This window comes from Campylobacter sp. CH246, from assembly GCF_004378835.1.
GTDB lineage: Bacteria > Campylobacterota > Campylobacteria > Campylobacterales > Campylobacteraceae > Campylobacter_D > Campylobacter_D jejuni.
The window spans coordinates 115,343-172,710 of record NZ_RYYA01000002.1; the positions used below are offsets into that span (position 1 = coordinate 115,343).

Genomic DNA, 57,368 nt, shown 5'->3' on the forward strand with positions numbered 1-57,368 from the left:
ACAACTAAAAGTCCTAAAAGCACAATAATACCCGCTGCTGTTCTTTCTAAAAATGCACGCTCTGGCATAGCCGACCATGAGTAAATTTGAGCAGGTAAAACGCTAGTTGGATCAAAAATCGAACTAGCTACATCAGGGATAAATGCTATCATACCGATAATCATCAAAGGTGCAGTCTCGCCTATAGCTTGAGCTAAAGTCAAAATAGAACCTGTTAAAATCATAGGCATAGCCAAAGGCAACATAATGCCTTTTACCATTTGAACCTTTGTCATACCTAAGGCATAAGCAGCATTTTTCATATTGATATCCACACTTTTTAAGGCCGCTTTGGTTGAAACAATGATAATAGGCAAACTCATGATCGCCAAAGTAAGCCCACCCACTAAAGCACTTGAACGAGGCATTCCAAAAAGGTTGATAAACACTCCAAGTCCTAAAAGTCCAAACAAGATACTAGGAATACTTGCAAGGTTGTTAATACACACTTCTATAAAATGCGTAAGGATATTTTGTGGTGCAAATTCTTCTAAGTAAATTGCCGCTGCAACGCCTATAGGAACACTCACAACCATACAAACAAGCATAACAAGCAAAGTCCCTACAACTGAAGATAAAATTCCTGAATTTTCAGGAGATTTTGAGTCTCCATTTAAAAAGAAATTGCTATTAAATTTAAGCTCTATCTCGCCTTTTTGCACAAGATCATCGACTAAAGTTCTTTGTTTTTCACTAAGGCGATTATATTTTTGCTTCATATATTGATCTACTTCTGAATTTGCCAAAAGCCAAGATTTTTCAGTGATTTGTCCTGTTCTTATTTTTCTTTGTTCTGCGCGAGATAAAAGATCATAAGCAGGAGAATTTCTATTAGCCTCTACAAAAATATAAGTTTGCTTAAAAGCAGGAAATCCAAGATAAGCCACACTTCCTAAAAAGATACAAAGAAAAATTAAATTAATATAAAGCCCCATTTTACAAAGTCTTTTAAAAGACTTTGAAGCTTTTTGTCTTTTTTTAAAAAGTTTTTTCATAAATTTTTCCTTTTGTGAAAGCGATTGATAAGATAAACGCTAAACATATTGATGATTAAAGTGATGACAAAAAGCACCAAACCTAAAGAAAAAGCACTCAAAGCCAAAGAACTATCAAAAGCTTGATCTCCACTTAAAGCTTCTACGATTTTTACCGTTACTGTTGTCATATCTTCTAAAAAATTCATCGTTAAATTTGGACGCAAAGAAGCTGCCATTACCACTATCATGGTTTCACCTAAGGCTCTTGAAAGTCCTAAAAGACAAGCTGCAACTATACCAGGAATAGCCTCAGGTAAAATCACAGCAAAAACCACTTCTTTTTTTGTCATACCTAAAGCATAAGCGCCATTAATCCTTTTCTCGCTTACTGCTTCAATACAATCTTGAGATAAAGAAGCCACTATAGGTACTATCATGATCCCCATGATAAAACCTGCGCCTAAAGCACTTTGAAAACTTGCCTGTATCCCAAATAAAGAAAAAAACCACACTATAAAAGGCGCTACGACTATAGCCGCAAAAAATCCAAAAACAACAGTAGGAATCCCTGCAATGATTTCTAAAATAGGTTTTAAGTAATTTTTAGATTTTTTGCCAGCAAAAACACCTAAATATATAGCACACATAACCCCTAAAGGTAAAGCCGTTAGCATAGCAATCAATGAAATATAAAAAGTTCCCCAAAAAAGCGATAGTGCCCCAAAAACACCTTGTTTGCTCGTGCCATCTGCATTCATAAAAGCTGCATCAGCTGCCCACTGACTTGAGAATAAAAAGGTAACAACGCTTTCTTTTTGAAAGAATTTTAAAGCTTCAATTAAAATTGTAAGCATGATAGCAAAACTTACTATCACGCTTACAAAAGCACATAAAAAAAGTGCGAATTTGATTATTTTTTCTTTTAGCAAAGTTTTTCCTTAAAAAACTTTTCCAGCTTTTACAAGCTCATCATTTAAAATTTTTCTATCTTCTACATGTTTTTGAGAAGCTTTTAATTTATCATCACTTAAAGGAACAAGTCCTATTTTTTCAAGCTCTCCACCACTTTTTGCCAAATCATCACTCATATAAATTTTTGCAAATTCAAAGGCTTCTTTAGGATTTTTCTTTGCATTGATATAGATAAATAAACTTCTTGCAAGATCGTATTTTTCATCTGCGATGCTTTCTTCGCTTGGCGTAACACCATCGATATTAGCAGCATTGATTTTGTCTGAATTGCTCACTAAAAAGCTATAACCAAAAATTCCAAAAGCATCCTTATCAATAGTAAGTTTTGAAACGATTAGATTATCATTTTCACCACTTGGGATATAAGCACCATCTTGGCGTATGGTTTTATACTCGCCTTTATACTCAGGAATTTTTTTAGACACATCACTCATTACAAGCTCTTCTATAGTATCTCTTGTTCCTGAACTTGATGGTGGACCATAAACACTAATTTTACGATTTGGTAAATTTTTATTGATTTGATTCCAGTTTGTATAAGGATTTGGTATAAGTTTTCCATTTTGTGGAATTTCTTTTGCTAATGCTAAGAAAAGTTCTTTTTTTGTGATATTTAATGGAGCATTGGTTTTATTTTGAGCTAAAACTATACCATCATAACCTATCATCATCCCTACTATATCAGTTACCCCTGCTTTTTTGCAAGTTTCAAATTCACTTAATTTCATAGGTCTTGAAGCATTGGAAATATCAGTAGTTCCTTCACAAAATACCTTAAATCCACCCCCTGTTCCCAAGCTCTCTACTATAGGAGTTTTTGTATTTTTGATCGAAGCATATTCTTCAGCTACAAAAGAAGTAAAAGGATACACAGTCGATGAACCTGCGATTTTTAAATCTGCTGCACTTAAAGCACCACAAAGTGCAAGACTTGCCACACTTAAAGATAGAATTTTTTTCATTTTTTCTCCTTAACTTTAAAAAAAGTAATGGAAGTTTAAAAAAACTTGGAAACATTTTGGAAACATTTTTTATTTTGTATTTTTCTTAAATATAATTTGTAACTATCAAAAAATTTAGCTTGTTTTTAAAAAAATAATATATCATTACAAAACATTTTAAATTTTAATAAGGAGATAAGAATGCTTTCTAAAGAAGTTATAAAATTACTCAATGAACAAATAAACAAAGAAATGTATGCAGCAAACTTATATCTTAGTATGAGTTCTTGGTGTTATGAAAACAGTCTTGATGGAGCTGGAGCCTTCTTGTTTGCACATGCAAGCGAAGAAAGCGATCATGCTAAAAAGCTTATCACTTATCTTAATGAAACAGATTCTCATGTAGAGCTTCAAGAAGTAAAACAGCCTGAACAAAATTTCAAATCTTTACTTGATGTTTTTGAAAAAACCTATGAACATGAGCAATTTATCACAAAGTCAATCAATACTTTAGTTGAACACATGCTAACACATAAAGACTATTCTACTTTTAATTTCTTACAATGGTATGTAAGCGAACAACACGAAGAAGAAGCACTTTTCCGCGGTATAGTTGATAAGATTAAATTAATCGGAGAACATGGAAATGGACTTTATTTAGCTGATCAATACATCAAAAATATTGCATTAAGTAGAAAAAAATAATCTTTGCCCTATTATGGGCAAATCTCGCTTTGGATTGAAGGTATGACTTATTTTTCTTTAGAATTTAGTATTTTAATGATAGCTTTTTTTGCTATTTATTGGACTTTTAAAAATGATTATAAAATACAAAATATTTTAATTTTAATTTTCTCTTATATTATTTATATTTTAATCAATCCTTATTTCGCCTTGGTTTTGTTTATATATACCTTTTTTATACACTATTTCGCCTTGCTAATTTTTGTGCGTCGCAAGCGTTATATTTTCGCTACTTGTATAGCTTTTATTATTTTAAATTTATGTTTTTTTAAATACTTTCCTAGCATCAAAGGAAGTGTTGATGAGATATTAAATTTTTTCGGTTTAGAATTTTTAAATATTGATTTAGTATTACCAATAGGAATTAGTTTTTATACCTTTACTTCTATTACTTATCTTGTGGAAGTTTATCAAAAACGCCGTTTAGAAAGTTTTTTAAATTTAGCAACCTTCTTATCATTTTTTCCAACACTACTTTCAGGGCCTATTATGCGAAGTTCTTTTTTCTTTGAACAGGCCTATCAAAAACGCGAATTTAAACATGCAAATTTAATCATCATCTTGCTTGTTTTTGGTATAGTTAAAAAAGTTTTAATAGCCAATTACCTTGGAATTTATGCTAAAAGTATTTTAGACTTTCCACAATCTTATAATTTCATACAACTTTTAAGCGCAATTTACGCCTATGCAATTCAAATATACTGCGATTTTAGCGGATATGTTGATTTAGTTTGTGCTTTTGCTTTAATGTTAGGTTTTACCCTTCCGCCTAACTTTAACATGCCTTATCTTGCAAAAAACCTAAAAGATTTTTGGGCTAGATGGCATATCAGTCTTTCAACCTTTATAAGAGATTATATCTATATACCTTTAGGGGGCAATAGAAAAGGAATACCACGCACTGTAGCTAATATACTCATCGCTTTTATACTTTCAGGTATGTGGCATGGCAATACACTTGCTTTTATTGTTTGGGGTTTATTGCATGGTATTGGCATAGTTTTTATACATTTGCTAACTTTAAGCAAATTTAGTTTACAAAAAATTCCAGCTTTAGGAAGATTTTTAACCTTTCAATTTGTATGTTTTACTTGGATTTTCTTTTATTATAACAAAAATCTAGAAGATGCAATAGAATATTTTAAAGCTTGTTATTATAATTTCTTCCAAATTCCATCCTATAATGATATTTATATGTTGGTTGCTTTTGGGGTTCTTTTTATGATCTATCCTTTATTTATTAATTTTAAAGAATATTGCATTAAGATTTTAAATCTTACTCCATTTTTACTAAAACCTTTTATCATAGCTTTTATTTTACTTTTGGTTTTTGCTTTTATGCCAGATGGAATTCCTGATTTTATTTATTCGAGTTTTTAGATGAGTATGGTTAGATTTTTCTTTATTTTGATTATAGTGCTTGGCTTGGTTGTTGTAGTTATGAATCAGAGTATTAGCTCTTATATAGAACAAAAATATCACTTTGCATTCTATCCTCATAATGATTTTTTAAAAGAAGCCAATGGCTTCAAAATTAAATTAGAACAAATTCGTGCAATTTTAAGCAACGAACCCTTGCCTCAAACTAATGAAGAAACTACAAATCAAGAAAATAAATCAATAGATGAAAACTTAAGTAAAATAGATAAAGTTCTAAACACTTTAGAAAATGATGAAAACACTTCTCATAAAGAAACAAATCCAACCTTAATCCAAGATGCAAATATTAGTTTTATCGACAATACCAAATTAGAACTACAAAATGGAGATGAGTTTTTATTTATCGGAGATTCTTTAATGCAAGGTGTTGCAATAGCCTTAAATAGAGATTTAAGAAATTTAAATCTTAAGGTAACCGATCTTAGCAAACAAAATACAGGCCTTTCTTATAAATCCTATTTTGATTGGTCAAAAGCAACCAATGAAGCTTTTGTTAAAAACTCAAATATTAAATATCTTGTTGTTCTTCTTGGTGCTAATGATCCTTGGGATATTAAAAAAGGAGGAAGTTATCATCGTTTTGGCTCCCCTTCTTGGATAGATATTTACACAAGTCGTGTAGATGAAATCATTAAGATCGCTAAAAAACATAAAGCCAAAGTTTTTTGGTTTGAAATCCCTCCTGTAAAAAGAGAGGAACTAAACAAAAAAATACAAATACTTAACAAAATTTACAGCGATGAAATTCTTAAAAATAAAGAAATTTTTATCAACACTAAGCTATTTTTTAGCGTCAATGATCAATACTCAGCTTATATAAAAGATGAAAACAATAGAAGTATAAAAGTAAGAACAGATGATGGGGTTCATTTTACTCCAAGTGGCGCAAGAGAAATGTCTAAACTTTTATTAGAACACATAAAACTTAAGGAAGAAAATGCTAGTAAATAAATTTAAAATTGTCTTATTGTTTTTTATTATTTTTACTAGCTCTTATGCACAAAATTTAAATACAAATGACACAATAGATTCCATACTCAATCAAAACAAAAATCACTCTGCTTTAACAAGTTATGTATCAAAAAAAGATCTTAAAAATCTAGAAAAAAAATTAGAAAAAAATCAAAATATAGGAATTAGAATTTATGGGGATTCTCATATGGCGGCTGATTTCTTTCCGCGTGTCATAAGAGGATATTTAATCCGTTCTAACTCTATAGGTTTTGCCTATCCTTTACAACCTAAATATCAACAAAATCTTAATCTTGTTTATTCTTATAAAAACTTTGAAATTTTAAACTCAAGAAATCCTGCTAATGCTGGACATAATTTTCCACTAGGTGGGATAATAGCCAAAGCAAAAACTAAAGGCGCAAAAATCAACCTTGATACAACCCTAGATAAAAAAAATTTCAAAATAGGATTTTTATTTAAAGCCAAGCAAAATACCAATGCTTTTAGCATCAAAGATGCAAAAAATCAAAGCTATGAGTTAAGAACTACACAAATTAACAAATGGTCTTATAAAGAACTAGAACTTGATCTTCCTTTGCAAATTTCAGCCTTACAAAAGGATGCTGAACTAGGAGGATATTTCATCACAAATAAAAATAATAATGTTTTCTTAGATACCATTGCAATCAATGGTGCCAAAAGTGATTTATGGCTCTCTTGGAATCAAGAAGTTGTAAAAAAAGAACTAGAACTTTTACACAATGATTTAATTATTCTTGCCTATGGTTCTAATGATGCACTCTTTAAAGGGTTTGAAAAACAAAAATTTAAAAACAATTTAAAAAAATGGATTAGTATTTTAAAAACTTACAATAAAAACGCTGTTATCATATTAATCTCTCCACCAACCGTAGTTCAAAAACAAGGTAAAAACTACAAGCTTGCTCCTGATTTTTTTACTATACGCAAAGCATTATATGAAGTTGCTAAAGAAGAAAAAACTCTTATTTTTGATATGCATCAGTTTATGCAAAATAGCGGAGGAAAAAACAAATGGATAGAGCAAAAGCTTTCGCTCAATGATGTACATCTTACTATAAAAGGCTATGAGCTGATGGCTAAAAAATTGCTCGAAGATTTAAAAAATATCATCGATTATTAAATTTAATACTTAGGAAATTCTAAGTTTTTATCATTAAAACTTAAAGCTGTGATTTGATAGTAAGAATTAATGGTTTTTAAAAGATTAAATCTAGCTCTTAAAAATTCTTGCTGGGTAGAATTTAAAGTATTACTTGCATCCAAATAATCTTTTAATTCGCTTTTTCCTAAAATATATTTTTCATAATACGCCTTAGTGATAAGCCCTTGTTTAATGTTAATATTTTGCAAATTTTGCAAGAGCAAGGTATCGCTTTGATAATCTTTATAATTCAATGCAAATTCATTCATCGCGCTTTGCAAAGTTTGCTCATAAGCAATTAAAAGTTGCTCATAAGCAAATTGTGAAATTTTGATATTTTGCTTTACCCTACCATAATCTAAGAAAGGTAAAGAAATCTTAACATTACCACTTAAAATTTCAAATTTAAAACTATCATCAATTTTTTTATCACTCCCACTTAATGCTCCACCTAAAGAAATACTAGGCAAAATAGATTTTTGCATGGAAGAATAATCCTTAAAGGCTGATTTTAAGCTATTGAGTTTAGATCTCACATCTGCACGGTACGCTAAAGCTTTTAAAGGTATATTAAAATCAGGACTTAAGGTTTTAAAATCATTTAAAGATAAAGTTTTAAAATACTCTATATAAGCAAAACCTTCTTGCTTTGCCAATAAATCTTGTAAATTTTTTATGAGTAAATTACGATTTTGATCATTGCTTAATAAATTTTGTTTAGCTCTTAATAAGCTTTGTTCTATGTTTAAAAGATCTAATTCTTCTATTTTTCCAAGCTTGTATTTATAATTATAAAGCTCTTTCATTTGTTCTAAATTTGAAAGATAAGCTCGAAGCAATTTATCTACATCGTTAAAATAAGCCAGCTCAAACACATCATTTAAAGCTGTATTGATCATACTTATTTTTAAATTTTCAAGATCATAAGCACTTGCTTTTGCGCTAAATTCACTCGCACTTGCACTATCTCTTAATTTGCCATAAATATCAAGCTCATAGCTTAAATTTAAAGAATTATTGAAATTTTTACTTTGTTTGCCTGAATTTAAATCTTTATCTCCACCAAAACCCAAATTTCCACTTAAAGTCGGATATAAATCATAATCAATCAAATCAGCTCTAGCCAAAGCCGAAAGCAAAGTTTTTCTAGCAATATTAATATCACTATTATTCAATAAAACAAAATTTAGAAATTCATTTAATTTTGCATTATCATAAGATCTATACCAATCATAAGTAAGATTTAAATCTTTCATTTGTTCTTGAGTTAAATCAACTTCTTTAGGCAAGCTAAGTTTTACACCACAAGCGCTCAAGAAAAATGCTAAAAAAATGCTAAGTATTATTTTCATTTTATTCCTTTGATAATGCACTAATAGGATTTAAATTTGCTGCATTTCTTGCAGGGAAAAAACCAAAAACCACACCGATAAACATAGAACTTAAAAGTCCCAAAAGCACAGAATAGGCATTTAAAATCATAGGAAAATCCGTACTTAAAGTATTAAAAGCAAAAATAACAAAAATCGATAAAATTACACCTAAAATCGCCCCTATAGTACAAATCATAACCGCTTCAATTAAAAACTGCATCATAATATCTTCTCTTCTAGCCCCTATAGCCATGCGTATGCCTATTTCTCTTGTTCTTTCACTTACAGAAACAAGCATGATATTCATCACTCCTATACCCCCAACAATCAAAGCAATCACAGCCACACAAGCGGTAAGTATGGTTGTAGTGCGTTTATTTGCTGTAATAGCTTGCTTAAAAGTGTCAGAATTAAAAGTAAAAAAATCCTTTTGTCCGCGTTTAATTTCTAAAATTCTTATAATAGCATTTTCAGCCAAAGTTGAACTCACATCATCTTTAACCTTAACTATGATTTCACGCAAATTTCTATCTCCTGTAAGCTTATTCATCAGTGTTGTATAGGGTATATAAAGACGTACTACATTATCTTCTATAGGCTTGTCTGTATCTTTTTGCAAAACTCCTATAATCTTAAAAGGTTGAGAATTAAAAAGCACCACACGACCTAAAATATTTTCACTTTTTTCATCAGGAAAAAGATTTTTTTTAGCATTAAAATCCAATACAGCAACATTGGTACTATTTTTTACATCATCATTATTTAAAATTCTTCCCGCATCTATCCTTAAACCTTCTATAGCAAAATTATTTACCCCTACTCCTTCAGCTCTTGCGCTTAAAGAAATATTGGTATAAGTTGCCACTCCTGAAGTATTTGAATGAGCATCAACTGCTTCTAAATATTCTAAAGATCTTAACGTTTCTAAATCACTAAAATTAAGCCTTGTTTTACCCGAACGCAAATCCCCAAATCCTTTTCCAGGGCGAATTTCAATAGTATTTGTCCCGAGTCTCGCAATAGACTCAAGCACTTTAGCTTGAGAGCCTAATCCTAAAGCTACAACACAAACTACAGAAGCAATACCTATGATGATTCCAAGCATAGTTAAAATAGAACGAAGTTTGTGTGCAAGTATGGAAGAATAAGCTATCTTAAAACATTCAAAGGCTTGATTTTTAACCAAAGTAAGTGTTTTTTTCTCTTTGGGCATTGTTTTTAAAATAAGTTTTTCTTGAGCTTTTTCCTTTTTAGTATCGCTTAAAATTTCTCCATCTTTAATCTCTATAACCCTTTTAGCTTGTGCTGCAATTTTTGGATCGTGAGTTACTAAGACTATAGTATGACCTTGCACGTTAAGTTTTTGTAAAATTTCAAGCACCATAATACCGCTTTTACTATCCAAAGCTCCCGTTGGCTCATCAGCCAAAATAAGCTCTCCGCCATTGATTAAAGCTCTTGCTATAGAAACGCGTTGTTGTTGCCCTCCGCTTAATTCGTTTGGCTTAGAATCTAACTTGTGAACTAATTCTAAATCATTTAAGAGTTTTTTAGCATTTTGACTTCTTTCTTGTAAATTTTTTCCCGCATAAACTGCAGGTAAAGAAACATTTTCTTTAGCGCTAAGCAAGCTTAAAAGATTATATCTTTGAAATATAAAGCCTATTTTTTCACGCCTTAATCTTGCTTTTTCATCGTTATTAAGTTTAGTGACTTCATACTCATCAAAAACATAAGTTCCGCTACTTGGCGTATCTAATGTTCCTATGATATTTAAAAGTGAAGTTTTACCACTTCCACTTTGTCCTATAATAGCAACAAATTCACCTTTTTCTATACTTAAACTTACATTTTTTAAAATGGCATTTTCGCCTATATTCTTGCAAATATTTTTAAGAAAAATCATTAAAATCTCAACTTCATTTTAGTGGCTAAGCCATCAGCACTTGAGCTTACTATCAATTCTTCATTTTCATTTACGCCTTCTAAAATTTGAGTATTGATAGAATCTTTAATGCCAAGTTTGACATATTTTTTAACAGCTTTTTGATTTTCTAAAATTTCAACATAATAGCCTTTTGGATCGCTTTTAATTGCATAAGTTGGCACTGCTAAAACAGCCTTTGCACTCGCTACAACAATTTCATTTTGTATACTCATACCAATACGCAAAAAATCATCTTTATTAGCTACATAAAATTTTGCGTAATAATAAATAGCATTTGATGAGCTTGAGCTTGAAGAACTCGAACTTGATGAGCTTGAGCTTGTACTAGAATCACTCACTTCAGTATCAGCTGGATCTATACTTGCAATCTTAGCATGATAAGTTTTTTGAGGATCATTAAGCAAAGAAAAATCAAGCTCTGTTCCTACTTTTATCTTACTCACATCAGCCTCTGCTATTTCCATTCTTACTTCCATTTCATCTAAATTAGCTATACGGACTATAGTAGGAGTGTTTTGATTAGCATTAACCGTTTGTCCTTCATCTACAGCTACATTAATCACAACACCATCCATAGGAGCAGTAATGGTTGTATAACCTAAATCTTTTTGTGCATTTTTAAGAGTGATTTCAAGCTGAACTACTTGAGCATTAAGCTCTGCAACATTAGCTTTTAAAGTATAATAATTATTTTTTTGAGTTTCTAAATTTTCAAGAGAACTTGCTTTAGCTGCATAAAGTTTTTGCTCTCTTTGATACTGCTTACTCGCAATCTCAAGAGCAACTTTTTTACTCTCTAAATTAGCCTTAGCGCTTTCAAGCTGAGCTTTTGTAATATCTAAATCGTTTTGTTGTTTATCTTTGTCAATTTGAGCGATCAAATCACCTTGCTTTACATGAGTTCCCACATCCACATAAAGTTTTATAATTTGTCCGCTAACTTGAGCACCCACATCGACTTGATCTTTGGCATATACCTTTCCTACTGCCTCTATGGTTTGAGATATATCTTTTTTTTGTATTTTTTGAGTTAAATAGCTGATTTTTTCATCATTATTAAAAAAAATAAAATAAGCCCCAACACTTCCAAGTATTGCAATTAAAATGATTAAAACAATCTTCTTTTTCATAATAACAAATCCTAAAGAAAAATCAAGATTAAATTTTACTCATTTTTTGTGAATTTTTAATTCTATTTTATAAATTTAAAAATTCTAAAGCCATCATCACATCACCCTGCATTAAAACTTTTAAATTTTCATCATCCCAACAAAAAGTAGAACTATGGTGCAAAGCTGGATGATTTAAATCCTTTGAAATTCCAACAAATACATAAGCCCCCATTCTTTCTCGTGTTAAAAAAGCAAAATCTTCAGCCCCCATGTCAGGTTTAGAAGAAACAATGATATTTTCTTCTCCTAAGACCTTTGCAAAAGCTTTTCTTGCTATTAAAGCAGCTTTTTCATCATTAATCAATGGAGGAAATTCTTTAGTATATTTAAGCTTATAATCTCCACCATTAGATTTTGCTGTAGCAGCAGCCACTTCTTCTAAAGAACTTTTTAAAATATCTTGTGTTTTATCATTTAAAAAACGCACAGTTCCTTTTAAATAAGCATTTGTAGGAATAACATTATAAGTAGTTCCTGCACAAATTTGACCTACGGTAATCACCCCTGCTTCATAAGGGGCTAAACGTCTAGAAATAACACTTTGTATATTATTTACAAATTGCGTTGTCATAATTATAGGATCTATACAAGTGTGCGGATGAGCTCCATGCCCTCCTCTGCCAATAAATTCCAAATCAAAAATATCCGTTCCAGCCATCATTTCACCACTTACAATTTGAGCAGTATTTTCAAGCAAAGGCCCCCATAAATGACAACCAAAAACTGCATCAACATAAGGATTTTCCAATACACCTGATTCTATCATAGGTTTAGCTCCACCGCTTCCCTCTTCTGCGGGCTGAAACATAAATTTAATCGTGCCACAAAATTCATCTTTAAGCTCATTTAATATCAAAGCAGCTCCCAAAAGTCCTGCTGTATGTCCATCATGTCCACATGCGTGCATCTTACCATCAATTTTTGAAGCATAATTTAGATTAGTTTTTTCTTGCACAGGCAAAGCATCCATATCCGCTCTTAAAAGAACGCATTTTGGTTTTTTCTGACTCTTCTTTTTTCCTTCTATAATAGCTAAAATTCCTGTTTTTGCAATATTTTTTTGATATTTAATGCCAAACTCATCTAAAATTTTACACACTAAATGAGCTGTATTTTCTTCTTCAAATTCAAGCTCAGGATGCATATGAATTTGATGTCTTAAATCAACCACTTTATCATAGTACTTTAGTGCTAAATTTTCAACCAGCTTTTGCATTCTTTTCCTTAATCTAAATCTTTTATTTTCTCGTCTGCTTTTTTGCTGTCAAATTTTTCCAAATTCGCCTCCATTTTTCGTATTTCTTCTTCTCCACTACGCACTAATTTGGTATCAATTTTGGAAAAATCTCCAGTTTTTTTATTTGGATATTCTACCTTAGAAAGTATAAAACGCAATAAATTTAATCTTGCTTTTTTCTTATCATCAGAAGAAATAATAGTCCAAGGACAAGTTGGAGTATTAGATGCTAAAAGCATAGAATATTTAGCTAAAGTATATTTATCCCATAATTCTTGCGATTTTTGATCCACAGAAGATAATTTATATTGTTTAAGTGGATCACTTCGACGTTTTTCAAAACGTTTTTTTTGCTCATCTTTTGATACTGAAAAATAAAATTTAAAAAAAATAATATCACTATTTGAAATCATATTTTCAAACAAAGGCACTTCTCTTAAAAAATCTTTATATTGTTGCGGTGTACAAAAACCCATAACCGGTTCTACTCCTGCGCGATTATACCAAGATCTGTCAAAAATCACAATCTCACCGGCTGAGGGAAAATGTGCTATATAACGCTGAAAATACCACTATGTTTTCTCCACATCACTAGGTTTTTCAAAAGCCACAACGCGGCAATCACGCGGGTTTAAATACTCAATCAAACATTTAATCGCTCCACCTTTTCCAGCCGCATCACGTCCTTCTATAAGTATAAGAACCTTTAAACCCTTAGCTTTAACATGATTTTGAAATTTCAAAAGCTCAATTTGCAAATTCTTTAAATCTTTTTCATGCTTCTATTGTACTTTTCTTTCTTTTAACAGAAACATAAATTTCATTCTTTTTAACAGTCGCTTGTGCTTTTGGAGAATTATTTTCTTGCATTTTCAAACCTTTATAAAGTATTTAAAGCAAATTTACCATAATAAATTATAATTGAAGCTAAAAACAAAAGAAAAAATAAGTTTTTAGGAAATTTATGCGTATTTTTGGTATTATTTTATTAAGTTTTTGTTTATGTTTTGCTTCTATATTGTCTTTAAACGAAGCTTTTAATGTAAAATCGAACTCTTATAATAACTCTATCTCAATTGATATTGAACTTGGAAAAAATATTTATCTTTATTCTAATAAACTTAAATTATATATAAATGAAAAAGATATAAGTTCTTTGATTAATCTACCTCAAAGTTCTACAAGAGGTAATGAAATTGTTTATTATCAAAAATTAAATTTAGCTTTGCCAAATTTATTACTAGAGCGCTTTGCGAAAAATACTACAAATTTAATCAAACTCGAATTTCAAGGCTGTTCTGAACAAGGCTTGTGTTATAATCCTCAAACTTGGTACTTTGATCTCATTTCTAAAAAAGATGCTTTTGAAATTTCAAAACCTTACAAAGCTCAAAAAACAGATAAAAAAATTAAAATTGAATCTAAAGAAAGTTCTATAGCAAATTTTTTAGCAACAGATAACTTTTTTTGGATTTTGCTAAGTTTTTTTGGCTATGGACTTTTACTCTCCTTAACACCTTGTATTTTACCTATGATTCCGATTTTATCTTCTCTTATCATAGCAAAAAGTAATGCTAAATTTTCAAAAAAATATAGTTTTTTTCTCTCTTTTATCTATGTTTTTTTCATGTCCTTAGCCTATGCTATTGCTGGAGTTATAGCAAGTTTTCTAGGAGCAAGTATTCAAGGAATTTTACAAAAACCTATTATTTTAATTCTTTTTGCTCTAATTTTCATAGCTTTTGCTTTTGCTATGTTTGGAGCTTTTCGTTTTGAATTGCCGTTAAAATTTCAAACCTTTATACATAAAAAAAGCGAAAAAGGGAAGGGAGTTGTAGGTATAGCCATCATGGGATTTTTATCTGCTTTAATAGTAGGTCCTTGCGTAGCAGCTCCTTTAGCAGGTGCTTTAATTTATATAGCCAATACAGGCAATGCTTTATTAGGTGGTAGTGCACTTTTTATCATGAGTTTTGGCATGGGTATACCTTTGCTTTTCATAGGTTTAGGATTAGGTTTTATTAAACCTGGTTTTTGGATGGAAAAAGTAAAAATTTTCTTTGGTTTTGTTATGTTGGCTATGGCTATTTGGATACTTTCTAGAATTATTGAAGAAAATTACATTTTAATTGCCTATGGAATTTTAGGTGTATTTTTTAGTGTTTTTATGGGAATTTTTGAAAAAAGTTTTACAATAATTTCTAAAATTAAAAAAAGTATTTTAATTCTTATTTTAGCTTATTCTCTAAGTATTTTCCTAGGAGGACTTTTTGGGGCTAAAAATTTCTTAAATCCTTTAAATTTCAATACTATATCTGCCTCAAAACATGCTTTAAGCTATGATTATATCAACAATTTTGAACAATTAAAGCAAGAAATACAAACAAATACAAAGCCCATAATGCTTGATTTTACTGCATCTTGGTGTGAAAATTGCAAACTTTTAGATGAATTAACCTTTAGCGATGAAAGAATCATACAAAAAATGCAAAATTACAAACTTATCAAAGTTGATGTAAGTGAAAATAATAATGAACAAATTAAAACCATGAAAGAATTTAATGTTTTTGGGCCACCTGTTTTAATTTTCTTTGAAAATGGAAAAGAAAAATTAAAAATCACGGGTTTTATCAGTGCTGATGATTTATTAAAAAAACTAGAACCATGAAAATTCAAAGTTTGCAAATAGGGAAAATTAAAAACTATAAAAATTTCCAAAGCGCATTTATTAAAGACACTTACCTAGAAGAAACACAAATTGATTTTCTAGGTATTTTAGATGATCAAATAGCTGATAAAATTCATCATGGAGGCTACCATAAGGCTATTTTTGCCAACTCTTGTCAAAACTATCCTATATGGGAAAGATTTCTTAATAAAAAGCTAAATTTTGGCTCAATGGGTGAAAATTTGAGCATCGATGGGCTTTGTGAACAAAATGTTTGCATAGGTGATATACATCAAATTTCAAATGCAATACTGCAAGTAAGCGAACCTAGAAAACCTTGTGTAAAAATTTCTAAAATTCACAATAATTCAAATTTTACACATGAAATTTTTAAAACGGGCTTGAGTGGATGGTATTATAAAGTTTTACAAGTTGGACAAATACGAAAGTATGAAAATATTAAAATTTTAGAAAAAAATTCTACTTCACTTAGTGTATTTGAACTCAATCAACTTTTTTACTCCCCACATCAAGCTCTTAGACAAAATCCGATTTTATTAGATAAATTAGAAAAATTAAACTCTCTCATATCTCAAAATTGGCACGAAACGATACACAAACGCTTAAAAAATACTTACGATATAAGCTATATGGATAGCTTATAAGTTTTTAAAGTTATTTTTAGGTAAAATAATTCTTTTTCGAAAGGATAATCATGCAAAGACAAACATGGAGTAGCACACTAACTTATATTCTAACAGTTGCTGGAGCAACCATAGGATTTGGAGCAACTTGGCGTTTTCCCTATCTTGTAGGAGAAAATGGTGGCGGTGCTTATGTATTAGTTTTTTGTATAGCCATGATTATCATAGGCATTCCTGTTATTTTAGTTGAAAATGTCATAGGCAGAAAAGCGATGACAAATAGTGTAGATGCTTTCAAACAAAAATGGCAAAGTATTGGATATATGGGACTTTTAGGAAGCTTTGGTATAATGGCTTACTACATGGTACTTGGAGGATGGGTTTTAGTTTATATTTGGGAATTAACCCTAGGGAATTTTAGCCTTGCCAATGTAGTAAGCAAAGAATTTACTCATCAGTTTTTTAACGACAAAATAGCCTTCAATCCTTTAGGAGTTGGTATTTTTACCACTGTTTTTGTAATTATTAATTATATTATTTTAAAAAGAGGCATTATAGATGGTATAGAAAAATCCGTAAAATTTTTAATGCCTTTATTATTTATCTGTCTTATTATTGTTGTAGGACGCAATTTAACCCTTGATGGAGCTATGGCTGGAGTTAAATTTTATCTTGAACCTGATTTTAGTAAAATTTTATCACCAAAACTTTTAATCGATGTTTTAGGGCAAGTCTTTTTTGCTTTATCCCTAGGTTTTGGGGTAATGATAACACTTTCATCTCATCTTAATAAAAATGAAAATATGGCAAAAACCGCTATTTATACAGGGGTTTTAAATACTATCATAGCTGTTTTGGCTGGTTTTATGATTTTTCCAGCACTTTTCTCAGCGGGACTTGCTCCAGATAGCGGGCCTTCTTTGGTTTTTGAAACTTTACCTATAGCATTTTCTCATATCCATTTTGGCACCATTGTGTGTATTTTATTTTTTGTCTTACTCTTGATTGCAGCTTTAACCACAAGCTTGCCAATTTATCAAGTTATTATTAGCGTATTAGAAGAAAAATTTAAATATTCTAAAAATCTTTCTATTAACCTAACTCTAGGGTTTATCTTCATACTTGGCAATCTTCCCTGTATTCTAACTTATGGGCCTTGGCGTGATATTGTTATCATCAAAGGAAAAAACATTTTTGATAGTTTTGATTTCATTAGTGGAAATATTTTGTTTATTTTAACTGCATTTTTTTGCTGCATTTATGTAGGTTGGATTTTAGGTAAACAAGAAAGTCTAAAAGAACTTAGCAATAACAATACACTTAAAAGTTCATGGTTTGGAATTTGGTTTTATTATGTAAAATATATAGTGCCTTTGATTATTTTAATCATTTTTATCTATGGAATTTTAAACTAATTTTTTAAATTTATATCTCTCTAACATAGTGGAATTTCCCAAAATTCCACCTTGATGTATATAAAGCAATGGTTTTTTCCACTCTTGTTTTAATGCTATACTTAATCCTAAAATATCATACAACAAGTCAAATTCTATATTGCACTTTAACTTTAAATTCATATAAAGCTCATAAAATTCTTTATACGGCTTAGCAAAGTGATATTTTTTATCACTTGTTAAAAATTCTAAATTTGAAAAATCATAGCTTGGATCTAATGTTAAAATTTGTTTTTTAAGATATTTAATATCACCTACACAAGCGCAAGTAAATACTTTAAATTTAGAATACTTTGCTAAAAAAGCTGCCGAAGTGCCTGTACCTGAAGGTAAAAAAATATCAAAATCAAGCTTTAAACTTTGACTTTGCATTTGAATTTCTTGAGCAAGTTCCATATAGCCATATTGAGCTTCTAAATTAGCTATGCCTTGTTCTATAAAAATATCATCTTTTTTACACAAAGACAAAGCAAATTGCTTTAAGGATAAAGAATGGATATTTTCTACAAAATCAACACCATTTTCTAAAGCTAAAGCATAGTTTCCACAAGGATTATTCTTAAGAAAAGTAGAAATTTTTTCACAAGCAAAAACAAGCTTATATGATCTTTGTTTAGCAAAAATACTTAATGCCGCCAAAGCATTACTTTGGCTTCCTCCATAACTTACAAAAGATTGATTTTTAGGATATCTTTGATGGATATAAAAAGCAAGTTTCCTAGCTTTATTTCCATTAATTTCTCCTAATAAATCATCTCTTTTAATATAAAATTCAAATCCGTTAAAATTGATTTTTTGTATAGGACTAATTGTTTTAATGAAATTCAAAGAATTTTTCTACATCTTTTAAAGCATTATCATTTTTAATGCTAAATTTTATTTCTATGCGACGACTCTTATCCTTATCTTCAACTCCGTTGACAAACACGGGATCTGAAAAAGAACGTCCACTTGCCATTAAAAGCTTTTGAAGCTTATCACTCTTATAAAAAGTATAGATAAAATTCATCACCTCATAAGCTCTTTTTTGCGACAAATCTAAATTATAAATATAAGATCCATCACTATCAGTATGTCCTTCAATAATGATATTTTCAATGTTAGAAAAAATTTTTGGATCTTCAAGAATAGCATCAAAATATTCGCTTAAGATTTTTCTCAAACTTGCCTTTGCCTCATTTTTTAACACATAAGAATCCTTATCAAAAAGTACTTCAGCAGGCAAAGAAATAGATCCTGTCTTTTCATCTATAGTGATATTATTATCAAGTTTGCTTTGTAATTCCTTGCTTAAATTTTCACGAATCAAACCAAGATTTTGCACCTTTTCTTTAGCTTTTTGAAAATCTTCTTGTAAATTTTTAAGCTCTTCATCTTTTTTCTCTAGTTGACCTAGTAAAATCAAAATTTGCTTATCTTTATTATCTAAAGTTGAGTTTAAATCTTTGCTTAACTGCTTGTAATTTGTAATATTAGCCTCTAATTCTGCTTTTTGAGAATTAGCAAGATTTAAAGCACTAGAAGCATTGTTTAAATCAGAACTTAGTTTAAACACTATGGCTTCTTTATTTCTAAGCTCTTCTTTACTCTCCTCTAAGCGTGCCTCTTGTTTATTGAGATTATCTTTGATTTCTTTTAAATCACTTTGAGTTAAAACATATTTTACAACAATAGCACCTATTAGCAAAATAAAAACAAACAGCAATCCTGCCATTAAATCAGCATAAGCTATCCAAAAATTGCTATCTTCTTTTGACTCATTTTTCATTTATTTTCTTTATCTTCATTTTTTAGCTCATCATTGCTTTCTTGCTTAGATATTTCTGCTTGAATTTCATCTTGATTTTCTTCAGTCTTAGACTCTGAAAAATCTTCTATTTGTTTGGTTTCATTTTCTTTATTCTGATTTTCATCCCCAGAAAGCTTGCTCATCATTTGACTTGTTTCTTCATCAAGTGCTTTCATTTCTTTTTTAAGCTCATCCATCATTTTGATTTTAGCATCAATACTTTTTTCTTCTTCATATACTTCTTTAAATTTATGCATACCTTCAAACAAGCTTGCTTTAAATCCCTCAAAAACCTTTTCTTGACTTTCCAACATTGCTTTTTCATAAAGTTCAAAATTTTTACCAAAACGCTCTATTTTTTCATCGAATGCACTTAGCGTCTTATCAAGATGATGAATTTTATCACTACTGATATCAAGCAAGCGATTATATTGTTCTGACATTCTTGTATTGATTTCTTTTAAATTTTGATTGAGCAAACCTATACCATTTAACATTTCACTATAAAGCTTTCCAAGATCGCGTTGATCTCTTTGTGCTTTACTAAGCTCACCCATGGTTTGTTTGATATGTTCACTACTTAATCTAATAGCCTTTTCTTCTACATTTAGTATATCTTGGAAAATACCAAATTTTCTATCAATAGCATGATCAAGCTCTGCAAAAAAATCATCATTACTAACTTGTTTAAAAATTGCTCCAATTTTTTCAAAATGTTGCAAACTCTCAGTTAAATATCTTTGATCAAGCTCTTCTTTTGTCCAAAAAAATCCACTTGTAGAGTTTTTTTGACGATTTAGCAAACGATCTATTTTGCTTTTACCATATTTTTCAAAAAACATCCACCATAATGCAAGAAAAATTCCATAAATTGAAACATAAAAAGCAGTTCCCACTCCACTTAACAAATCTGCAATTTCTTGTTCTAAAGCGGCTGTATCACTAGAACTAAAATTTGGCATTGAAAAAGCTATACTGATAAAAGTTCCTAAAATTCCCATCATTGGAAAAATTGCCGAACCTATACTAGCAAAATTCTCATTTCTTGCACCCTTAATATATGTATAAGCAAAGTCATCAAAATTGGCATTTGATTTCATGTCTTTCCCTATGGCAAGAAAATGCCTCATAATATGTCTTTTTAAAGCCTGTTTAAATTCATCTTTTTGTTGTTCAAAAATACTATACGCATACTCAGCACTATGTCTAGCAAAAATCAATGCTGTAAAAAAAATCACACCTGTCATAATAACCGTATGTAATTCGACCTTAAAGTCAATTACATTAAAATAACCCAATAAAATCAAAATATAAAGAAAAGCTGGAATAAAAATAATTTTAAAATAAACCAAAGAACCTCTTGCATCTTTGCCTTCAGGCAAAACAAGTTCTGAAATTTCATCTGATTTAATATCCATGAAACCAATACCTCATTAAAAATTTTATTTTAAAGATTGCTACTTAATTTGATAAAAATTTTTAAAACAAAATAAAACTAAGCCTTTAAAATGCTTAGTTTTTGTTTATACAGTTTAAATCTTCAAAAGCGATTTCAAGACGTTTTATCATGCTTTCTTCACCACTTCTTAACCAAACACGCGGATCATAGTATTTTTTATTTGGCTTGTCATCACCTTCTGGATTTCCAATTTGTCCTTGCAAATAAGCCCTATTTTTAAGTTCATATTCACGCACCCCATCCCAAAAAGCCCATTGGGTATCTGTGTCAATATTCATCTTAATTACGCCATAGCTTACTGCATCTTTAATATCTTTTAGCTCACTACCGCTACCGCCATGAAATACAAAATTTATAGGCTTATCGCTATTTAAAGCAAATTTATCTTTTACAAATTTTTGCGAATTTTTTAAAATTTCAGGTTGTAAGCTAACATTTCCTGGCTTGTAAACTCCATGTACATTTCCAAAGCTTGCTGCGATTGAAAATTTATCACTAATTTTTCCAAGTCTTTCATATGCAAGAGCTACATCTTCTGGTTGGGTATAAAGCTTGGAATTATCAATACCTGTATTATCCACTCCATCTTCTTCGCCACCTGTACAACCTAATTCTATTTCAAGCGCGACACCTAAAGCATCAAGTTTTTGAAGATAAACTTCACAAGTGCTAAGATTTTCTTCTAAACTTTCTTCGCTAAGATCAAGCATATGAGAACTAAATAAAGCTTGTCCATGAGTTTGTTTATATTGCGCATTTGCCTCAATAAGCCCATCAATCCAAGGCAAAAGTTTTCTTGCAGCATGATCAGTGTGTAAAATCACAGGTACACCATAAGCTTTAGCAAGTAAATGTACATGTTTAGCCCCACTAATTGCACCCAAAACTTCTCCATTAGGACAAATTTTCCCTGCATAAAATTTTGCCCCACCATTTGAAAACTGGATAATAACTGGAGAGTTAACTTTTTTTGCAGCTTCTAAAACCGCATTAATAGAATCAGTTCCTACAACATTAACAGCAGGGATAGCAAAACCCTCTGCTTTAGCATAGTCATAAATTTTATTAAGCTCATCTCCGCTAATCACCCCTGCTTTTACAATGTCTAAAACACCCATTATTTATATTCCACTTTAGCACTATTTAAGAGATCTTGGCCTTTTTGATTGATAACTTTTTTAAATTCTTCAAATTTAAGTCCGTTTTCAATACCTTGTTTTACTTCATCAAATTTGATTTGACCTTTAGCCTGTGAATTTTCTTTTAAGATTACATGATAACCAAAATTCGTTTTTACCGGAGTTGTAGTAATAGTACCATTTTTAAGTGCAAAAGCAGCATCTGTAAAAGGTTTTACCATAGTTGATTGATCAAACCAACCAAGCTCGCCACCTTGATTTTTTGAACCTGGATCAATTGATTTTTCTTTAGCAAGTTCACTAAATTTAGCATCTAGTTCTTTACCTTTTAAACCTTTAAGTTCGTTAATAATATCCTTAGCTTCTTTTTCTGTCGCTACTAAGATATGTTTTGCTTGCACTCTTGCAGGTTTTACATATTTGTCTTTATTTTGATCATAAAAAGCTTTAACTTTAGCCGCATCAATTTTAATAGTATTTAAAATTTTCTCTTGATAAACATTAACAAGTATTGCATCTTTTGCACGATCAAGTTCTTTTGTGTATAAAGGGTCTTTTTCTAAATTTTGTTTTTTAGCATCTTGCAAAATTAAATCTTGCATAATATATTGCTGAATAAGAGCTTTTTTTTGATTATCTGGCAAAGTTTTAAAATCCTGTCCTCTAAGCATAGGGGCAAAAAATTCACTTACTTCTGTATCGCTAATGCTCTTGCCATTAACAGTAGCTACTGTAGCTGCATTTACATTTAAAACTACACCTGCAATCAAAGTTGCTGCGACTAAAGAAAATTTTTTCATTAGGTTTCCTTTTTAATAAAATGTATATAAAATCAATTATATCTAAACTTGGTTTAAAGCTAATTAACTAAAATTAAAAAATGAAAAGAAATTTAGAAATCAAAGAACTTTTTTTAAAACATTTTGACAAGCCTGTAACAGAGCTTAAATTTTCAAATTTATATGAGCTTTTAGTCTGCGTAATGCTTTCAGCCCAATGCACTGATAAAAGAGTTAATCTCATCACTCCTGATCTTTTTAAAGCTTATCCTGATATCAAATCCCTTGCAAATGCAAATTTATCAAGTCTTAAAACCTATATACAAACTTGTTCATTTTTTAATAATAAAGCACAAAATCTTATAAAAATGGCAAAAGCAGTTTGTGAAAATTTTGACGGAGAAATTCCCCTTGATGAACAAAATTTAAAATCCTTAGCAGGCGTAGGACAAAAAACCGCTCATGTGGTTTTAATAGAATGGTGCGGAGCAAATTTCATGGCTGTAGATACTCATGTTTTTAGAGTTTCTCACCGCTTAGGACTTAGCAAAGCAAAAACTCCAGAAGCTACAGAAGAAGATTTAACACGCACATTTAAAGATAATCTTAACTATCTTCATCAGGCCATGGTTCTTTTTGGACGTTACACCTGTAAAGCTAAAAAACCTTTATGTAAAGAATGTTTTTTAAATCATCTTTGCAAAAGTAAAGATAAGGAACTTAAATGAAAATTTTCATCTTTTTACTCGCTATATCTCTTAATATTTTTGCCTTAGAACCTTACAAGCCTAGTGCTGATTTTTCTTCTTATTTTAACAATATAAATTGCTCGCAAATCTTGGATAAGTTTTTTTATCTAAATTGCTATGATTATAAACTCAAAGGCACAAAAGCTGTTGCTTATAAGGTAGAAGCTTCAAATTTGAAAGATAGACAAATCAAAAAACGCCCTCGCTTTGAAGATGATACAAATATTCCTAAAAAATACCGCGCTACTTGGAGTGATTATAAAAACAGTGGTTACACACGAGGACACACTGCACCCAATGCTTCTTTTAGCTTTAGTAAAGCTGCTCAAAATTCAGTATTTTTAATGAGTAATATTACCCCACAAAATGCACAAATAAATAATAAAATTTGGAATGAAATCGAACAAAGAGAAAGAAATTTAGCTTTAGAATTTCAAAGTATCGAAGTTTTAAATTTGGTACTTTACGATAAAGAACCACAATACATTAAAAACCGTATTGCTATACCAAGTTTTTATGTGAAAATTATTAAAACTCCTAAATTTAAAGAATGCTATCAAGCACCAAACCACGAAGTAAATGATGAAAATATTAAACAGTATCAAATAAATTGTGATAAATTTTAAGGTATAAATTATGGAGATAAATGCTCTTACGATAACCACTCTTTATATCATAGGTATTTCCGCAGAAGGAATGACAGGAGCTTTAGCTGCAGGACGCCACAAAATGGATCTTTTTGGAGTTATTTTTATTGCTCTCGTAACAGCAATTGGAGGCGGAAGCATACGAGATGTACTTTTAGGACATTATCCTTTAACTTGGGTTAAACATCCTGAATATATTATTTTAATCTGTTTTTGCGCCCTTGTAGCCACAAAAATTCCGCGCGTAGTAACCAAACTTGAAACTTTATTTCTAACTCTTGATGCTATAGGACTTGTTGTTTTTAGCATACTTGGAGCTCAAATAGCTATAAATCAAAACCATGGCTTTATCATAGCCGTTGCTGCCGCTGTAATTACCGGTGTTTTTGGTGGAATTTTAAGAGATATTTTATGTATGAGAATCCCCTTGGTGTTTCAAAAAGAAATTTATGCAGGAATTGCCATAATTGCAGGAGCAATCTATTATTCTCTAATAATTTGGCTTGAGCTTAATGCCCTAGTTTGCACACTTTTAACTCTTTTTATAGGAGTTTTTGCAAGGCTTTTAGCTATCAAATATCAATGGTCTTTACCTATTTTTTCTTACAATGAAGAAAAATAATTTATCGTTGCTTTATACAAGTTTGCTAAGATATTAAAAATTTTAGGAGATTGATAAATGCGAAGACTAAGTATTTTACTTGCAATTTTAATAGTTATTAATATAACAGCTTGTGATAGTAAAACAGAAAATTATTACAAAAATCATCCTAGCGAAGCAAAAGAAAAAGCGAAAGAATGTAAAGAAAGCGGAACTCTTAGCGAAGATTGTATTAATGCATTAAAAGTTGGTGTTAAACCAACAAATGAAGAGGGTAAATACAGTCCAAACACACCAAAAAAATCTGATAATCAAATATTAGAAGCTTTAAAACAAAATGATTTAAAAAAAGAAAAAACCACAAAAGATATTAACCAAAGTTCAGAAAATAATGAAAGTATTATAATACCACCTATAGCAGAAACACCTTCTGAAATTTATCCTTCCAAAACAACAGAAAACAATCAAAGTTCTATCTTTAGCGATGATGTTAATATAACACAGGAAAAATGACCATGAAAATAACTCTTTTTTTAAGCCTTATTGGTATATTTTTTGCAGCATGCGAACAAACCAAAAGTGTAGAATATTATCAAAATCACCCCGAGGAAGCAAAAAAAAGAAGTTTAGAATGCAGACACAAAGCTATCATTAGTCAAGATTGTGTTAATGCATATAAGATAGGTTTTCCAAAAGATGAATGGGAAGATGAAAATATTTCTAATCCTTAAAAGCTATGAAAGTTTCAAAATTTGCCCATTTAAAAATACTTTCTATTTTCTTAAAACCTGCCTTTTCTAGCATATTTAAATTTTCTTTTTGACTATAAGGAATTAAAACATTTTCCAAAGCTTCTCTTTTAGCTGCGATTTCAAACTTAGAATAGCCTTGTTTTTCTTTATAATCAGCATAAAGTTCTATGATATTTTTAGACAAAAAAGCATCTTCATAAAGGATTTTTTCACTCATAATCAAAATGCCTTTAGAGTTTAAATTTTTATAAATTTGATCAAGCAATTCTTGTCTTTTAGGAGGACGAATAAACTGCATGGTATAATTTGCCACAAAAACATCGCAAGTAAAAAAATCAAATTCGCATAAATTAGCTTCAAAAAAACTTATATCAAGCCCATAAGCTTTAGCTTTTGATTTTGCAACTTCAAGCATGGAAGTAGAATTATCCACGCCAAAAAGTTTAAAATCCTTTCTTAGATTTGCTAAAAAAATCAAAAAATTAGCACTTGAGCAGCCCAAATCGCAAACACTTGCATTTGTAGGTAAAATTTTAGCCAATAAATTGCCACAAAGTTCTAAATTTTCTCTATAAAATGGTACAGAACGATTGATCATATCATCAAAAACACTAGCCACGCTTTTATCAAATTCAAATTGTTTTTTAGGGCTTTGTTTAAAAAGTTCATCTTTCATCATTTTTCCTTAATAATTCTCTAGCCTGTTCTATATCTTTAGTAATTTGATTTTTAAGTTTTTTTAGATCTTGAAATTTTTGATTCTCTCTTAGAAAAGATATAAACTCGAGTTCAAAAAACTCTCCTTGCGTGAAATTTTCACCCAATTCTTCTAAAATATGACTTTCTATAGCAAAATTTTCATCGCTTGATCTTACACCTAAAAAACTCACACTTTTATAAGTTTTTCTTTGACTTTTTAACAAAGTAGCGTAAACACCATTTTGAGGCAAAAAATAACCTTCGCAATCTAAATTTATAGTTGCAAAAAGTTCTTTAGAACCTAAGCCTTGTCCTTTAATTACCTTTCCTTTGATGCTATAATTTCTCCCTAAAAATTCTTTTGCTTTTTGCAAATTTGCTCTTGATAAAAAATCCTTAATTAAACTTGCATGAACACCTATTCCACCTATACTAAATTCATCAACTATTATAGTTTTTATCTCACTTAAAAACTCAATATCTTTAGCACTATAAGCCCTATTTTTCCCAAAAGAAAAATCATAACCCACGACTATAAATTTTAAACTGGTAAATTCTTTTTTCAAAAAGCTTAAAAAATCTTTACCATCTAAAGATTTTATACTTTCAAAATCCACTTCTATAACTTTTTTTCCTGAAATTTCTTCTTTTTGACGATTTGAACAAAGAAATTGACCTTTAAATTTATTAATAACTAGCAAAGCCCCATTCTCATCTAAATATTTTACAAGTTTTAGATGTCCTAAATGCATACCATCAAAACAACCTATGGCTAAAGAAGTAATATTAATTTTTGATATAGTAGTAAAAATATTCAACATTACCTTCCTTTCCTTTAATGCTTGATTTTTGCGTATTTTTTAAAAGCCAACCTAACTTAGCACATTCTTTTTCAAAATCCATTCTTGCTTTTAAGATTGCCTTGTCATCTTTTAAAACACCTTTTTTATCTCTTTTGATATTTTTTCCCACTTCAAACTGAGGTTTAAAAAGTAAAATAATTTCCTTTAAAGCTAAATTATCGACATAATAAAGTAAATTAATAAGAGAAATAAAACTCACATCACAAGTAACAAGTTCAAATTTTTCTTTACTTTTAAAGGCTCTAAGATCTGTATTTTCATGCAAGATAATTTTTTCATTTGCTCTTAAACTTGGATGGAGTTGATTGCTACCCACATCAAGAGCAGTGATTTTTAAAGCCTGATTTTCAAGTAAAATTTGAACAAAACCACCCGTACTAGATCCTATATCAAGACAATTTTTATGTTTTATTTCAATATCATTTTCTTCTAAAAATTTTTTTAATTTCAAAGCTGCTCTTGAAACATAAATTTCACTTAAAAGATCCAATTTTAACTCATTGGCTAAAAGTATATCTTCAGGATTTAAATCTTGCGTTTTTTTTAAATTTTCTAAAAAATTTTTCACATCAAAAGAAGCTTTAAAACTTTTACCATTAAGTAAAATCTCTTCATTTTCTATAAGCTCTAAGGCTTTATTTCTACTGATATTTAAACGCTTTGAAACAAAAAAATCAAATCTCATTTTAAACTCTCATTTATTCTTTTTTCTAAGTCTTCTTTTTCTTTAGAAAACCACCAAATACCTATTTCAAAAGCATTTTTTTTAAAAATTTCTCTAAGATCTTTAAGATCTTTTTCAAAAAGATCTTTTTCTTTTTGAATTAAACTTAAGTTATTATCTTTTAAAAAATTAAAATTATTCATCCATAAAAGTATTTGCTCTTGTTCGGATTTTAAGGCATTATTTCTTTGCTCTTTTAAAAAATAATTTCCTAAAACCATGATAAAACATAAAAATAAAACAATTATTTTTATCTTTATTTTCAAAACAAAATTAAAAACAAAAGCCAAAAGAGAACAAAACATAAAAAAATTAAAAAAATCAAAAATAAAATTTAAAGCCCTAAACCCCAAATATCCAAAATAAGAAAAAATAAAAAATTTTAAATTTGAAACAAAATGTAAAAATTCAGATAAAAAATCAAAATAAACAAAAGAAGCACTCTTATAGGCAATGATTTTCCTGGAAAAAAGTTCTAAATTTAAAAGTTCATTGTAAGTAAAAAAAAGCCCATAAAATGCATAAAATAAAGCAGTAAAAAAACTAGCGATAACAACTATTCTAAAATCATTATAAGCATTATCTACAAATTGCAAATGTAATTCTTTTTTTAAAAATATCATCAATAAAGGTAAAATTATAAATATAAAAACAAAATCAATTTTTTCAAGATTTAAAAAATTTAAAAATAAAGAAACAAGTCCAAAAATCGCCAAAAAAAAGCTAAAAATATAAAGATAAAAATCCCCCATACTAATACGATAAAACAAACTTCCCTTAATCAAAGTAGCTTCTTTTATAATATTTTTTCTAAGCTTTAAAAATAAAAAGAATTCCCAAAAAAGTGTTAAAAAAATAGGAATTAAAAAAAATAAAGAAAAAGCACTCCTTTGCCAAGTTAGCAAAAAGCCAAAAAGGCTTAAAAGCGTTAAAATATAAGAACTATTCTTTAACAAGCTCATTAAAAGCACTTTCATTTATACATTTTACTTCAAGCTCTTTAGCCTTGCTAAGTTTAGAACCTGCCTCTTCTCCAAAAAGCACATAGTCAGTCTTTTTAGAAACAGAGCCGCTTACCTTACCCCCAAGCTTTTCTATCAAAGCCTTAAACTCATCTCTTGGACGTGAAAGAGTACCTGTAATCACAAAAGTTTTACCAAAAATCATACTATCACTTTTGATTTCAAGTTTTTCTATTTTCAAATTTAAAAGCTTGTAAAATTCATCAATTCTTATATGATTAACACGCGTAAATTCGCAAAGACTTAAAGCCATTTGCTCTCCAAAACCTTCTAAATTGGCATAAGCTTCAAAGCTTTGCTTGTGCCACTCTTTACCAAAACTTAAACTTAATTTTTTAGCCGCAACCTCGCCAATATGCTCTATCCCTAAAGCCGTGATAAAACGAAAAAGCTCACATTCTCTGGCTTGCTCTATGGCATTTAAAAGATTGTTGATTTTCTTTTCTTTAAAGCCTTCCAAACCTTCAAAATCACTAAATTTTAAATGAAAAATGCTCTCAAGCGTAGTGATTTTTTTGTGCTTGTATAAAAGTTCTACTATATTTTCTCCAAGTCCGTCGATATTAAGACATTTTTTAGAAACAAAATGAATGATAGAATTTACAAGTCTATCTTCACAATCTATATTTTGACATTTTATTAAAGTTCCTTCATCCAAAAGCTCACTTTGGCAAGTAGGACAAAGTTTAGGGCGTGAAATTTCCATCTCTAAACCTTCTCTACGCTCTTTAAAAACCTTAGTGATTTTAGGGATAACATCGCCACTTCTTATCACACTTACAAAATCATTGATTTTAACATCAAGTCTTGCAATTTCATCAAAATTATGAAGTGTGGCTGATTTTACTACAACCCCATCTAAATTTACAGGTTCTAAAACCGCCACAGGAGTGATCACTCCACTTCTTCCTACTTGTAAATTTACCCCTATTAAACGCGTGGTTTTTTCAAGTGCAGGAAATTTAAAAGCTGCCATAAATTTTGGAAATTTTACCGTATAGCCTAATTCTTCACAAAGTGCAAGATCATCAACTCTTACCACCATTCCATCCATCATCATAGGCTTTTTTTCTCTTAGAGCTAAAAGCTCATCATAAGCTTTTAAAACTTCGTCTAAATTAGTGCAAAGTCTTACAAAATCATCCTTTAAAAAACCAAGCTCTCTGATAAATTGCATCACCTCGCTGTGTTTGGTGAAATTTAAGGTATTTTCCCCTACTCCCCAAGGATAAAATTTCAAATTTCTTTCTTTAGTGATGCTTGTATCAAGCTGCCTTAAACTCCCGCTTGCAGCATTGCGTGGATTAGCAAATAAACTTTGATTTAAAAGGGCTCTTTTTTCGTTGATTTTCTCAAAATCATCTTTTAAAATCACCACTTCTCCACGAATTTCTATCCTTTCTTTATAAGCTATATTTTTAGGTATATTTTCTATCTCAAAAACATTAAGCGTTATATCCTCACCCACTTCGCCATCGCCCCTAGTGGCACCGCTTACTAATTTACCATTTTCATAAAGTAAATTTAAACTCGCTCCATCAAATTTAGGCTCTATAAAAAAGTTTTTTTCACATTTTGCGCGTTTTGCCCAAGCCCTAAGCTCACTCTCATCAAACACATCTTCCATCGACCACATACGCCTTAAATGAGCTATTTTTTTAAACTCGCTTTGTATGATAGGAGCTATTTTTTGCGTTGGAGAGTCTTTTGAAATTTCATCTTTGTTTTGTTCTTCAAAAACTCTTAATTCTCTGATTAAAGCATCGTATTCTTCATCGCTAGCCAAGGGTTCATCTTTTTCATAATATGCCCTCATCCACAAATTTGCTAAAGCAACTTTTTCTAAATACTCTTCTTTTTTCATCTAAACTCCTATATTATCCATTGCCTGCACTAAAGCAAAAAGTTGTTTATGTTCATATAAATCATGCACTCTTATAATACTAGCACCATTTTCAAAAGCTTTTAAATGCAAATACAAAGTTCCTGCTAAACGATCTTTAATCTCGCTTTGAAAATACGCATTAATCACACTTTTGCGACTCGCACCTATAAGTAAAGGTTTATTAAATTGCAAAAAATGTTCTAAGTGTTTGATTAAAATCATATTATGCCCAGCACTCTTTCCAAAACCAATACCTACATCTAAAATACTTTCTTTTACTCCAAAACTTTCTAAAAGTTCAAGTTTTTCTTTAAAAAATAAAGTCATCTCATCAAGCAAATCTTCATAAAAAGGATTATCTTGCATATTATTTGGATTGTTTTGCATGTGCATTAAGCAATATTTTGCCTCATATTTACTTGCAAGTTTGGCTAGATGAAGATTTCTTAAACTTGTAATATCATTAATGAGTTTAAAACCCTTATTTAAAGCATATTCTAGACAATATTCATCAAAACTATCTAAACTAAAAATCGCTTGTTCGTAATAATTTTTCTCATAAATTAAGTCAAGTACTTTTTTCAGTCTTTTAAATTCCTCTTCCTTACCACAATACTCACTCCCAGGTCTTGAACTTACCGCACCTATATCGATATATTCGGGCTTTAAAGCAAGAAAGTCATTAAGCCTTTTTTCAAAGTCTTCTTCACTCACACGACTTTTTGCATTAAAACTGTCTTCATTGACATTAATCACTGCCATAAGCTCGGCTTTTTTCGGTTTTAAAAAATCTTTTTGCAAAAAAAGAGCCAAATTTTTAAGTCCAAAATCTTGAAGTTTTTCTTTGACAATAAGCTTTTGAATTTGCTCTTTACTTGCCATTAAAAGTGCATTTGAATGAGTGATTTTTGCAGTAATTACTTCTTTATGAGTAATAAGTTCAGCTCCTACTCTTAAAGCATCTTGTTTTAAAATATTTGCTGCAGGAGTAGAAATATCTTTGATAAAAATAAAATGAGTTTTTGTTTTTTCACTCATGATCTTTTGCCCCATTTTATGGGGATTTATGAAAGAACAAAGCAAATTAAAATCGGTATTTGGATTGATTTTAAAAAATTTCATTTTATTTCTTTGTATAGTAATTTAGCAAAAGAGTAGCCAAAAGTACCCCACTTTTAGAATTTAATTTTGCAAGCTCATAACTTTCATAAAAAAACTCTAATTCTTCAGCGTTAAAATCTTTATATTTCACACATTCTTTAGCAAGCAATGCGATTTGATCCATAAGTTCATTTTTATCCAAATTTTCATTTTTTTGCAAAAAATCAAAAAGCATTCTTAAATCCATTCTTTTAAGATCTAAATCAAGTTTTTTAACTTCCTTTTCAACTTTTCTTTTTTCACAAATAAGACGCGATTTTATGGTAGGTAAAAGTAAATTTTTAGAAGGTACCACAATAAGAAATTTAATATTTTTTGGAGGTTCTTCAAGAAGTTTAAGTAAAAAATTTTGGGCTTCTATCCTATAAGAATCCGCCATTAAAATAATAATTTTTTCTTCAGTTTCTGCAATATAGCTTTCTTTTTCAACCGCTCTTGCATCATCAAGTAAAAATTCATTTTGCGGCATAAAAAACCTTAATTTTTTAATACCAAAATTATTAATCATTTCTTCTTTAATACCTAAAAAATCTTCACTGATAATAATCTTACTAATAAACAAAATATTTATCCTAATTGCACCTTGGAAAATAATATTGCATCCAAACTTGCATCAAAAAGTTGATATAAACTAATAAGCTTGATATCCAAGTCTTTATCTTTAGAATTTAAATAAAAACTATCTTGTAACTGCTCATCAAAAAGCCACAATAAACTATCATCTCTTGATTTAGCAATTAAAGATTTATTATCAGAAGCACTTCCTATATAAAAATATACATAACCATTAGGAAAAGAAATGTCAAGCAAGTCATTAAGTAAAGCTATATCTTCTGAACTTTGTACTTTCTTCTTGCATAAAGAATTTAACGACACAAAAGGAAGCATGGGACGAGCGGCTTTTGAATTTATATTTTTTAAAAAATACTCTTCATACCAAGATCTTTGTTCATCGCACATTAAGACAAAAGTGCGTCCTTCTAAAAGATATTTAAGTCTTGCAGCCACCAAAGGAGCCCATTCTAAACGACGCGACTCCAACCATGCCATAAAAGCTCCACCATTACGGATATTTTCAAGAGTAAAACTTAAAAAATCACTCATTTATTTATCAAGTCCGTAGCACTCATGTAGTGCTCTAACTGCAAGTTCTCCGTATTTTTCATGAACTATCATCGAAATTTTTATTTCACTAGTAGAAATCATACCGATATTAATCCCCTCATCAGCTAAAGCTTTAAAAGCTTTACTTGCTACTCCTGAATGTGATTTCATACCTACGCCAACTATAGAAACTTTTACTACAGCACTATCACTTTCTATAGTTGTTTTTGAGCTTAAAATTTTTTGCATAGCATTTTTGGCTAATTCAAGTTCATTTTGAGGAACCGTAAAACCCAAATTTGTAGCACCATCAACTCCAACATTTTGTATAATCATATCTACATTAATATTTTCATTTGCTAAAACAGAAAAAATTTCAGCTGCGATTCCAGGCTTATCTTCTACATTTCTTAAAGTCACTCTTGCTTGATTTTTATCTAAAGCAATACCACTTACTAAAGCTTGTTCCATTCCATCTTCCTTTGTTATCATTGTTCCTTCATTATTGTTAAAACTACTTCTAGTTACTAAATTAACATTTAATTTTTTTGCAAGCTCTACAGAGCGATTTTGCAAAACTTTTGCACCTAAACTTGCAAGTTCAAGCATTTCTTCATAAGAAATTTTATCCAATTTCTTTGCCTTTGGTTCAATTCTTGGATCTGTTGTATAAACCCCATCAACATCGGTATAAATTTCACACAAATCCGCATTTAAAGCACCTGCTACCGCCACAGCACTTAAATCGCTTCCACCACGCCCTAAGGTAGTTACATTACCTTCCTCATCTACACCTTGAAAACCTGCTATAACGACTATTTTACCATTTTGAAGTTCTGATTTTATCGCTTTTGTATCAATATGATGAATTCTTGCCTTTGTAAAAACACTATCCGTAATAATTCCCGCTTTTCTCCCAGAAAATGATATAGCAGGATAACCCTTTTCATTTAAAGCAATAGAAAGTAAAGCGCTTGTTACGCGCTCTCCGCTACTTAAAAGCATATCCATATCTTTACCATTAGGAGTTTTACTAAAATATTCAGCTTGCTCGATAAGAGTATTTGTCACCCCACTCATTGCAGATACTACAACAACAAGTTGATTACCCTGTTGCACACTTTGGATAACCCTATTGGCTACTGCTTCAATACGCTCAAGTGTTCCAACGCTTGTTCCGCCATATTTTTGAACTATAAGCATTTTAGATATAACCTTTCTCTTCAAAATATTTGATCACTTTAACATAAATATTTTTTTTGAAATGATTAATCATTTCAAAAATTTGTTTAACACTTACAAATTGATAATCATCAAATTCAGGATGCTTGGTATTGATATTGATTGTAGCACCGTGCTTTAAACGCACTAAAAAATATTTTTGAATCTGCCCATCATAAGGATACATTTTTTTAACAATTTTACTCGGAAAATCATAACTCAACCATTCTGGATACTCGGCAATGATTTCAACCTCATCGGTGCCTATTTCTTCTTTTAGTTCTCTAAATAAAGCGTTTTTGACACTTTCACCTTCATCAATACCTCCTTGTGGAAATTGCCAAATACTATCCATATCACTTCTTCTAGCTATAAAAATCTTACACTCAAAAGGATAAGAACTTGATAAAACAATAGCTGCAACATTTGGTCTATAATTTTTCTCGTTTTCCACAATATTTTTCCTTAATCTCAAGGATATAATTTTAACCTAAATCAAATCAAATTTTTATTAAAATACATTAAAAATTTAATAAAATATTTTAGGGTTTTTATGCATTTTTACATCCATATTCCATTTTGTGAAAGCAAATGTAATTATTGCGCTTTTACAAGTTTAAAAAAAAATGATTATGAAAAAGCCTATTTTAAGGCTTTAAAAGAAGATATTGTTTTTCAATTAAAACAATTTAACATTCAATCAAATCAAATTAAAACCTTATTCATAGGCGGAGGAACACCAAGTTGTGTTGATGCGTATAATTATGAAGATATTTTTAAAATTTTATATCCCTTGCTAGATAAAAATGTAGAAATTTCATGCGAAGCTAATCCCAACTCAGCAACATTAAATTGGCTTAAAAATATGAAAGATATAGGAGTTAATCGCATTTCTTTTGGAGTTCAAAGTTTTCATCCTAAAAAACTTCACTTTCTTGGAAGAATTCACAATCAAGAAATGATTATCAAAGCATTAGAAAACGCAAATAAAGTAGGTTTTAAAAATATCAATTTAGATCTTATTTATGATACGAAATTAGACAATAAAAAAATGCTTGAATTTGAACTCTTGCACTTAAAACAAATCAAGGATTTAATCACACACCTTAGTGCTTATAATTTAACCATAGAATCAAACACAGCCTTTGCCAAAAAAGAACATTTCAAAAAAAATGCTCCTAATTTAATGAAATTTTTCATCAAACAACTTCTAGAGCTTGACTTTTTTCAATATGAAATCAGTAATTTTTCAAAAACTAAATCTCAAATTTGCAAACATAATCTTGCTTATTGGCAAGGAAAAAACTACCTAGCTTGTGGATTAAGTGCAGTGGGATTTTACAAAAATAAGCGTTTTTATACAGCAAAAAATTTAAAAAATTACATAGAAAATCCCACTTTTAGATCTATAGAGCAACTAAGCTCTAAAGACTTGAATTTAGAACACCTATTTTTAGGGCTTAGAAGTATAGTAGGGATTAATGAAACAAAACTCAATCAATGGCAAAAAGACAAAATAAACATATTATTAAAAGAAAAAAAACTTTTTTACAAAAATAAAAGATATTTTAATCCTAATTTTCTCATTAGCGATGAACTTACTTTATATCTCTCATCTTAAATTTAAGTTTTTTAAGTAAAATATTTATTTAAAATATCAAATCAAAGAGTAATGATTAATGAGTTTTGGTGAAATTATAGTTATTTTAGTTGTAGCGATTTTAGTCTTAGGACCTGATAAACTTCCAGAAGCTATAGTACAAATAGCAAAAATTCTAAAGGCTGTAAAACGCAACATAGATGATGCAAAATCAAGCATAGAAAAAGAAATACGCATCAATGACTTAAAAGAAGAAGCTAAGAAATACAAAGATGAATTTTCAAGCACTAATGAAAATATACGCAAAAAACTCAGTTTTGAAGAATTTGATGACCTTAAAAGAGATATTTTAGATAAAACAAAGGTAGATTTAACCTTTGATAGCAGAGATGATAAAGTAAAAAATAACCTTAGCGGACAAAATTTAAACACAGAAGAAAAACCAAATCTTAGCAAATTAGAAACACAAGATAAAACGGAAAAATAAATGTTTGAAGAATTAAGACCTCATTTAATAGAACTTAGAAAACGCCTTTTTATAAGCGTTGCTTGCATTATAGTTATGTTTATTGTATGTTTTGCTCTACGAAGCTATATCTTAGATATTCTAAAAGCTCCACTTATAGCTGTTTTACCCGAAGTAGCCAAACATGTAAATGTAATTGAAGTACAAGAAGCCTTATTTACCGCAATGAAGGTTAGTTTTTTTGCAGCCTTTATCTTTTCTCTACCTGTAATTTTTTGGCAATTTTGGAAATTTGTAGCTCCAGGACTTTATGATAATGAAAAACGCCTTGTAGTGCCTTTTGTTAGCTTTGCGAGCATTATGTTTGCCTTGGGGGCTTGTTTTTGCTATTTTGTTGTAGTGCCTTTGGCTTTTAAATTTTTGATTAATTTTGGTTTAAATGAAGATTTTAATCCTGTAATTACCATAGGAACTTATGTAGATTTTTTTACAAAAGTTGTTGTGGCTTTTGGCTTAGCTTTTGAAATGCCTGTAATTGCCTTTTTCTTTGCTAAAGTCGGACTTATAGATGATAGTTTTTTAAAACGCCATTTTCGCATAGCTGTTTTAGTTATTTTTGTTTTTTCAGCCTTTATGACTCCACCTGATGTTTTATCTCAATTTTTAATGGCAGGACCACTTTGCGGACTTTATGGACTTTCTATTTTAATTGTTCAAAAGGTAAATCCTGTCCCAAAAGATAAAGAAAGTAATGAATAAAGACTTACTTCTTTCAAGCTATGATTACACTCTAGCTAATGAACTCATAGCCAACTATCCTACAAATCCAAAAGAAGATGCTAGGCTTTTGGTTTTTGATCGCAAAAACAAAGAAATTTTTCACACTACTTTTAAAAATTTACAAGACTTTTTACCCAACTGCGCGATTTTTTTCAATGATACCAAAGTTATTAAAGCAAGAATTTATGGTAATAAAGCAAGCGGAGGAAAAATAGAACTTTTCTTACATCAACCTTTTTTAAATTCTCACAATCCACTTTTTCTAGCTCAAATTAAAGGGCGCGTTAAAAAAGATGAAATCTTATATTTTAAAGAGGATTTAAAAGCGCGCGTTGTAGAACTTTTAAATGATGGTCTTCGAAAAGTTCAATTTTTTCAAAATGATAAAACCTTAGACACCTCAAATCTTTACAACCTGCTTGACAAGATAGGACATATACCCTTGCCTCCTTATATTAAAAGGGAGGATGAAAAAAGTGATTTGAAAGATTATCAAAGTATCTTTGCAAAAAATTTAGGCGCAGTGGCTGCTCCGACTGCAAGTTTACATTTTAGTGAGACTATGCTTGAAAATTTAAGAAAAAAACACGAAATTTATCATTTAACCTTGCATGTAGGAGCTGGAACCTTTAAAAGCGTGGAATGCGAAAATATACAAGAGCATAAAATGCATAGCGAATTTTTTAATATTCCGCAGCAAGCATATGAAATTATAGATTCTAAACAAGCTATTTTAGGCGTAGGAACAACAGTAACAAGAACCATAGAATATTATGCAAGAACTAAAACAAAAAGTGGTTTTTGTGATCTTTTTTTACACCCGCAAAATCCACCTATAAGACAAAATTATCTTTTGACCAATTTTCATTTACCAAAATCTACTCTTATCATGCTAGTTTCAGCTTTTATCGGTAGAGAACAGTGTTTAAAACTTTATGAACTCGCCATAAAAGAAAAATATCGCTTTTACTCTTATGGCGATGCGATGTTAATCTTGTGATTTTTCTTTAAAATTTATTGCTATTTTAGCTTGAAGTTTTAGCCAATCTTTTTGAAGCATAATAGGAAAACCACCATAAACACGCCCGCCTTCTAAATTTTTACTCACACCGCCTCTTGCAGCTATAGTACTAAAATCGCCTATTTTTAAATGTCCACTCGTTGCACTTTGACCACCCATAATAACATTGCGTCCTAACTCACTTGAACCTGAAATTCCGGTTTGCGCCACAATGATGCAATTTTGACCTATATTGCAATTATGTCCGATTTGAACTAGATTGTCTACCTTAGTACCTGCTTTGATAATAGTACTATCAAAAACTGCTCTATCTATAGTTGTACAAGCCCCCACTTCTACAAAATCTTCTAAAATCACATTACCATTATGATAAATTTTATAATGTTCGCCGTTTTTATTGTGCGCATAACCAAATCCATCGCTTCCTATTACACAATTGGCAAGCAAATGACATTTTTTACCGATTTTAGTGTCATTATAAATCACTACATTAGGATGAATAATACTCTCATCACCAATACTGACATTATCGCCTATATAAGCTCCTGCCATAATGATTACATTTTCACCGATATTTACATTATCACCTATATAAACATTAGGCATGATTCTTGCGCTTTTTGCAATATTTTGTACTTTTTCTTTAGCTGTGCTTATCAAAGGTTTAGCAAAAAGCTTGCTTAAAAAAGCAAAACTCAAATGTGGACTTTGAGTAATCAAAGCTTTAGTATCTTTAGGTACTAAATTTTCATATTCTTTAGATATTAAAATAGCAGCAGCTCCTGTGTGAGGTATATCTTTGGTATTTTTCTCACCATCACAATAAGTAAGCTCTGTAAAATTTGCTTTCAATAAAGAATTTAAAGCACTGATTTCTATATCCTCACCTTTATATTCCAAGCTTAAAAATTCTGCTATTTCACTTAATTTCATTTAATCTCCATCAAAACAGATCCACTGCGAACTATATCACTAGGATTGTATTTTTTAATTGTTTTTAAAAAATTATCAATGCGATTTGCATCATCAGCAACCATTAAAAACAAAAAATTCTCATTGCTATTTGCAATAGTACCATTATAAGCTTTCAAAACGGCATCAAGTCCTCCTAAATTTTCATTTAAAGGAATTTTCACCAAAGCCATTTCTTTGTCAATAAATTCTTCACTTTCTATCACTTTATAAGTAGGAATAAGCTTATGAAGTTGTTTGACTATCTGCTCAAAAGTTCTTTCATTTCCTGAAGTGACTATATTAATACGAGAAAATTCTTTATTTTCCAAAGGTGCTACTGTAAGCGAGTCAATATTATAACCTCTTCCCGAAAAAAGTCCTACTATACGAGATAAAACCCCATGCTCATTTAAAACAATTACCGATAAAACCCTTCTCATTGTCTATCCTTTGCCTTTGGTAAAATCATATTATAAATCGCACCTCCTGCAGGCACCATAGGTAAAACATCTTCAAAACGATCAATTTTTACATTTAAAAGAGAGGTTTTATCACTTTTTAAAGCTTGGCTAAAAGCTTGAACAAATTCTTCTTTATTTGAAATTTCATAACCTTCACAACCAAAACCTTGAGCTATTTTGATAAAATCAGGCTGAGTACTTAAATCTGTTTGTGAAAAATGCTCTTTATAAAACATACTTTGCCATTGTCTTACCATACCTAAAAAGGCATTGTTTAAAATAATATTTATAGTTTTTATACCATACTCATGAGCAGTCATAAGCTCTTGGATATTCATTAAAACCGATCCATCGCCTACGAAATTAATCACCACTTCTTCACCCACAGCAAGCTTTGCACCCAAAGCAGCAGGTAAAGAATATCCCATAGTTCCTTGCCCTCCACTTGTTGCAAGTTGTCTTGGATAATTAAAAGGATAAAACTGCGCTACCCACATTTGATGCTGACCCACATCGGTGATAATCCTTGCATCTGGAGCCATTTTCGCACATTCTTCAATCACCCATTGCGGTTTTAAAATCTCATTGCTATCTTCATAAGAAAGCGGATAAAGTTCATTATAACGCTTTAAAGTTTCGTGCCATTCTTTAAAAGTTGTGTTGAAATTTTCCTTTTTAAGCTCTTCTAAAAGCTCTTTAAGAACTTCTTTAATATCTCCTACTATAGGATAATGCGCATTGATAATCTTTGAAATAGAACTAGGATCAATATCAACATGAACTATAGTCGCATGTTTAGCAAATTCACTTGTTTTTCCTGTAATCCTATCATCAAATCTCGCTCCTACACTCACAAGCAAATCACACTCACTTAAAGCCATATTAGCAGCATAGCTTCCATGCATGCCTGCCATTTTAAGATTAAAAACATCATCACTTCTTAAAGTTCCAAGCGCCATCAAGGTTTCAACTGCTGGAATTTTTGTAAATTTTACAAGTTCTCTGATTTGCTCACTCGCATTAGAACTGATACAACCTCCACCTAAGTAAAACAAAGGTCTTTTTGCTTCTTTTAAAAGCTCTGAAAATTTTTTAATTTGCTTTGAGTTACCCTTATAAACAGGCTTATAAGTTTTCATAGAAATTTCTTTAGGATATTCCCAAAGTCCCAAAGTTGCACTTACATCTTTTGGCACATCTATATGCACAGGCCCAGGTCTACCGCTTCTTGCTATATAAAAAGCCTCTTTTAAAATGCGTGGAAACTCTTCTATACAAGTAACTAAATAATTATGCTTTACACAAGGTCTTGAAATGCCTACTGCATCAATTTCTTGAAAAGCATCTGTACCAATAAGAGAATTTGCCACCTGCCCTGAAATCAACACCAAAGGGATAGAATCACTATAAGCCGTAGCTAGACCTGTAATAGTATTTGTAAAACCTGGTCCGCTTGTAACTATAGCTACGCCCACTTCTCCGCTCATTCTTGCGTAAGCATCAGCAGCATGCAAAGCCGCTTGTTCATGACGCACTAAAATATGTTTAAAATACTTTTGATTGTAAATTTCATCATAAATATTAAGTGCAGCGCCTCCAGGATAACCAAAAACAATTTTAATATTTTCTTCTTTTAAAGCCTCGCAAATCATTGCTGAACCGCTTAACTCTTTCATAATAACACTCCAAAAAATTATTGTAAAAGCTCTTTAAGTGCTAAATTAAGTCTTTTGCCATCAACACTCGCACCTAATTTTATTTTAGCTTCTTTCATTACCAAACCTTGTTCTTTTAGTGAACTTACACCCAATTCTTCTATAAGTTGTTTTAAGGCTAAAGTTAACTCCTCATCACTTAGTTGTTTAGGCAGATAAATTTCAAAAAGACTTATTTCATTTTGTTCTTTTTGCGCTAAATCTTCACGATTTGCCTTAAGATAAAGTTCGATTGCGTCTTTGCGTTTTTTGATTTCACTTGCAATGATTTTATAAATTCTTTCATTATCCAACTCTATTCTTTCATCCACTTCTATTTGCTTAAAAGCTGCATTTAGAGTTCTTAAACTATCTCTTTTAAAATCATCTTTTTGTTTCATTGCCTCTTTGATATCGTTTAAAATTTGTTCTTTTAAAGTCATTTTTTTCCTTTTTAGTTAAAATTACAAGCTTTAAGATTTAAACCAAAACCTTCTAAGCCTATATAGTCTTTATCACAACTTTGAGATAAAAGTTTAATTTCTTCTATACCAAAATATCTTAAAATCTGTGCTCCTATACCATAGTTTTTGTATTGAGTAGTACTGGATTTTTCTCCTTGCATGAAAACTATAACGCCACCATTTTCACTAAGAAATTTGATTTGCTCTAAAAGTTTTGAAAATTTATCTGAAGTTAAAAGCTCAAAATCACTACCACTGATATGAAATTTAACATTTTCACATTTTTTGATATCTTTAAAGCAAAAAGCTATGTGTTGGGTTTGATTATGATCACTAAAGATAAATTTGTCTGCTTTAAAGCCTGCTAAAACACTTTGACTTTTTTCTTCAAGCTTAATAAGGCTTTCATGTTTTAGGCGATATTCTATAAGATCGCTTACGGCTATCATATTTAAATCATGTTTTTGGCAAAAAATTTCTAGATCTTCTCTTCTTGCCATATCTCCATTATCTTTTACAATTTCACAAATCACACAAGCACCTTTTAATCCTGCTAATTTACAAAGATCAACCGTGCCTTCTGTATGACCTGTGCGTTCTAAAACCCCACCTTTTTTTGCGATTAAAGGATTGATATGCCCTGGTCTTACAAAATCACTCACTTTAGCATTATCATCGGCAAAAATTTGTATAGTCATATTTCTTTCATAGGCGCTAACTCCCGTTGTAGCATCTTTTGCATCTACGGTTATGGTAAAAGCAGTTTCGTGGTTTGAAGTATTTTTAGGCACCATTAAAGGAAGTTCAAATTTTTTTGCTAAAGCTTCATCTAAGGCTACACAAACCACACCACGAGCTTCTTTTATCATGAAATTTACTTTTTCTTGAGTACTAAATTGCGCAGGAAAGATTAAATCGCCTTCATTTTCTCTATCTTCTGCATCTACCATAACAAGCATTTTTCCTGCTTGTAAATCCTTAATCGCTTGTTCTACGCTAACAAATTTCATTTTTATTTCCTTAAAATTTTTAAAATTATAACTTAAATTGCTTGACAAATAAATTAAAATTCATTATAATCACACTTTTAAAAAATATTTATTGGGGTATCGCCAAGCGGTAAGGCAACAGGTTTTGGTCCTGTCATTCAGGGGTTCGAATCCCTTTACCCCATCCACTTCTTATTTTATATTTCAAAGTATCTTATATGCCGCGAAGTAGAGCAGTGGTTAGCTCGTCGGGCTCATAACCCGAAGGTCGGGAGTTCAAATCTCCCCTTCGCAACCAGTTATGGATTTAAAATAAATTTTATTTAGATAGATTGTTTAAATAACTTTTTAAAATATTCTCCAGCCGTGTTTTCAGTTCTATAGGGGCTAGAATTTTTATATAAGGAATCCACTGCTTAACCAAATGCAAAATTTCATCTTCATAAGAAACTTGAGTGCTTAAAGTATAGCTTGTTTCATCTTCATTAATGATTTGATAATTACTTAGTATTTCTTTTCTAAAAAAATATTCCTTAGCATTTTTATCAAGTTTTAAAATCACTTCTTTGCTTTCTCCAAGCCAGATATTAGGATCATTTTGGATTTGTTCCTCAAGTTTTTCATTGGGAATAAAATTTTCATTTTTAGTGCGAAATTTTGAAATTTTATCTAAATTAAAATGTTTTAATTTATCGTTTTCATCCCCTAAAAGATACCAAATTCCCTTGTAATTTACGAGTTTGTAAGGTTTGATTTGGCGTTCTTTTTCTTTATAGAAAAAATTTAATACATTGTGTTTGAGTATAGCCACACTAAGATCTTTAAAAAGCTCATAATCCACCTTTTGAAAACCTTCGTTTTTTACCATCAAAACTTTATTTACCCTATGGCTTAAAAGATCAACTATAAAGCCTTGATCGAGTTTTGGATAAAGCTCAGCAATGCCACTTAAGGTGGCGAAATTTTGTATATCTTTAAAGCTTAATTTTCCCAAAGCAAAGCTTTCTAAAACATATCTTCCATTTTCTTTTTTAATAGGCATAAAAGTAAGCCTTTCATTAAGATCCCTTTGTATGGTTCTTGTATCGACATTAAACTCTTGTGCAAGCTCTTGGGCGCTTAGACTTTCCCCATTGTTAAATTTTGATAAAATCTGCACCAAGCGTATGCTTAATTTGTCGTATTCTTTCATGAAATTTCCTTGTGAGTTAAAATGCTTTTTAACAAGCTTACACCTTCTATGCCTAAAATTTCATTTCTAAGTTTTTTGACTTCATTTAAACTTGGGGCTTTTGCATGAACGGCTTCATTACGGATTTCTTGAATGAGAGTAAGACTTGTTGAAAAAGGATAATTGATAAATTGAGTTAAACTTTTTCCTAAATGACATTGGATATTTTCATGTCTGAGTAGAAATTTAATACTTCCAAGATTGGGTTTTTGGGTAAAAAAATCTTTAAGTATAAAAGATTTGCCTTGGACATTATAAGCTAAATCATAAAGGCTAGGATCTTTTATACAAGCTTTTAAAAGAACTTTTTTGGCAAAAGCGTAAATTTCGTATTCTAAGGTTTTAGAGTATTTGACCATAATACTTGTAAAATCATTTAAAAGATCGTTTTCGCTTTGTAAAAGCTCTAATTCTGCATGAATGATATTGCTTATGCTATCAGGGTGCAAGAGATAAAAAATCCTTTTGCCAAAAACAAAGCGTATGAAATTTTCTTGCATGGCTAGGTATTCTTTGCTTTTATACACACTTAGATAATGTTTTTCATCTCCTAAAAAATAAGAACACTCTTCTTTTAATCTCACAGGCAAAGGATAGGTGTAATTATTGCCATAGATAGCATAGGTGTGATCGTTTGGGGTGATGAAATTGGCTAAAAATTTATCTCTTAAAAGACTAAAATCTTCCCTGACTAATTCCCTTAAATCACTGATGATAAAAAAGTCTTCCACTTCTAAATTTTTTTCTTTATAATAACTAGGAATCAAACTTTCATCAACATTTTTAGAAATTTTTACCACTTTAGCGACAAATAAATTAGCATAATCGCTTAAAAAGAGTTGTAGGAAATTTTCTTCATTTGTACTTTGGTAAATTTCTTCTAAGGAATTTTGCTTTTCTTGATCGTTGAGTTTTGATTTGATTTTGCCAAAGGCAACTTGGGATTTTTCTTGTAAAATGCTTAAATGTTGCTTGATGACATCTTCTTGATAGTAGGGATTATAAAGGATTAAAAGGTGGTTCATGCTTTGCCTTATTTTAGGATTTCTTTGAGATTTTGCTTGATTTCATTAGGATTTTGCTCGTATTCTTGTATGAGATCTTTTAAAATTTCAAACAACTCGTTAAAATCCTGCGGATATTCTTTTTTAAAATTTACTATCAAATCCAAAGTTTTGCAAATGCTGCTTGCTTGATCTTTGCTGTCATTAAAAGCATTTTTTATATCTAAAACCATACTGATAATACGAGCACTTTGCATAGGGCTTGAAATGCGTTTAAATAAAAAGCCTTTAAACGCATTTGCAAGGCTAAGAGATGAGAAAATCTTAGAAAACATCTGTCTTTATACTGTTTCTTTGCAATCTAGACAAATTTTTTGCCCGTTTTCGTCATATTTCCAATTGTGTCTTGTTTGTCCTAGTCTTTCATGTCCGCATAAATTACATTTTTCGTGCATTCTGCATTTTGCATCTTTTTTGATTTCATAATAATTATGAAAATTATCAAACACTTGAATAGAACAAAGAGTACATCGTCTATATCCATAACAATTATCAGGATTTAATATTTCAGGAGCTTCAAAATCATGTTGATTTTTTGTAAGATATTTTCCGCAATCAGGGCAAATTTTGGAAAAAAACATTTTGGTTTATCTTTTTCATTTTGATATTCACCCGCGTGCCAACCAATCCCACATTTTACTTCCATTCCAATATCTTTAACAACTTCAGCAGTCTTAATAGTTTTGTCTTTAATTGCTTCTGAAGCATTTACCGCCTTATCTTTTAAAGAACTTAAAAAATTCATAAATTAACGCCCTATAAAATATAATACAATCGACGCAACAGAAACTATCAAAGCTAAAATTGAAATGCTATTTGTAAAAACATTTTTTCTTTTATTTAAAATATCTTTCAGTTCATTGATTTTACATTCTTGCTCTTGAACAATTTTGTCATTATAATTTTTATATTGTATAAATTCTTGATAATGTTTTTCTATGAGTTTATATTGCTCATCATCAATTTGATTTTTTTTATCTAATTCTACTTGGATATTATTTATCGTATCTTTGTGTTTTTCATGATCTTCTATAAAACTCAGTGTGAACTTTTGTATTTGTTGAAATTGTTCTTTAGCGGCTTTAGATAAACGAATTACCTTGCCATCGCTCTTTACAAAACCTTGCGCAATAATAAGAGATAAAGCTTGATTCATACGCGTAGCAATACAAAAACTGGAAGTAAAAAATATTACAACTTCTTTTAGAATTGTTGTCATTTGATTCATTGATTCATTCTGTAACTCTACTACTTCAAGGATCATATTGGATTTAATTTCTTTTTTTTTCTTCTGATGTTTTTCCAAGCCAACGTCTAAAAATTGGTATATAAGCTTGCCAATCACTATCTGTATTAAGATTTTTGGCTTTTTGTGTTCTATCTTTTGCTTTATCAGCATTCTCTGCTGCTGTTTCAATAGCTATAGCTATTTCACTGATTTTTTTATTAATAAATTTTTGAATATATTCTTCATCAAGGTTTTCAATATTTTGCAAAAAATCTTGATCTTTTTGTGTGATAAGTTCTAGCATCAGTTCTCCTTAGTTTGATTAAGTTTTTTGTATAATTTTTTAGTGATATTACAATTTTCAAATTCTTCAATTGCTGTTTCTACTTCTTGAGAACTTTGCTCTCTTATTTGGTTATCTTTTTTGATTTGTTGTATAGTTGCTAAAGTTTCGTTTTTTACAATATGATAAGCATCATTCAATGCAAACCAAGTTTTGGCAATTTTGTATTGTACTATCAAATTTTTTTGAGTTACAATTTGTATTTGTAAATTGCCAATTTTGGAATTGCTTCTCCACTTATCCATATAAAAAATAGCTATAGTGCTCAATACAGCACCACCAGCCGCTGAAATACATAAAGAAAGGGCATCCCCTATTGTTTCATCGGTAAAAGGGATAGGTAGTGACAAAAATACATTAAATCCAGGTATTGACAGCAGAAACTTGTGGATCATTTCACTTCCTAACATTGAAATTGCAGAAATCATCCCGCTAACAAAAATTTTCGATGCTTCAAAGTAAATTTCATCTTTTGGTATATTTTTAGGTGGATTAATAATGATTTTTACAGCTTGATATAGAGAAGTAAAGCCTGCACGTATGATTTGCACTATTTTTTTTAAAGTTGTAAAAATAGTGTTAATAATAAAAACCAACAAATTAGAAAAAAATGCTTGAATTCCTGCTTCTAAAGAACCTTTGAATATATCCTTCCATTTTGCCTTTATCTTTTCCCAAACTTTTTCCATTCTGCGTGCAAATCGTTTAAAAATTTCTTTAATATTTTCTTTTCCAAACTCTCTAAAGGTGGTTTTTAATTCAATAACAACAGCTTCAATAAAATCTTTTAAGACAACTCCAAAGGCAGAATAAACAAAGATTTTCATTGAATCTTTAGCACCTGTACTTAAAACTTCATTAGAATATTTGACAATTTTTTCTTTTATAACTTTCTTTTTTAGGTTTGATTTGGCTGTATTGTAAATTTTTTCAGCTTTTTTTTCATCGATTCCATATTTTTCAAAATTGGTTTTTCCTGTTTTTGGATCAATTTCTTTACCCCACTCCATAAGATCTCTATCACCTTTAGAAGCATTAGCACTTGCATCAAGCCACTTAAGATTGTCAGGGTGATTTGCTATTTCTGCCCTAATTGCATCATCTAAAAATAAATGCATATTAGGATCTCTATCAATTTCCTTTAAAGAAATAACATGATCTAGTTGCGCTTTATTCTTTCCAGCACCCCTTTCCATTTCTTCACCTGTGTATTCACTATGTACAATTTTTGGAGAATTATCTCTTATATTATCTTTTATTTTATCATAGTTTGAATCTCGTTTATAGCCTTGTTGATATTTTGTAAGCTTTTGTAAATCTTCTTCTGTTGCTACAATACCTTTTTCAAAGTTATGTAGTGTTGTTACATTCCCACCATCTTTTGCATTTAAGATTGTTGAAGCTAGTCCAAAATGCCCTGTCACAGCATCCATTGCATTTTTAGTGCATTGTTCAAAAAGTGTTTGGGTTTGCTGTTCGGGTAATTTTTCCATTAAATCTTCAAGTTCTTTAAGTGAATTTTCCAAACCTTTATCAATTTCTATTCTTAGACATTCTTTTTTAGATAAATTTTCCAACTCTTTTTCTAAATCCGCATAATTGGCTTTTAAATCCAATTCTTCTAAATGTATATAATTATTCATATTTTAATAATTCCTTGTTTTTAATTTTTGTATTTTATCAAATCCCCCCCCCCAGTCAAGGGGGAAGTGAAATTTTTAAGTTTTACGCCATAGCACTAGCGCTAAAATTGTGATTAAATATATAGCACAAAATATTATATTATAAGGATAAGGTTGCATAGAAAGAAAAATAAGTATCGCTATGCCAACAAAAACCATAAACACTATAAAATACAAACTACACATCAACACTATAGCAACAAAGCCGGCTATAAGACTTAAAATTCCAAGTATTATTCCCATTGTTTATTCCACATAGGAGAACTCCACACAGAAGGAAAAATATACTGAGGAAAAGTTTGAAATTTTGTTTGCAGATAAAATCTCTGTGTTTTTCTCTCCATACTTTCGCTTATCATTTTTACAACCGCTAAGTCATTTTTTTCGCTTTGTGTTTCCAAAAAAGCACTTAAGCATTCAAATTTTTTAGCATAGTCGATCACTTTTATCATTTGATCTTTATAAGATGACAAAAGAAATTCTGTTTTATGATTATTTTTAGAGGTAAAATTTTGCTCAAATTCTAAAAATTCCTTAGAATTAAAATATTTTGAAAAGCCGCTATAACACTCCATGCATTCGCAAAGAAATTCTTGAATTTGATTTTTCTTTTGTTCGATTTCAAGCTCTCTTTTGAGTTTGTATTCTTCGGTATTGATCATATCTTTACAGCTTGGAACAATAGCATGTGTATCAAATTTTCTTTCTGGCTTGGATAATTTTTCGTATAATTTTTTTATGCCATATCCTGTAGCTGTAAGAGCTATACTACCAAATGCGATTTGTTTTAACATTTTCTCTCCTTGTTTTAAAATAACAAAGAAAGTATAAAACACCCTTGCGACAGGTTGTGTCGTAAAAAATAACTTTAAAATATTAAAAACTTATTTTATTAAAGCTAGCCTGTAAATTCAGTAGTTTCATAGCCTATAGGTTTATCTACAAAACAAGATTTTTCTTTTAAAAATACAACTTCTATAGTTCCAACAGGTCCATTTCTATTTTTTCCAACAATAATTTCAGCATTTTCTTGCATAGGATTTGGTATAAAAAGCCTTTGATAAGCTTTGCCTTCAGCTTTAGCTTTATTCTCTCTTTCTTTTTCTTCTTGTTCTCTATAAACCTCATCGCGATATACAAACAAAATAGCATCCGCATCTTGCTCTATAGCTCCACTTTCTCGCAAATCACTCATCAAAGGACGCTTATTTGCCCTTTGCTCTAAGCCACGATTAAGTTGTGAAAGTGCGATAATAGGCATATCAAGCTCCCTAGCCAAAAGCTTAAGTCCTCTTGAAATTTCACTAACTTGCAAATGTCTATCATTAAAATTTGAATTACTCATCATAAGCCCTATATAGTCAATCACACAAAGTCCTATACTTTCATCTTGAGATTTTAAACGCCTTAAAATAGCCCTTACATCAGCGATAGTTGCATAACCACTATCGTAAATATATAATTTCTTTTGACTATAATCATTGCAAGCATCTCCTAAACGCTCCCATTCATCATCGTTTAAATCTGCAGTTAAAATTTTTTGCAAAGGAATAGAAGTTTTAGAAGATAGCATTCTTTGCATGATTTGAGTTGCAGGCATTTCAAGAGAAAATAAAGCCACGCCTTTTTTTTGTCTTAAAACCTTATCAATGAAATTTAAACAAAGAGTTGTCTTTCCCATACCTGGACGCGCGGCGATTATTATAAGTTCACCCCCTTTAAAGCCTTTTGTCATTTTATTTAGACCTTCAAAACCTGTATCAAGCCCTATAATACCTTTATTTTCTAAAGTTTTTTGCTTTTTAAATTCTTCAAAAAGTTCTGATATTACCATATCAACATCTTTAATATCTCTAGAATTCACACGATTTGTAATGCTAAAAATTTCTTTACCAATTTCATCTGCGATTTCACTTACAGCACGATCTTCATTGATACGAGTTGGCAAAAGATGTGCAAAACTCAAGAGTTGTCTTTTTACGGACTTTTCGTGAAGTTCATTTACATAAGCAGGCAAATCTATCATAGAAGGAGTGGCAAGAATTTCTGCTAAAATTTGCTCATCTATTTTTTTATGTTTTCTTAAAAAACTTACAGAAATGGGCTCTTTGTTATTACTACAAGCTATAACCGCTTTAAAAATATCTTGGTGAGCTTTAAGACTAAAATCTTTTGGGCTAATATCACCTGCTATACTAGCATAAGCTTCTTCACTCATGATACAACTGCTTAAAATAGCTCGTTCTAAATCCAAGTCATAATACTCTTGCTGCACTAAATTTCCTTATAAGTATAAATTAATTCTAAAAATTCTATCTAAAAAAACTTAAATTATAAAACTTAATTTTTTTATAAATATTTAAAGTAATATTAGTTACAATTATAAATGTAATTTAATTACAAACAACAAACATTTCAAGGAGAACATTTGAAAAAATATTTATTTTCCTGTGTTTTAGCCTCCATTTTAACCCAATCAGCTACGGCTGTAGAATTTCAAGAAGGTTTTAGTGGAAATTTAAGCATAGGTGTGGGTGCAAGGGATATTAAAAGTAATATTTCAACCTTGGCAAACAGCGATTATCTAAGCAGTTACAATGCTGATAATTCAAACTCCTCTTTCATTCCTTTTATCGGTGTAGAACTTTACTATGGTAATCTTATAGATAATGATAGAATTTTTATTAAAAACTACAATGGAAGAGATATCAGCGGTATAGCTTTAGGCTACGAAAGAGCTTATTTAGAGCGTTTTAGCACTTCTTTTTCTGTGATTTCCTCTTTAAGAGAAAAAGCTTATGCAAATCCTTATGCAATAGGAAATAGAGAAGAAACTGATGTTGATAGATATGGTTTTAAAATCTCTCAACTTTATGAAAGTGATTTTGGGAAATTTACCACTTCATATTTATTTAGCAAAAACAAATATGATAAAGACACTATCGCACAAAGCTCTTTAAAAAGGGAGGGATATTATCACGAAATTGAATTAAACTATAATTATAGCTTATTAAACCTAGGACTAAATTATGATTACAATGATGCAGACGGAAAAGCTCAAAGCTATTCAAGATATGGTTTTAGTATAGGAACAAATTTGGCTTTTGCTAATGATTACATCTTCACTCCACATTTAAATCTTAGCAAATATGAAGCAGTAGGAACTGATCCTATCTTCCACAAAAAACAAGATGGTAATATAGTTAAGCTTAATCTAAAAGTTGTTAAAAATCAATTTTTGGGTTATAACGGACTTTATGGTTTTGCAAATTATGGCATAGAAAAAAGAAATAGCAATATAGGATTTTATGATGAAACCTATCAAATTATCCTAACTGGTATAGGATATAAATTCTAAAAAATTATAAAAAAAGCTCCTTTGATAAAATTTAAAAAAGATCTATCTCCTATAAAGATAGATCTTTAAAAATTCTTTTAAGAAAAATCCAAGCTAAAATCAAAACACAAAATTCAGCAAAAAATGGACTTAGCCATACTCCATTTAAACCTATAAAATAAGATAAAAGCAAAAGAAAAAACAAAGGTATAAATAAATTTTGCGCCAAACTTAAAACCAAAGAAAAGCTTGCCTTATTAAAAGCTGTCAAAAAAGAACCACTTAGAACATTAAACCATGCAAAAAAATAATTAAAAGCAAAAAGCATCAAAGCTGTATAAGCAAAAGTTTTAAATTCTTGATTGTTTTCTTTTGTAAAAAGCGTGATTAAATTTTCTCCAAATATCAATATAAGCACTATAGAGAATAAAGATAAAAATCCCCCTGCAAAAAATACCACTTTTACAATAGCTTTGATTCTTGAAAAATCTTTTTTAGCATAGTTGTAACTAAGCGCAGGCTGCATTGCATCACCCATAGCAATAATAAGCATTATAATAAAACTATCAATATATAAAACTATAGAAAAGGCTGCCACGGCTTGAGTATCAGAAATTTTTAATAAAACAAAATTTGCAAAAATACTATATAAAGATCCTGAAATATTGCCAAAAAACTCACTGCTTCCGTTATAAAGAATATTTTTAAAAATTTTTAAATTCATGTATAGGCTTGAAATTTTAAGCTCTAAATTTTGAAACAAGAAAGGAAAAATTCCAAAAATACCACCTAAAACAAGTCCCAAACAAGTTGCAAGAGCAGCTGAAAATAAGCCCCAACCCAACTCGACTATAAAAATATAATCAAGCACTATATTGCTTAATGCTATAATCACATTCATTACCATACTATAAGCAGTTTTTCCGCAAATTCTTAAATAATTATCCAAAGCAAAAGAAAGCATAGTAAAAGGTGCAAACAAAGCAAAAACAAACATACATTCTTTAGTCATCGTTTTAATCTCATCGCTAACATTTAAACAATCAATCAAAACAGGTCCTAAAAAATACTCCAAAATTCCGATAAAACAAGAGATTATAAAGATAATCAACATACTTGAGCTAAATATCTTTCTAGCTAAATTCTTCTTGCCTAAACCTAAATGCATAGAAATTTGCACTGCTGATCCTATGGCTATCATATCAGCCAAAGCAAAAGACATCATGATAAAGGGAATAATCAAGGCTAGTGCCGCTAAAGCATCACTTCCTAGATATTTTCCAACAAAAATTCCATCAACTATATAATAAAAAGAAATAAAAGCCATGCTTATAACATTTGGCACGGCACATTTTACAAAAAGCCTAAAAGGGCTTAAGGTGCTAAAAATACTTGACATAATAATCCTTAAAATATTTAAAATTAAAAATATTTTAAACCGCTAATAAAATGCCAAAAGTCCTAGTATGTAAGAATTTAAATAAAGTAATTTCGCAATAAGTTTATTAATATTTATTTTATTTTGCATATGAATTTTCTAGATTAAACTAAAATAAAAATTTAGCCCAAAGGCTAAATTTTAAAGCACAGAAAGAATTTTCACAGCGTCATTTAACCCTGTAACTATACTTGCTCCATTTTTAGTAGCAATATCTCCTGCTACAAAGATGCCTTTAACATTGCTTTGTTTGTTTTCATCCATTAAAGGCACGCCTTTATCATCAACATTAATCCCACATTTTTGTAAAAAATCAAGTGGAGTAGAACCACCAATAGCATAAATGATTCTATCATAAATATCGCTTGTACCATCGGTAAAATTTACTTTAGCTTTGCCATTATCATCTTCTACTTCATTAATATCAATTCCTAATTTTAACTCTACCTTACCCGAATTTCCAGCTTCGTGAATATCTTTAAGATTTATATCATTTAATCTTGTAAATTCTTTTTTACGATAACAAAGGCTAACTTGATTTGAATTTGCCAAATCCACAGCGTATTCTGCTGCTGAATTTCCGCCACCTACAACAAGAATTTTTTCATTTCCCAAAACTGAATTGGCATTAAAATTAATGATTTTTGTTAAAGTCATAGGAAGTTTGTAATCAGGTTTATTAGGTTTACCCATTCTACCTATAGCAACAATAATGTTTTTACACTCATAAACACCTTTAGCTGTACTTACTAAAAAAACTCCATTTTCATTTTTAACGCTCTCAACTTCAGAACCAAATTCAACTTCTATATTTTGCTCTTTTAAAGCGTTTTGAAAAGTTTCTATAGTGCTTTCTTTGGTGCCATCTTCAAAAGGAACATGTCCGTGATTGGTTCCTTCGCATCCCTTATAAGCTTTATCTACTCTTTTGCCATCCTTATAAAATTGCATTAAAGTTTGACAAATGTTATTTGATTTTTCTAGTATCAAAACTTCTTTGTTTTTAAGCTTGGCTTCAACTGCACAGCCTATCCCTGTTGGACCTGCACCTACTACAATTAAATCTATTTTTTTCATTTATATTTACCTTTCAATTCTAAATTTTTTTGTATAATTTATCAAGTTTTTTGTAAATAAAGGATTAAAAATGCGAAATTTGCTTGAAAATATTAAGAAAAATTCTCAAAAACTACTTAACTTAACACCCAAAGATAAAGAAAAAATTATTCTAAAATTAGCTCAAATTTTAAGAGAAAATTTCAAAATTATCCTAGAAGCAAATAAAAAAGATATGGCAAATTTCACAAAAAGCAGAGCAATGAAAGATAGGCTTTTGCTAGATGAAAAACGTATTTTAGCTCTTTGCGAAGGCCTAGAAAAAATCGCTTACATCGAAGATCCTATAGGCAAAATTTCTAAAGGCTGGAAAAATTATGCGGGTTTGAGCATACAAAAGATGAGCATTCCTTTAGGACTCATTTGTGTTATTTATGAAGCAAGGCCTAGTCTTAGCGCTGAAATCGCAGCTTTAATGATAAAAAGTTCCAATGCTTGTGTATTTAAAGGCGGAAGTGAAGCAAAATTTACAAATAAAGCCATATTTACTCTTGTTAATAAAGCACTTAAGGAATTTGATTTGCAAGATTGTTTTGCTATGTTTACCCAAAGAGATGAAATCTTGCAAATTCTAGCCTTTGATGATTTAATCGATGTGATCATACCTCGCGGAAGTTCAAATATGATACAAGAAATTGCAAACAATACCAAAATTCCTCTCATTAAGCAAAATAAAGGCTTGTGTCATGCTTTTGTAGATCAAAGTGCTAACTTAGATATGGCTTTAAAAATAATCCTTAATGCAAAGTGTCAAAGAGTAAGTGTTTGTAACGCTTTAGAAACGCTTTTAATCCATGAAAAAATTGCTAAAAATTTTATAAGTCTTTTAATACCTGAATTTGAAAAATTTAAGGTAAAAATTCACGCCCATGAAAATGCTTTGACTTATTTTAACAACTCAAATTTAGAAATTTTTAAAGCAAATGAAAATACCTTTGATACAGAATGGCTTGATTTTGCTTTAAGTGTAAAATTAGTAAAAGATTGCGATGAAGCTATAGAGCATATCAATAAACACAGCTCCTTGCACTCTGAAACCATTATCTCAAATGATGCTTCAAATATCGCTAAATTTCAACGCCTTATAAACTCATCTTGTATTTATGCTAATGCTTCAACGCGTTTTAGCGATGGAGGAGAATTTGGCTTTGGTGGAGAAGTTGGAATTTCAACCAACAAATTGCATGCAAGAGGTCCTATGGGGATTGAAGATATTTGCACTTATAAATATATAATCAATGGGGAAGGACAAATTCGAGAGTGAATAAAATAGAAATACTAAAGCAACACTTTAAAGAAATTGCTAAATTAAATTCAAGCGAACAAGTTTGGCAAATGCCTTTTTTTGCGGCTTTAGGCGTGGGTATAGTTTTAGGGCTTAGTGTATTTTTTGGAAAATTAAACTATGGACTCATTGCCATGATAGGAGCTTTGTCTTTTTTATATGTTCCAAACACTCCTTTATATCATAGAATGGCTGTTGTGATGTGCTGTTCTTTTGGCATAGTTTCTAGTTTTTTCTTAGGAATTTTAACTCATTTTTTGCCTGCAATTTTTGCCTTCATCCCTATAGGAATTATGGCCATGGGAAGTTCTATTTTAATTAGATACTATAACATTGGTGCACCTGGATATTTTTTCTTTGTATTTTCTTGTATTTTAGGAGCTTATTCTCCTTTTGAAGCTAAGGATTTTATCTTTTTAGTAGGTCTTGTTTTTCTTGGAGCAATGGTAGCTAATTTAATGGCTTTGTTATATTCTATCGTTGTGATTTATGGATTTAAAAATGCTTTACCTAGCGAAATTCCACCTAGAGAATACATAGGTTTTGATGCAGTTTTTGTGGATTCTTTGATCATGGGTTCTTTTGTGGCTTTTTCTATATTTATAGGAACTTTTTTAGAACTTGAAAGAAGTTATTGGATAGCCATTTCTTGCACAGCTATTATGCAAGGTGTAACTTTAAATTCTATATGGATTAAACAAATTCAACGCATCATAGGAACGGCCTTAGGAGTATGTTTTGCATGGTGGCTTTTATCTAAACAATTTCACGATATAGAGCTTATTTTACTTATGATGTCTTTGTTTTTTATAGGACAATTTTTAATCAATCGAAACTATGCTTTAGCTATGATTTTCTTTACTCCTTATGCTACTTATCTTTCGGAAGCAGCTAATTTTATGAGTGAAAATGCAGATAAATTAATACTCGCTCGTTTAATTGATGTTGTAATAGGAAGCATTTTAGGGCTTTTAGGTGGTTTTGTGATTTACAAACCTTATCTAAGAATGCATTTTGAACGCATTGCAAAATACATCTTTAGGATAAAACAAAAAGCTTAAAAGCCAAATAAAGCACAAGCATTATCCCCTAAAATTTGCTCTTGTTCTTTTCTAGATACGACAACTTCATTAAAAGCCACTAGAGCCGATGAAAAATTAATATTTGCTTCAAAATTTGTATGTGGCCAATCGCTTCCAAAAACAAAATTGCTAAGTGGAAAATGTTCTTTTAAAATTTCATATATTTTCTTTGCAAATTTTACAGCTTGTTCATTATTAGCATAGTCTATTTTTGCTCTATAAAAACCGCTAATTTTAAAAAATATTCTAGAGTTTTTTAAGCAAATTAAATCCTCTAAATTTGTTAAGTTTGCATTAGCTCTTGCTAAATGATCGATAACAATATTACAACCATAAGGAATTAAATTTTCAACAATATCAACAAGATTATTATCTAAATCTCTTTGAATTTCTATTTGCATTTTAAGCTTACTTAAATTTTCAAAAAATTGAGTCCAAACCATACTTTTAAAATTTGGCAATTCTTTGCCAATTAAATTTAATCTAACTCCACAAGCTTTTCTTTCTTTTAGTTTTTTAAGCTCATCAAATTTAATACCTTCATCAACCACAACTATAGCTTTTATATTTTCATCTTTTTCGATACTCTGAAGCAAAAATTCATTATCAACACCTAAAAAACTTGGCTGAACTAAAACCCCTTTATCAAAATCATAATGATCTAAATTTGCTTTATAATCTTTAAAACTAGCGTCATAATCAGGCTTATATCTTGCATTTGCAACCGTATTTAACTTTTTCAAAAATATATGTGCGTGAGTATCAATCTTCATTCAATTATCCTTATAAAATA

Annotated in this window: 60 protein-coding genes, 2 tRNA genes and 1 pseudogene (2 of these 63 running past the window's edge); 21 read left to right on the top strand and 42 right to left on the bottom strand. The window is 30.2% G+C overall.

The window, feature by feature from the left end:
• The 3 genes in view from pstA to ELQ06_RS02230 are tightly spaced (at most 9 nt apart) and all read right to left on the bottom strand, a layout consistent with a single transcriptional unit that may run on beyond the window.
• Window positions 1-1,034, bottom strand: partial view of a phosphate ABC transporter permease PstA gene (pstA, locus tag ELQ06_RS02220; protein ID WP_002797470.1) — the 5' portion only. The gene continues 55 nt to the left of window position 1, outside the view; 1,034 of the gene's 1,089 nt are visible here — the first part of the coding sequence; its start codon is at window positions 1,032-1,034; its stop codon lies beyond the left edge, outside the window.
• Window positions 1,031-1,945, bottom strand: coding sequence for a phosphate ABC transporter permease subunit PstC (gene pstC / locus ELQ06_RS02225; protein ID WP_052780064.1), 915 nt, complete (start codon window positions 1,943-1,945; stop codon window positions 1,031-1,033). Before pstC ends, pstA begins: the two co-directional genes overlap by 4 nt.
• A gap of 9 nt (window positions 1,946-1,954) precedes the next feature.
• Complete coding sequence (locus tag ELQ06_RS02230) at window positions 1,955-2,950, bottom strand: substrate-binding domain-containing protein (protein ID WP_052797779.1); 996 nt, start codon at window positions 2,948-2,950, stop codon at window positions 1,955-1,957.
• A gap of 180 nt (window positions 2,951-3,130) precedes the next feature.
• On the opposite strand from ELQ06_RS02230, the gene ctf reads away from it, so the two are divergent.
• The 4 genes from ctf to ELQ06_RS02250 are packed head-to-tail and all read left to right on the top strand — an operon-like array spanning window position 3,131 to window position 7,229.
• A complete protein-coding gene (gene ctf / locus ELQ06_RS02235; RefSeq protein ID WP_002825034.1) occupies window positions 3,131-3,634 on the top strand; it encodes a non-heme ferritin in 504 nt (167 codons plus the stop codon).
• A 42-nt stretch (window positions 3,635-3,676) separates the two neighbouring features.
• On the top strand, window positions 3,677-5,053 hold the full coding sequence (locus ELQ06_RS02240; protein ID WP_052794073.1) for an MBOAT family protein: 1,377 nt from the start codon (window positions 3,677-3,679) through the stop codon (window positions 5,051-5,053).
• Complete coding sequence (locus ELQ06_RS02245; RefSeq protein ID WP_052797780.1) at window positions 5,054-6,064, top strand: DUF459 domain-containing protein; 1,011 nt, start codon at window positions 5,054-5,056, stop codon at window positions 6,062-6,064.
• Window positions 6,051-7,229: an SGNH/GDSL hydrolase family protein gene (locus ELQ06_RS02250; protein ID WP_052797781.1), complete on the top strand. Its 1,179-nt coding sequence runs from the start codon at window positions 6,051-6,053 to the stop codon at window positions 7,227-7,229. The genes ELQ06_RS02245 and ELQ06_RS02250 overlap by 14 nt, the downstream gene beginning before the upstream one ends.
• A 2-nt stretch (window positions 7,230-7,231) precedes the next feature.
• Here the strand turns inward: ELQ06_RS02250 and ELQ06_RS02255 are convergent, their stop codons facing one another.
• From ELQ06_RS02255 to ppk2, 5 genes and pseudogenes are all read right to left on the bottom strand, one after another.
• Complete coding sequence (locus ELQ06_RS02255) at window positions 7,232-8,602, bottom strand: TolC family protein (protein ID WP_052794076.1); 1,371 nt, start codon at window positions 8,600-8,602, stop codon at window positions 7,232-7,234.
• Window position 8,603: 1 nt separating this feature from the next.
• Window positions 8,604-10,529, bottom strand: a complete 1,926-nt coding sequence (locus tag ELQ06_RS02260) for an ABC transporter permease (RefSeq protein WP_052794077.1) — start codon at window positions 10,527-10,529, stop codon at window positions 8,604-8,606.
• Window positions 10,529-11,701, bottom strand: coding sequence for an efflux RND transporter periplasmic adaptor subunit (locus tag ELQ06_RS02265; protein ID WP_002921179.1), 1,173 nt, complete (start codon window positions 11,699-11,701; stop codon window positions 10,529-10,531). Before ELQ06_RS02265 ends, ELQ06_RS02260 begins: the two co-directional genes overlap by 1 nt.
• Before the next feature lie 67 nt (window positions 11,702-11,768).
• A complete protein-coding gene (locus ELQ06_RS02270; RefSeq protein ID WP_052794078.1) occupies window positions 11,769-12,959 on the bottom strand; it encodes a M20 family metallopeptidase in 1,191 nt (396 codons plus the stop codon).
• An 8-nt stretch (window positions 12,960-12,967) separates the two neighbouring features.
• Window positions 12,968-13,850, bottom strand: a pseudogene (gene ppk2 / locus ELQ06_RS02275) (polyphosphate kinase 2).
• A gap of 94 nt (window positions 13,851-13,944) precedes the next feature.
• On the opposite strand from ppk2, the gene ELQ06_RS02280 reads away from it, so the two are divergent.
• From ELQ06_RS02280 to ELQ06_RS02290, 3 genes are read left to right on the top strand one after another with little or no spacing between them, the layout of a single operon-like run.
• Entirely contained in the window at window positions 13,945-15,648 is a 1,704-nt protein-coding gene (locus ELQ06_RS02280; RefSeq protein WP_052794079.1) for a protein-disulfide reductase DsbD, read from the top strand.
• Window positions 15,645-16,313: an MOSC domain-containing protein gene (locus tag ELQ06_RS02285; RefSeq protein ID WP_002856871.1), complete on the top strand. Its 669-nt coding sequence runs from the start codon at window positions 15,645-15,647 to the stop codon at window positions 16,311-16,313. The genes ELQ06_RS02280 and ELQ06_RS02285 overlap by 4 nt, the downstream gene beginning before the upstream one ends.
• A gap of 50 nt (window positions 16,314-16,363) precedes the next feature.
• A complete protein-coding gene (locus ELQ06_RS02290; protein ID WP_002901991.1) occupies window positions 16,364-17,707 on the top strand; it encodes a sodium-dependent transporter in 1,344 nt (447 codons plus the stop codon).
• On the opposite strand, the gene ELQ06_RS02295 is transcribed toward ELQ06_RS02290, so the two are convergent.
• From ELQ06_RS02295 to peb4, 5 genes are all read right to left on the bottom strand, one after another.
• A complete protein-coding gene (locus ELQ06_RS02295; protein WP_052794080.1) occupies window positions 17,699-18,574 on the bottom strand; it encodes a 1-aminocyclopropane-1-carboxylate deaminase/D-cysteine desulfhydrase in 876 nt (291 codons plus the stop codon). The genes ELQ06_RS02290 and ELQ06_RS02295 overlap by 9 nt on opposite strands.
• Window positions 18,561-19,514: an OmpA family protein gene (locus tag ELQ06_RS02300; RefSeq protein WP_002852313.1), complete on the bottom strand. Its 954-nt coding sequence runs from the start codon at window positions 19,512-19,514 to the stop codon at window positions 18,561-18,563. The genes ELQ06_RS02295 and ELQ06_RS02300 overlap by 14 nt, the downstream gene beginning before the upstream one ends.
• Window positions 19,511-20,953: a MotA/TolQ/ExbB proton channel family protein gene (locus ELQ06_RS02305; RefSeq protein ID WP_134237464.1), complete on the bottom strand. Its 1,443-nt coding sequence runs from the start codon at window positions 20,951-20,953 to the stop codon at window positions 19,511-19,513. The genes ELQ06_RS02300 and ELQ06_RS02305 overlap by 4 nt, the downstream gene beginning before the upstream one ends.
• A 94-nt stretch (window positions 20,954-21,047) precedes the next feature.
• The gene (gene fbaA / locus ELQ06_RS02310; RefSeq protein ID WP_052797783.1) at window positions 21,048-22,112 is read right to left on the bottom strand and encodes a class II fructose-bisphosphate aldolase; all 1,065 of its coding nucleotides are present in this window, start codon (window positions 22,110-22,112) and stop codon (window positions 21,048-21,050) included.
• Entirely contained in the window at window positions 22,112-22,933 is an 822-nt protein-coding gene (gene peb4, locus ELQ06_RS02315) for a peptidylprolyl isomerase PEB4 (protein WP_002852119.1), read from the bottom strand. Before peb4 ends, fbaA begins: the two co-directional genes overlap by 1 nt.
• Before the next feature lie 80 nt (window positions 22,934-23,013).
• Here peb4 and nth point away from each other — a divergent pair, with 80 nt between their 5' ends.
• The 5 genes from nth to ELQ06_RS02340 are packed head-to-tail and all read left to right on the top strand — an operon-like array spanning window position 23,014 to window position 25,640.
• On the top strand, window positions 23,014-23,640 hold the full coding sequence (gene nth, locus ELQ06_RS02320) for an endonuclease III (protein ID WP_002852225.1): 627 nt from the start codon (window positions 23,014-23,016) through the stop codon (window positions 23,638-23,640).
• Window positions 23,637-24,287: a DNA/RNA non-specific endonuclease gene (locus ELQ06_RS02325; protein WP_052794084.1), complete on the top strand. Its 651-nt coding sequence runs from the start codon at window positions 23,637-23,639 to the stop codon at window positions 24,285-24,287. The genes nth and ELQ06_RS02325 overlap by 4 nt, the downstream gene beginning before the upstream one ends.
• Window positions 24,288-24,297: 10 nt before the next feature.
• A complete protein-coding gene (locus ELQ06_RS02330) occupies window positions 24,298-24,930 on the top strand; it encodes a trimeric intracellular cation channel family protein (protein WP_052781975.1) in 633 nt (210 codons plus the stop codon).
• 57 nt (window positions 24,931-24,987) lie between these two features.
• Entirely contained in the window at window positions 24,988-25,422 is a 435-nt protein-coding gene (locus tag ELQ06_RS02335; RefSeq protein ID WP_052781974.1) for an EexN family lipoprotein, read from the top strand.
• Window positions 25,419-25,640: an EexN family lipoprotein gene (locus ELQ06_RS02340; RefSeq protein ID WP_002859102.1), complete on the top strand. Its 222-nt coding sequence runs from the start codon at window positions 25,419-25,421 to the stop codon at window positions 25,638-25,640. The genes ELQ06_RS02335 and ELQ06_RS02340 overlap by 4 nt, the downstream gene beginning before the upstream one ends.
• Here ELQ06_RS02340 and cmoA read toward each other — a convergent pair.
• Genes cmoA through ELQ06_RS02390 form a run of 10 tightly spaced genes read right to left on the bottom strand, consistent with a single transcriptional unit; the run spans window position 25,630 to window position 34,794 of the window.
• Entirely contained in the window at window positions 25,630-26,340 is a 711-nt protein-coding gene (cmoA, locus tag ELQ06_RS02345) for a carboxy-S-adenosyl-L-methionine synthase CmoA (protein ID WP_079460098.1), read from the bottom strand. The genes ELQ06_RS02340 and cmoA overlap by 11 nt on opposite strands.
• On the bottom strand, window positions 26,327-27,181 hold the full coding sequence (locus ELQ06_RS02350) for a bifunctional riboflavin kinase/FAD synthetase (RefSeq protein WP_044261254.1): 855 nt from the start codon (window positions 27,179-27,181) through the stop codon (window positions 26,327-26,329). Before ELQ06_RS02350 ends, cmoA begins: the two co-directional genes overlap by 14 nt.
• Entirely contained in the window at window positions 27,147-27,908 is a 762-nt protein-coding gene (locus tag ELQ06_RS02355) for a TlyA family RNA methyltransferase (RefSeq protein WP_002872582.1), read from the bottom strand. The genes ELQ06_RS02350 and ELQ06_RS02355 overlap by 35 nt, the downstream gene beginning before the upstream one ends.
• Complete coding sequence (locus ELQ06_RS02360; protein ID WP_079263945.1) at window positions 27,905-28,909, bottom strand: hypothetical protein; 1,005 nt, start codon at window positions 28,907-28,909, stop codon at window positions 27,905-27,907. The genes ELQ06_RS02355 and ELQ06_RS02360 overlap by 4 nt, the downstream gene beginning before the upstream one ends.
• On the bottom strand, window positions 28,890-30,833 hold the full coding sequence (ligA, locus tag ELQ06_RS02365) for an NAD-dependent DNA ligase LigA (protein ID WP_052823842.1): 1,944 nt from the start codon (window positions 30,831-30,833) through the stop codon (window positions 28,890-28,892). The genes ELQ06_RS02360 and ligA overlap by 20 nt, the downstream gene beginning before the upstream one ends.
• Entirely contained in the window at window positions 30,834-31,976 is a 1,143-nt protein-coding gene (gene folP / locus ELQ06_RS02370; RefSeq protein ID WP_052823843.1) for a dihydropteroate synthase, read from the bottom strand.
• Window position 31,977: 1 nt separating this feature from the next.
• Window positions 31,978-32,577 (bottom strand): DNA polymerase III subunit delta', encoded by a 600-nt coding sequence (locus tag ELQ06_RS02375; RefSeq protein WP_052823844.1) that lies wholly within the window; start codon window positions 32,575-32,577, stop codon window positions 31,978-31,980.
• A 5-nt stretch (window positions 32,578-32,582) separates the two neighbouring features.
• Complete coding sequence (locus ELQ06_RS02380) at window positions 32,583-33,119, bottom strand: HobA family DNA replication regulator (protein WP_052823845.1); 537 nt, start codon at window positions 33,117-33,119, stop codon at window positions 32,583-32,585.
• Window positions 33,120-34,322: an aspartate kinase gene (locus ELQ06_RS02385; RefSeq protein WP_052823846.1), complete on the bottom strand. Its 1,203-nt coding sequence runs from the start codon at window positions 34,320-34,322 to the stop codon at window positions 33,120-33,122.
• A 1-nt stretch (window position 34,323) separates the two neighbouring features.
• Complete coding sequence (locus ELQ06_RS02390; protein ID WP_044261263.1) at window positions 34,324-34,794, bottom strand: RNA pyrophosphohydrolase; 471 nt, start codon at window positions 34,792-34,794, stop codon at window positions 34,324-34,326.
• A gap of 99 nt (window positions 34,795-34,893) precedes the next feature.
• On the opposite strand from ELQ06_RS02390, the gene hemW reads away from it, so the two are divergent.
• The 4 genes from hemW to queA are packed head-to-tail and all read left to right on the top strand — an operon-like array spanning window position 34,894 to window position 38,186.
• Window positions 34,894-35,961 (top strand): radical SAM family heme chaperone HemW, encoded by a 1,068-nt coding sequence (gene hemW / locus ELQ06_RS02395; RefSeq protein ID WP_052781966.1) that lies wholly within the window; start codon window positions 34,894-34,896, stop codon window positions 35,959-35,961.
• A gap of 58 nt (window positions 35,962-36,019) precedes the next feature.
• Window positions 36,020-36,427, top strand: coding sequence for a Sec-independent protein translocase protein TatB (tatB, locus tag ELQ06_RS02400; RefSeq protein WP_002870117.1), 408 nt, complete (start codon window positions 36,020-36,022; stop codon window positions 36,425-36,427).
• Window positions 36,428-37,165, top strand: coding sequence for a twin-arginine translocase subunit TatC (gene tatC / locus ELQ06_RS02405; protein WP_052781965.1), 738 nt, complete (start codon window positions 36,428-36,430; stop codon window positions 37,163-37,165). It begins immediately after the preceding gene.
• Complete coding sequence (queA, locus tag ELQ06_RS02410; protein ID WP_052781964.1) at window positions 37,158-38,186, top strand: tRNA preQ1(34) S-adenosylmethionine ribosyltransferase-isomerase QueA; 1,029 nt, start codon at window positions 37,158-37,160, stop codon at window positions 38,184-38,186. Before tatC ends, queA begins: the two co-directional genes overlap by 8 nt.
• On the opposite strand, the gene lpxD is transcribed toward queA, so the two are convergent.
• From lpxD to ELQ06_RS02435, 5 genes are read right to left on the bottom strand one after another with little or no spacing between them, the layout of a single operon-like run.
• Entirely contained in the window at window positions 38,175-39,140 is a 966-nt protein-coding gene (gene lpxD, locus ELQ06_RS02415; RefSeq protein ID WP_052781963.1) for a UDP-3-O-(3-hydroxymyristoyl)glucosamine N-acyltransferase, read from the bottom strand. The genes queA and lpxD overlap by 12 nt on opposite strands.
• Complete coding sequence (ilvN, locus tag ELQ06_RS02420; RefSeq protein WP_002852211.1) at window positions 39,137-39,601, bottom strand: acetolactate synthase small subunit; 465 nt, start codon at window positions 39,599-39,601, stop codon at window positions 39,137-39,139. Before ilvN ends, lpxD begins: the two co-directional genes overlap by 4 nt.
• Complete coding sequence (locus ELQ06_RS02425; RefSeq protein ID WP_052797788.1) at window positions 39,598-41,298, bottom strand: acetolactate synthase large subunit; 1,701 nt, start codon at window positions 41,296-41,298, stop codon at window positions 39,598-39,600. The genes ilvN and ELQ06_RS02425 overlap by 4 nt, the downstream gene beginning before the upstream one ends.
• 17 nt (window positions 41,299-41,315) lie before the next feature.
• The gene (locus ELQ06_RS02430; RefSeq protein WP_002852081.1) at window positions 41,316-41,759 is read right to left on the bottom strand and encodes a GatB/YqeY domain-containing protein; all 444 of its coding nucleotides are present in this window, start codon (window positions 41,757-41,759) and stop codon (window positions 41,316-41,318) included.
• Window positions 41,760-41,770: 11 nt separating this feature from the next.
• Entirely contained in the window at window positions 41,771-42,790 is a 1,020-nt protein-coding gene (locus ELQ06_RS02435) for a bifunctional 3,4-dihydroxy-2-butanone 4-phosphate synthase/GTP cyclohydrolase II (RefSeq protein WP_052797789.1), read from the bottom strand.
• A 92-nt stretch (window positions 42,791-42,882) separates the two neighbouring features.
• Between ELQ06_RS02435 and ELQ06_RS02440 the strand changes: the two genes are divergently transcribed.
• Window positions 42,883-42,957, top strand: a tRNA-Gln gene (locus tag ELQ06_RS02440).
• A gap of 34 nt (window positions 42,958-42,991) precedes the next feature.
• Window positions 42,992-43,067 (top strand) — tRNA-Met (locus ELQ06_RS02445).
• Between the two features lie 21 nt (window positions 43,068-43,088).
• On the opposite strand, the gene ELQ06_RS02450 is transcribed toward ELQ06_RS02445, so the two are convergent.
• The 10 genes from ELQ06_RS02450 to ELQ06_RS02490 all read right to left on the bottom strand — a co-directional run bounded on the left by ELQ06_RS02450 (window position 43,089) and on the right by ELQ06_RS02490 (window position 50,592).
• The gene (locus ELQ06_RS02450; RefSeq protein WP_052797790.1) at window positions 43,089-43,961 is read right to left on the bottom strand and encodes a YafY family protein; all 873 of its coding nucleotides are present in this window, start codon (window positions 43,959-43,961) and stop codon (window positions 43,089-43,091) included.
• A complete protein-coding gene (locus tag ELQ06_RS02455) occupies window positions 43,958-45,025 on the bottom strand; it encodes an HP0729 family protein (RefSeq protein ID WP_052797791.1) in 1,068 nt (355 codons plus the stop codon). Before ELQ06_RS02455 ends, ELQ06_RS02450 begins: the two co-directional genes overlap by 4 nt.
• An 8-nt stretch (window positions 45,026-45,033) precedes the next feature.
• Window positions 45,034-45,339 carry a hypothetical protein gene (locus tag ELQ06_RS02460; protein ID WP_002870928.1) on the bottom strand — a complete coding sequence of 102 codons (306 nt, stop codon included), beginning with the start codon at window positions 45,337-45,339 and terminating at the stop codon, window positions 45,034-45,036.
• 224 nt (window positions 45,340-45,563) lie between these two features.
• Window positions 45,564-45,809, bottom strand: coding sequence for a hypothetical protein (locus ELQ06_RS08900; RefSeq protein WP_002886185.1), 246 nt, complete (start codon window positions 45,807-45,809; stop codon window positions 45,564-45,566).
• Window positions 45,810-45,812: 3 nt separating this feature from the next.
• Window positions 45,813-46,283, bottom strand: coding sequence for a hypothetical protein (locus tag ELQ06_RS08685; RefSeq protein WP_172669029.1), 471 nt, complete (start codon window positions 46,281-46,283; stop codon window positions 45,813-45,815).
• 52 nt (window positions 46,284-46,335) lie between these two features.
• On the bottom strand, window positions 46,336-46,596 hold the full coding sequence (locus tag ELQ06_RS08690; protein WP_208335024.1) for a hypothetical protein: 261 nt from the start codon (window positions 46,594-46,596) through the stop codon (window positions 46,336-46,338).
• Entirely contained in the window at window positions 46,596-48,278 is a 1,683-nt protein-coding gene (locus ELQ06_RS08905; protein WP_052797793.1) for a hypothetical protein, read from the bottom strand. The genes ELQ06_RS08690 and ELQ06_RS08905 overlap by 1 nt, the downstream gene beginning before the upstream one ends.
• Window positions 48,279-48,353: 75 nt before the next feature.
• Window positions 48,354-48,560 carry a hypothetical protein gene (locus ELQ06_RS02480; RefSeq protein ID WP_002856950.1) on the bottom strand — a complete coding sequence of 69 codons (207 nt, stop codon included), beginning with the start codon at window positions 48,558-48,560 and terminating at the stop codon, window positions 48,354-48,356.
• Complete coding sequence (locus tag ELQ06_RS02485) at window positions 48,551-49,153, bottom strand: hypothetical protein (RefSeq protein ID WP_079460099.1); 603 nt, start codon at window positions 49,151-49,153, stop codon at window positions 48,551-48,553. Before ELQ06_RS02485 ends, ELQ06_RS02480 begins: the two co-directional genes overlap by 10 nt.
• 62 nt (window positions 49,154-49,215) lie before the next feature.
• Entirely contained in the window at window positions 49,216-50,592 is a 1,377-nt protein-coding gene (locus ELQ06_RS02490) for a replicative DNA helicase (RefSeq protein ID WP_002858532.1), read from the bottom strand.
• Between the two features lie 153 nt (window positions 50,593-50,745).
• Between ELQ06_RS02490 and ELQ06_RS02495 the strand changes: the two genes are divergently transcribed.
• Window positions 50,746-51,675 carry a DUF2860 family protein gene (locus tag ELQ06_RS02495; protein WP_052797794.1) on the top strand — a complete coding sequence of 310 codons (930 nt, stop codon included), beginning with the start codon at window positions 50,746-50,748 and terminating at the stop codon, window positions 51,673-51,675.
• Between the two features lie 49 nt (window positions 51,676-51,724).
• On the opposite strand, the gene ELQ06_RS02500 is transcribed toward ELQ06_RS02495, so the two are convergent.
• The gene (locus ELQ06_RS02500) at window positions 51,725-53,053 is read right to left on the bottom strand and encodes an MATE family efflux transporter (protein ID WP_052797795.1); all 1,329 of its coding nucleotides are present in this window, start codon (window positions 53,051-53,053) and stop codon (window positions 51,725-51,727) included.
• Between the two features lie 180 nt (window positions 53,054-53,233).
• On the bottom strand, window positions 53,234-54,169 hold the full coding sequence (locus tag ELQ06_RS02505; RefSeq protein ID WP_052823847.1) for an NAD(P)-binding domain-containing protein: 936 nt from the start codon (window positions 54,167-54,169) through the stop codon (window positions 53,234-53,236).
• Between the two features lie 70 nt (window positions 54,170-54,239).
• On the opposite strand from ELQ06_RS02505, the gene ELQ06_RS02510 reads away from it, so the two are divergent.
• Window positions 54,240-55,472, top strand: coding sequence for a glutamate-5-semialdehyde dehydrogenase (locus tag ELQ06_RS02510; RefSeq protein ID WP_052797797.1), 1,233 nt, complete (start codon window positions 54,240-54,242; stop codon window positions 55,470-55,472).
• Window positions 55,469-56,554 (top strand): FUSC family protein, encoded by a 1,086-nt coding sequence (locus tag ELQ06_RS02515; RefSeq protein ID WP_052797798.1) that lies wholly within the window; start codon window positions 55,469-55,471, stop codon window positions 56,552-56,554. Before ELQ06_RS02510 ends, ELQ06_RS02515 begins: the two co-directional genes overlap by 4 nt.
• On the opposite strand, the gene ELQ06_RS02520 is transcribed toward ELQ06_RS02515, so the two are convergent.
• Together ELQ06_RS02520 and ELQ06_RS02525 are read right to left on the bottom strand one after the other, a co-directional pair.
• Window positions 56,551-57,348 carry an amidohydrolase gene (locus tag ELQ06_RS02520; protein WP_052797799.1) on the bottom strand — a complete coding sequence of 266 codons (798 nt, stop codon included), beginning with the start codon at window positions 57,346-57,348 and terminating at the stop codon, window positions 56,551-56,553. The genes ELQ06_RS02515 and ELQ06_RS02520 overlap by 4 nt on opposite strands.
• 10 nt (window positions 57,349-57,358) lie before the next feature.
• On the bottom strand, window positions 57,359-57,368 hold the 3' portion of the coding sequence (locus ELQ06_RS02525; RefSeq protein WP_079263919.1) for an SLC13 family permease. It continues 1,283 nt past the right edge of the window; the window shows 10 of its 1,293 coding nt (coding positions 1,284-1,293); its start codon lies off the right edge, out of view; its stop codon occupies window positions 57,359-57,361.

What these genes read in the sequence shown, in the direction of transcription:
- ELQ06_RS02230 (WP_052797779.1), bottom strand. Translation starts at nt 2,950, where the DNA reads ATGAAAAAAATTCTATCTTTAAGTGTGGCAAGTCTTGCACTTTGTGGT.
- ctf (WP_002825034.1), top strand. Translation starts at nt 3,131, where the DNA reads ATGCTTTCTAAAGAAGTTATAAAATTACTCAATGAACAAATAAACAAA.
- ELQ06_RS02240 (WP_052794073.1), top strand. Translation starts at nt 3,677, where the DNA reads ATGACTTATTTTTCTTTAGAATTTAGTATTTTAATGATAGCTTTTTTT.
- ELQ06_RS02245 (WP_052797780.1), top strand. Translation starts at nt 5,054, where the DNA reads ATGAGTATGGTTAGATTTTTCTTTATTTTGATTATAGTGCTTGGCTTG.
- ELQ06_RS02250 (WP_052797781.1), top strand. Translation starts at nt 6,051, where the DNA reads ATGCTAGTAAATAAATTTAAAATTGTCTTATTGTTTTTTATTATTTTT.
- ELQ06_RS02255 (WP_052794076.1), bottom strand. Translation starts at nt 8,602, where the DNA reads ATGAAAATAATACTTAGCATTTTTTTAGCATTTTTCTTGAGCGCTTGT.
- ELQ06_RS02260 (WP_052794077.1), bottom strand. Translation starts at nt 10,529, where the DNA reads ATGATTTTTCTTAAAAATATTTGCAAGAATATAGGCGAAAATGCCATT.
- ELQ06_RS02265 (WP_002921179.1), bottom strand. Translation starts at nt 11,701, where the DNA reads ATGAAAAAGAAGATTGTTTTAATCATTTTAATTGCAATACTTGGAAGT.
- ELQ06_RS02270 (WP_052794078.1), bottom strand. Translation starts at nt 12,959, where the DNA reads ATGCAAAAGCTGGTTGAAAATTTAGCACTAAAGTACTATGATAAAGTG.
- ELQ06_RS02280 (WP_052794079.1), top strand. Translation starts at nt 13,945, where the DNA reads ATGCGTATTTTTGGTATTATTTTATTAAGTTTTTGTTTATGTTTTGCT.
- ELQ06_RS02285 (WP_002856871.1), top strand. Translation starts at nt 15,645, where the DNA reads ATGAAAATTCAAAGTTTGCAAATAGGGAAAATTAAAAACTATAAAAAT.
- ELQ06_RS02290 (WP_002901991.1), top strand. Translation starts at nt 16,364, where the DNA reads ATGCAAAGACAAACATGGAGTAGCACACTAACTTATATTCTAACAGTT.
- ELQ06_RS02300 (WP_002852313.1), bottom strand. Translation starts at nt 19,514, where the DNA reads ATGAAAAATGAGTCAAAAGAAGATAGCAATTTTTGGATAGCTTATGCT.
- ELQ06_RS02305 (WP_134237464.1), bottom strand. Translation starts at nt 20,953, where the DNA reads ATGGATATTAAATCAGATGAAATTTCAGAACTTGTTTTGCCTGAAGGC.
- fbaA (WP_052797783.1), bottom strand. Translation starts at nt 22,112, where the DNA reads ATGGGTGTTTTAGACATTGTAAAAGCAGGGGTGATTAGCGGAGATGAG.
- peb4 (WP_002852119.1), bottom strand. Translation starts at nt 22,933, where the DNA reads ATGAAAAAATTTTCTTTAGTCGCAGCAACTTTGATTGCAGGTGTAGTT.
- nth (WP_002852225.1), top strand. Translation starts at nt 23,014, where the DNA reads ATGAAAAGAAATTTAGAAATCAAAGAACTTTTTTTAAAACATTTTGAC.
- ELQ06_RS02325 (WP_052794084.1), top strand. Translation starts at nt 23,637, where the DNA reads ATGAAAATTTTCATCTTTTTACTCGCTATATCTCTTAATATTTTTGCC.
- ELQ06_RS02330 (WP_052781975.1), top strand. Translation starts at nt 24,298, where the DNA reads ATGGAGATAAATGCTCTTACGATAACCACTCTTTATATCATAGGTATT.
- ELQ06_RS02335 (WP_052781974.1), top strand. Translation starts at nt 24,988, where the DNA reads ATGCGAAGACTAAGTATTTTACTTGCAATTTTAATAGTTATTAATATA.
- ELQ06_RS02340 (WP_002859102.1), top strand. Translation starts at nt 25,419, where the DNA reads ATGACCATGAAAATAACTCTTTTTTTAAGCCTTATTGGTATATTTTTT.
- cmoA (WP_079460098.1), bottom strand. Translation starts at nt 26,340, where the DNA reads ATGATGAAAGATGAACTTTTTAAACAAAGCCCTAAAAAACAATTTGAA.
- ELQ06_RS02350 (WP_044261254.1), bottom strand. Translation starts at nt 27,181, where the DNA reads ATGTTGAATATTTTTACTACTATATCAAAAATTAATATTACTTCTTTA.
- ELQ06_RS02355 (WP_002872582.1), bottom strand. Translation starts at nt 27,908, where the DNA reads ATGAGATTTGATTTTTTTGTTTCAAAGCGTTTAAATATCAGTAGAAAT.
- ELQ06_RS02360 (WP_079263945.1), bottom strand. Translation starts at nt 28,909, where the DNA reads ATGAGCTTGTTAAAGAATAGTTCTTATATTTTAACGCTTTTAAGCCTT.
- ligA (WP_052823842.1), bottom strand. Translation starts at nt 30,833, where the DNA reads ATGAAAAAAGAAGAGTATTTAGAAAAAGTTGCTTTAGCAAATTTGTGG.
- folP (WP_052823843.1), bottom strand. Translation starts at nt 31,976, where the DNA reads ATGAAATTTTTTAAAATCAATCCAAATACCGATTTTAATTTGCTTTGT.
- ELQ06_RS02380 (WP_052823845.1), bottom strand. Translation starts at nt 33,119, where the DNA reads ATGAGTGATTTTTTAAGTTTTACTCTTGAAAATATCCGTAATGGTGGA.
- ELQ06_RS02385 (WP_052823846.1), bottom strand. Translation starts at nt 34,322, where the DNA reads ATGCTTATAGTTCAAAAATATGGCGGAACAAGCGTTGGAACACTTGAG.
- hemW (WP_052781966.1), top strand. Translation starts at nt 34,894, where the DNA reads ATGCATTTTTACATCCATATTCCATTTTGTGAAAGCAAATGTAATTAT.
- tatB (WP_002870117.1), top strand. Translation starts at nt 36,020, where the DNA reads ATGAGTTTTGGTGAAATTATAGTTATTTTAGTTGTAGCGATTTTAGTC.
- tatC (WP_052781965.1), top strand. Translation starts at nt 36,428, where the DNA reads ATGTTTGAAGAATTAAGACCTCATTTAATAGAACTTAGAAAACGCCTT.
- queA (WP_052781964.1), top strand. Translation starts at nt 37,158, where the DNA reads ATGAATAAAGACTTACTTCTTTCAAGCTATGATTACACTCTAGCTAAT.
- lpxD (WP_052781963.1), bottom strand. Translation starts at nt 39,140, where the DNA reads ATGAAATTAAGTGAAATAGCAGAATTTTTAAGCTTGGAATATAAAGGT.
- ilvN (WP_002852211.1), bottom strand. Translation starts at nt 39,601, where the DNA reads ATGAGAAGGGTTTTATCGGTAATTGTTTTAAATGAGCATGGGGTTTTA.
- ELQ06_RS02425 (WP_052797788.1), bottom strand. Translation starts at nt 41,298, where the DNA reads ATGAAAGAGTTAAGCGGTTCAGCAATGATTTGCGAGGCTTTAAAAGAA.
- ELQ06_RS02430 (WP_002852081.1), bottom strand. Translation starts at nt 41,759, where the DNA reads ATGACTTTAAAAGAACAAATTTTAAACGATATCAAAGAGGCAATGAAA.
- ELQ06_RS02435 (WP_052797789.1), bottom strand. Translation starts at nt 42,790, where the DNA reads ATGAAATTTGTTAGCGTAGAACAAGCGATTAAGGATTTACAAGCAGGA.
- ELQ06_RS02450 (WP_052797790.1), bottom strand. Translation starts at nt 43,961, where the DNA reads ATGAAAGAATACGACAAATTAAGCATACGCTTGGTGCAGATTTTATCA.
- ELQ06_RS02455 (WP_052797791.1), bottom strand. Translation starts at nt 45,025, where the DNA reads ATGAACCACCTTTTAATCCTTTATAATCCCTACTATCAAGAAGATGTC.
- ELQ06_RS02460 (WP_002870928.1), bottom strand. Translation starts at nt 45,339, where the DNA reads ATGTTTTCTAAGATTTTCTCATCTCTTAGCCTTGCAAATGCGTTTAAA.
- ELQ06_RS08900 (WP_002886185.1), bottom strand. Translation starts at nt 45,809, where the DNA reads ATGAATTTTTTAAGTTCTTTAAAAGATAAGGCGGTAAATGCTTCAGAA.
- ELQ06_RS08685 (WP_172669029.1), bottom strand. Translation starts at nt 46,283, where the DNA reads ATGACAACAATTCTAAAAGAAGTTGTAATATTTTTTACTTCCAGTTTT.
- ELQ06_RS08690 (WP_208335024.1), bottom strand. Translation starts at nt 46,596, where the DNA reads ATGCTAGAACTTATCACACAAAAAGATCAAGATTTTTTGCAAAATATT.
- ELQ06_RS08905 (WP_052797793.1), bottom strand. Translation starts at nt 48,278, where the DNA reads ATGAATAATTATATACATTTAGAAGAATTGGATTTAAAAGCCAATTAT.
- ELQ06_RS02480 (WP_002856950.1), bottom strand. Translation starts at nt 48,560, where the DNA reads ATGGGAATAATACTTGGAATTTTAAGTCTTATAGCCGGCTTTGTTGCT.
- ELQ06_RS02500 (WP_052797795.1), bottom strand. Translation starts at nt 53,053, where the DNA reads ATGTCAAGTATTTTTAGCACCTTAAGCCCTTTTAGGCTTTTTGTAAAA.
- ELQ06_RS02505 (WP_052823847.1), bottom strand. Translation starts at nt 54,169, where the DNA reads ATGAAAAAAATAGATTTAATTGTAGTAGGTGCAGGTCCAACAGGGATA.
- ELQ06_RS02510 (WP_052797797.1), top strand. Translation starts at nt 54,240, where the DNA reads ATGCGAAATTTGCTTGAAAATATTAAGAAAAATTCTCAAAAACTACTT.
- ELQ06_RS02520 (WP_052797799.1), bottom strand. Translation starts at nt 57,348, where the DNA reads ATGAAGATTGATACTCACGCACATATATTTTTGAAAAAGTTAAATACG.